Source organism: Methylomonas sp., assembly GCF_023228165.1.
Lineage (GTDB): Bacteria > Pseudomonadota > Gammaproteobacteria > Methylococcales > Methylomonadaceae > Methylomonas.
The window spans coordinates 114,709-172,379 of sequence record NZ_JALOBS010000002.1; the positions used below are offsets into that span (position 1 = coordinate 114,709).

60 protein-coding genes (2 of these 60 only partly in view) are annotated in these 57,671 nt (G+C 49.1%); 26 read left to right on the forward strand and 34 right to left on the reverse strand.

All coding sequences use genetic code 11. The annotated features are described in order from the left end of the window. Window positions 1–443: the 5' portion of a hypothetical protein gene (locus M0R33_RS01905; protein WP_292564250.1), read on the reverse strand. The gene continues 148 nt to the left of window position 1, outside the view; only the first 443 of its 591 coding nucleotides appear in the window; its start codon is at window positions 441–443; its stop codon lies off the left edge, out of view. Between the two features lie 20 nt (window positions 444–463). Further along, the gene (locus M0R33_RS01910; protein ID WP_292564253.1) at window positions 464–1,801 is read right to left on the reverse strand and encodes a tetratricopeptide repeat protein; all 1,338 of its coding nucleotides are present in this window, start codon (window positions 1,799–1,801) and stop codon (window positions 464–466) included. 293 nt (window positions 1,802–2,094) lie between these two features. Here M0R33_RS01910 and corA point away from each other — a divergent pair, with 293 nt between their 5' ends. Next, window positions 2,095–3,084 carry a magnesium/cobalt transporter CorA gene (gene corA, locus M0R33_RS01915; RefSeq protein ID WP_292564256.1) on the forward strand — a complete coding sequence of 330 codons (990 nt, stop codon included), beginning with the start codon at window positions 2,095–2,097 and terminating at the stop codon, window positions 3,082–3,084. A gap of 93 nt (window positions 3,085–3,177) precedes the next feature. On the opposite strand, the gene M0R33_RS01920 is transcribed toward corA, so the two are convergent. Together M0R33_RS01920 and M0R33_RS01925 are read right to left on the reverse strand one after the other, a co-directional pair. Further along, entirely contained in the window at window positions 3,178–5,592 is a 2,415-nt protein-coding gene (locus M0R33_RS01920; RefSeq protein WP_292564259.1) for an ABC transporter permease, read from the reverse strand. A 1-nt stretch (window position 5,593) separates the two neighbouring features. Further along, window positions 5,594–6,289 carry an ABC transporter ATP-binding protein gene (locus tag M0R33_RS01925; protein ID WP_292564261.1) on the reverse strand — a complete coding sequence of 232 codons (696 nt, stop codon included), beginning with the start codon at window positions 6,287–6,289 and terminating at the stop codon, window positions 5,594–5,596. Window positions 6,290–6,370: 81 nt separating this feature from the next. Here M0R33_RS01925 and M0R33_RS01930 point away from each other — a divergent pair, with 81 nt between their 5' ends. Continuing rightward, window positions 6,371–6,943, forward strand: a complete 573-nt coding sequence (locus tag M0R33_RS01930; RefSeq protein WP_292564262.1) for an isoprenylcysteine carboxylmethyltransferase family protein — start codon at window positions 6,371–6,373, stop codon at window positions 6,941–6,943. Window positions 6,944–6,968: 25 nt separating this feature from the next. Here M0R33_RS01930 and M0R33_RS01935 read toward each other — a convergent pair whose 3' ends face one another. Continuing rightward, window positions 6,969–7,331 carry a hypothetical protein gene (locus M0R33_RS01935; RefSeq protein WP_292564264.1) on the reverse strand — a complete coding sequence of 121 codons (363 nt, stop codon included), beginning with the start codon at window positions 7,329–7,331 and terminating at the stop codon, window positions 6,969–6,971. A gap of 228 nt (window positions 7,332–7,559) precedes the next feature. Here M0R33_RS01935 and queF point away from each other — a divergent pair, with 228 nt between their 5' ends. The 14 genes from queF to M0R33_RS02005 all read left to right on the forward strand — a co-directional run bounded on the left by queF (window position 7,560) and on the right by M0R33_RS02005 (window position 19,804). Then, entirely contained in the window at window positions 7,560–7,949 is a 390-nt protein-coding gene (queF, locus tag M0R33_RS01940; protein WP_292564267.1) for a preQ(1) synthase, read from the forward strand. 6 nt (window positions 7,950–7,955) lie between these two features. Next, window positions 7,956–8,240: an EscU/YscU/HrcU family type III secretion system export apparatus switch protein gene (locus M0R33_RS01945; RefSeq protein WP_292564270.1), complete on the forward strand. Its 285-nt coding sequence runs from the start codon at window positions 7,956–7,958 to the stop codon at window positions 8,238–8,240. Further along, window positions 8,237–9,094: an archaetidylserine decarboxylase gene (gene asd / locus M0R33_RS01950; protein WP_292564273.1), complete on the forward strand. Its 858-nt coding sequence runs from the start codon at window positions 8,237–8,239 to the stop codon at window positions 9,092–9,094. The genes M0R33_RS01945 and asd overlap by 4 nt, the downstream gene beginning before the upstream one ends. Before the next feature lie 122 nt (window positions 9,095–9,216). Beyond that, complete coding sequence (gene yajC, locus M0R33_RS01955) at window positions 9,217–9,564, forward strand: preprotein translocase subunit YajC (protein ID WP_292564275.1); 348 nt, start codon at window positions 9,217–9,219, stop codon at window positions 9,562–9,564. A gap of 77 nt (window positions 9,565–9,641) precedes the next feature. Next, complete coding sequence (secD, locus tag M0R33_RS01960; RefSeq protein ID WP_292564278.1) at window positions 9,642–11,489, forward strand: protein translocase subunit SecD; 1,848 nt, start codon at window positions 9,642–9,644, stop codon at window positions 11,487–11,489. Between the two features lie 54 nt (window positions 11,490–11,543). Next, a complete protein-coding gene (gene ndk / locus M0R33_RS01965; RefSeq protein WP_292564279.1) occupies window positions 11,544–11,975 on the forward strand; it encodes a nucleoside-diphosphate kinase in 432 nt (143 codons plus the stop codon). Beyond that, a complete protein-coding gene (rlmN, locus tag M0R33_RS01970) occupies window positions 11,950–13,065 on the forward strand; it encodes a 23S rRNA (adenine(2503)-C(2))-methyltransferase RlmN (protein ID WP_292564280.1) in 1,116 nt (371 codons plus the stop codon). The genes ndk and rlmN overlap by 26 nt, the downstream gene beginning before the upstream one ends. After that, window positions 13,055–13,825, forward strand: a complete 771-nt coding sequence (gene pilW, locus M0R33_RS01975) for a type IV pilus biogenesis/stability protein PilW (protein ID WP_292564281.1) — start codon at window positions 13,055–13,057, stop codon at window positions 13,823–13,825. The genes rlmN and pilW overlap by 11 nt, the downstream gene beginning before the upstream one ends. 17 nt (window positions 13,826–13,842) lie before the next feature. Then, window positions 13,843–15,141 (forward strand): histidine--tRNA ligase, encoded by a 1,299-nt coding sequence (gene hisS, locus M0R33_RS01980; protein ID WP_292564282.1) that lies wholly within the window; start codon window positions 13,843–13,845, stop codon window positions 15,139–15,141. 18 nt (window positions 15,142–15,159) lie between these two features. Then, complete coding sequence (locus tag M0R33_RS01985) at window positions 15,160–15,822, forward strand: tetratricopeptide repeat protein (protein WP_292564283.1); 663 nt, start codon at window positions 15,160–15,162, stop codon at window positions 15,820–15,822. A gap of 13 nt (window positions 15,823–15,835) precedes the next feature. After that, window positions 15,836–17,050, forward strand: a complete 1,215-nt coding sequence (gene bamB, locus M0R33_RS01990) for an outer membrane protein assembly factor BamB (RefSeq protein WP_292564284.1) — start codon at window positions 15,836–15,838, stop codon at window positions 17,048–17,050. Between the two features lie 5 nt (window positions 17,051–17,055). Further along, a complete protein-coding gene (gene der, locus M0R33_RS01995; protein WP_292564285.1) occupies window positions 17,056–18,447 on the forward strand; it encodes a ribosome biogenesis GTPase Der in 1,392 nt (463 codons plus the stop codon). A 22-nt stretch (window positions 18,448–18,469) separates the two neighbouring features. After that, window positions 18,470–18,976 (forward strand): thiol peroxidase, encoded by a 507-nt coding sequence (gene tpx / locus M0R33_RS02000; protein WP_292564286.1) that lies wholly within the window; start codon window positions 18,470–18,472, stop codon window positions 18,974–18,976. 54 nt (window positions 18,977–19,030) lie between these two features. Beyond that, the gene (locus M0R33_RS02005; protein WP_292564288.1) at window positions 19,031–19,804 is read left to right on the forward strand and encodes a hypothetical protein; all 774 of its coding nucleotides are present in this window, start codon (window positions 19,031–19,033) and stop codon (window positions 19,802–19,804) included. Window positions 19,805–19,864: 60 nt separating this feature from the next. Here M0R33_RS02005 and fchA read toward each other — a convergent pair whose 3' ends face one another. Both fchA and cysS read right to left on the reverse strand, forming a co-directional pair. Next, complete coding sequence (fchA, locus tag M0R33_RS02010) at window positions 19,865–20,494, reverse strand: methenyltetrahydrofolate cyclohydrolase (RefSeq protein WP_292564290.1); 630 nt, start codon at window positions 20,492–20,494, stop codon at window positions 19,865–19,867. A gap of 9 nt (window positions 20,495–20,503) precedes the next feature. Further along, window positions 20,504–21,877, reverse strand: coding sequence for a cysteine--tRNA ligase (cysS, locus tag M0R33_RS02015; protein ID WP_292564292.1), 1,374 nt, complete (start codon window positions 21,875–21,877; stop codon window positions 20,504–20,506). Window positions 21,878–21,988: 111 nt separating this feature from the next. Here cysS and M0R33_RS02020 point away from each other — a divergent pair, with 111 nt between their 5' ends. Together M0R33_RS02020 and M0R33_RS02025 are read left to right on the forward strand one after the other, a co-directional pair. Beyond that, window positions 21,989–22,570 carry a peptidylprolyl isomerase gene (locus tag M0R33_RS02020; protein ID WP_292564294.1) on the forward strand — a complete coding sequence of 194 codons (582 nt, stop codon included), beginning with the start codon at window positions 21,989–21,991 and terminating at the stop codon, window positions 22,568–22,570. A 49-nt stretch (window positions 22,571–22,619) separates the two neighbouring features. Continuing rightward, complete coding sequence (locus M0R33_RS02025; protein ID WP_292564296.1) at window positions 22,620–23,348, forward strand: UDP-2,3-diacylglucosamine diphosphatase; 729 nt, start codon at window positions 22,620–22,622, stop codon at window positions 23,346–23,348. A 123-nt stretch (window positions 23,349–23,471) separates the two neighbouring features. Here M0R33_RS02025 and M0R33_RS02030 read toward each other — a convergent pair whose 3' ends face one another. Together M0R33_RS02030 and M0R33_RS02035 are read right to left on the reverse strand one after the other, a co-directional pair. Further along, window positions 23,472–23,672, reverse strand: coding sequence for a DUF2892 domain-containing protein (locus M0R33_RS02030; RefSeq protein WP_292564298.1), 201 nt, complete (start codon window positions 23,670–23,672; stop codon window positions 23,472–23,474). Between the two features lie 9 nt (window positions 23,673–23,681). Continuing rightward, window positions 23,682–24,959 (reverse strand): FAD/NAD(P)-binding oxidoreductase, encoded by a 1,278-nt coding sequence (locus M0R33_RS02035; protein ID WP_292564300.1) that lies wholly within the window; start codon window positions 24,957–24,959, stop codon window positions 23,682–23,684. 216 nt (window positions 24,960–25,175) lie between these two features. Between M0R33_RS02035 and msrB the strand changes: the two genes are divergently transcribed. Genes msrB through M0R33_RS02060 form a run of 5 tightly spaced genes read left to right on the forward strand, consistent with a single transcriptional unit; the run spans window position 25,176 to window position 32,002 of the window. Further along, complete coding sequence (gene msrB / locus M0R33_RS02040; protein ID WP_292564302.1) at window positions 25,176–25,571, forward strand: peptide-methionine (R)-S-oxide reductase MsrB; 396 nt, start codon at window positions 25,176–25,178, stop codon at window positions 25,569–25,571. Next, complete coding sequence (locus tag M0R33_RS02045) at window positions 25,568–26,872, forward strand: M18 family aminopeptidase (protein ID WP_292564303.1); 1,305 nt, start codon at window positions 25,568–25,570, stop codon at window positions 26,870–26,872. Before msrB ends, M0R33_RS02045 begins: the two co-directional genes overlap by 4 nt. Before the next feature lie 57 nt (window positions 26,873–26,929). Then, the gene (locus M0R33_RS02050) at window positions 26,930–27,502 is read left to right on the forward strand and encodes a YfiR family protein (protein WP_292564305.1); all 573 of its coding nucleotides are present in this window, start codon (window positions 26,930–26,932) and stop codon (window positions 27,500–27,502) included. Then, the gene (locus M0R33_RS02055) at window positions 27,495–29,855 is read left to right on the forward strand and encodes an EAL domain-containing protein (protein WP_292564307.1); all 2,361 of its coding nucleotides are present in this window, start codon (window positions 27,495–27,497) and stop codon (window positions 29,853–29,855) included. The genes M0R33_RS02050 and M0R33_RS02055 overlap by 8 nt, the downstream gene beginning before the upstream one ends. Before the next feature lie 8 nt (window positions 29,856–29,863). Further along, window positions 29,864–32,002: a TonB-dependent receptor gene (locus M0R33_RS02060; protein ID WP_292564309.1), complete on the forward strand. Its 2,139-nt coding sequence runs from the start codon at window positions 29,864–29,866 to the stop codon at window positions 32,000–32,002. A gap of 10 nt (window positions 32,003–32,012) precedes the next feature. On the opposite strand, the gene M0R33_RS02065 is transcribed toward M0R33_RS02060, so the two are convergent. The 9 genes from M0R33_RS02065 to ffh all read right to left on the reverse strand — a co-directional run bounded on the left by M0R33_RS02065 (window position 32,013) and on the right by ffh (window position 38,105). Next, complete coding sequence (locus M0R33_RS02065) at window positions 32,013–32,420, reverse strand: hypothetical protein (RefSeq protein WP_292564311.1); 408 nt, start codon at window positions 32,418–32,420, stop codon at window positions 32,013–32,015. Window positions 32,421–32,525: 105 nt separating this feature from the next. Further along, window positions 32,526–33,302, reverse strand: a complete 777-nt coding sequence (gene lpxA / locus M0R33_RS02070) for an acyl-ACP--UDP-N-acetylglucosamine O-acyltransferase (RefSeq protein ID WP_292564314.1) — start codon at window positions 33,300–33,302, stop codon at window positions 32,526–32,528. A 3-nt stretch (window positions 33,303–33,305) separates the two neighbouring features. Next, window positions 33,306–34,193 (reverse strand): site-specific tyrosine recombinase XerD, encoded by an 888-nt coding sequence (xerD, locus tag M0R33_RS02075; protein ID WP_292564317.1) that lies wholly within the window; start codon window positions 34,191–34,193, stop codon window positions 33,306–33,308. Continuing rightward, window positions 34,190–34,699: a methylated-DNA--[protein]-cysteine S-methyltransferase gene (locus M0R33_RS02080; RefSeq protein WP_292564320.1), complete on the reverse strand. Its 510-nt coding sequence runs from the start codon at window positions 34,697–34,699 to the stop codon at window positions 34,190–34,192. Before M0R33_RS02080 ends, xerD begins: the two co-directional genes overlap by 4 nt. A gap of 92 nt (window positions 34,700–34,791) precedes the next feature. Next, window positions 34,792–35,139 (reverse strand): 50S ribosomal protein L19, encoded by a 348-nt coding sequence (gene rplS / locus M0R33_RS02085; protein WP_292564323.1) that lies wholly within the window; start codon window positions 35,137–35,139, stop codon window positions 34,792–34,794. Beyond that, the gene (trmD, locus tag M0R33_RS02090) at window positions 35,132–35,893 is read right to left on the reverse strand and encodes a tRNA (guanosine(37)-N1)-methyltransferase TrmD (RefSeq protein WP_292564326.1); all 762 of its coding nucleotides are present in this window, start codon (window positions 35,891–35,893) and stop codon (window positions 35,132–35,134) included. The genes rplS and trmD overlap by 8 nt, the downstream gene beginning before the upstream one ends. 6 nt (window positions 35,894–35,899) lie before the next feature. After that, window positions 35,900–36,409 (reverse strand): ribosome maturation factor RimM, encoded by a 510-nt coding sequence (gene rimM, locus M0R33_RS02095; RefSeq protein ID WP_292564328.1) that lies wholly within the window; start codon window positions 36,407–36,409, stop codon window positions 35,900–35,902. Window positions 36,410–36,414: 5 nt separating this feature from the next. After that, window positions 36,415–36,666: a 30S ribosomal protein S16 gene (gene rpsP, locus M0R33_RS02100; protein WP_292564330.1), complete on the reverse strand. Its 252-nt coding sequence runs from the start codon at window positions 36,664–36,666 to the stop codon at window positions 36,415–36,417. An 83-nt stretch (window positions 36,667–36,749) separates the two neighbouring features. Then, entirely contained in the window at window positions 36,750–38,105 is a 1,356-nt protein-coding gene (ffh, locus tag M0R33_RS02105) for a signal recognition particle protein (RefSeq protein ID WP_292564333.1), read from the reverse strand. Between the two features lie 130 nt (window positions 38,106–38,235). Here ffh and ccsA point away from each other — a divergent pair, with 130 nt between their 5' ends. Then, window positions 38,236–39,036 (forward strand): cytochrome c biogenesis protein CcsA, encoded by an 801-nt coding sequence (ccsA, locus tag M0R33_RS02110; protein WP_292564335.1) that lies wholly within the window; start codon window positions 38,236–38,238, stop codon window positions 39,034–39,036. Between the two features lie 10 nt (window positions 39,037–39,046). Here the strand turns inward: ccsA and M0R33_RS02115 are convergent, their stop codons facing one another. From M0R33_RS02115 to M0R33_RS02130, 4 genes are all read right to left on the reverse strand, one after another. After that, on the reverse strand, window positions 39,047–39,247 hold the full coding sequence (locus tag M0R33_RS02115) for a hypothetical protein (RefSeq protein WP_292564338.1): 201 nt from the start codon (window positions 39,245–39,247) through the stop codon (window positions 39,047–39,049). Window positions 39,248–39,302: 55 nt separating this feature from the next. Next, window positions 39,303–41,816 carry a 6-hydroxymethylpterin diphosphokinase MptE-like protein gene (locus M0R33_RS02120; protein ID WP_292564341.1) on the reverse strand — a complete coding sequence of 838 codons (2,514 nt, stop codon included), beginning with the start codon at window positions 41,814–41,816 and terminating at the stop codon, window positions 39,303–39,305. A gap of 21 nt (window positions 41,817–41,837) precedes the next feature. Next, window positions 41,838–42,692 carry a flagellin domain-containing protein gene (locus M0R33_RS02125; protein ID WP_292564344.1) on the reverse strand — a complete coding sequence of 285 codons (855 nt, stop codon included), beginning with the start codon at window positions 42,690–42,692 and terminating at the stop codon, window positions 41,838–41,840. 507 nt (window positions 42,693–43,199) lie between these two features. After that, complete coding sequence (locus M0R33_RS02130; protein WP_292564347.1) at window positions 43,200–43,601, reverse strand: flagellar protein FlaG; 402 nt, start codon at window positions 43,599–43,601, stop codon at window positions 43,200–43,202. Between the two features lie 387 nt (window positions 43,602–43,988). Here M0R33_RS02130 and M0R33_RS02135 point away from each other — a divergent pair, with 387 nt between their 5' ends. Together M0R33_RS02135 and M0R33_RS02140 are read left to right on the forward strand one after the other, a co-directional pair. Beyond that, window positions 43,989–45,203: a hypothetical protein gene (locus tag M0R33_RS02135; RefSeq protein WP_292564349.1), complete on the forward strand. Its 1,215-nt coding sequence runs from the start codon at window positions 43,989–43,991 to the stop codon at window positions 45,201–45,203. A 27-nt stretch (window positions 45,204–45,230) separates the two neighbouring features. Continuing rightward, entirely contained in the window at window positions 45,231–46,334 is a 1,104-nt protein-coding gene (locus M0R33_RS02140; protein ID WP_292564353.1) for a phosphoserine transaminase, read from the forward strand. A gap of 82 nt (window positions 46,335–46,416) precedes the next feature. On the opposite strand, the gene M0R33_RS02145 is transcribed toward M0R33_RS02140, so the two are convergent. The 12 genes from M0R33_RS02145 to pseC form a co-directional block, all read right to left on the reverse strand. Continuing rightward, complete coding sequence (locus tag M0R33_RS02145; protein WP_292564355.1) at window positions 46,417–46,761, reverse strand: hypothetical protein; 345 nt, start codon at window positions 46,759–46,761, stop codon at window positions 46,417–46,419. Further along, window positions 46,748–47,134: a flagellar export chaperone FliS gene (gene fliS, locus M0R33_RS02150; protein ID WP_292564358.1), complete on the reverse strand. Its 387-nt coding sequence runs from the start codon at window positions 47,132–47,134 to the stop codon at window positions 46,748–46,750. Before fliS ends, M0R33_RS02145 begins: the two co-directional genes overlap by 14 nt. A gap of 12 nt (window positions 47,135–47,146) precedes the next feature. Next, window positions 47,147–48,562 carry a flagellar filament capping protein FliD gene (fliD, locus tag M0R33_RS02155; RefSeq protein ID WP_292564360.1) on the reverse strand — a complete coding sequence of 472 codons (1,416 nt, stop codon included), beginning with the start codon at window positions 48,560–48,562 and terminating at the stop codon, window positions 47,147–47,149. Between the two features lie 27 nt (window positions 48,563–48,589). Continuing rightward, window positions 48,590–49,015 carry a flagellar protein FlaG gene (locus M0R33_RS02160; protein ID WP_292564363.1) on the reverse strand — a complete coding sequence of 142 codons (426 nt, stop codon included), beginning with the start codon at window positions 49,013–49,015 and terminating at the stop codon, window positions 48,590–48,592. A 66-nt stretch (window positions 49,016–49,081) separates the two neighbouring features. Next, window positions 49,082–49,930 carry a flagellin gene (locus tag M0R33_RS02165; RefSeq protein ID WP_292564366.1) on the reverse strand — a complete coding sequence of 283 codons (849 nt, stop codon included), beginning with the start codon at window positions 49,928–49,930 and terminating at the stop codon, window positions 49,082–49,084. Window positions 49,931–50,188: 258 nt separating this feature from the next. Continuing rightward, the gene (gene pseI / locus M0R33_RS02170) at window positions 50,189–51,232 is read right to left on the reverse strand and encodes a pseudaminic acid synthase (RefSeq protein WP_292564369.1); all 1,044 of its coding nucleotides are present in this window, start codon (window positions 51,230–51,232) and stop codon (window positions 50,189–50,191) included. A gap of 115 nt (window positions 51,233–51,347) precedes the next feature. Continuing rightward, complete coding sequence (locus M0R33_RS02175; RefSeq protein WP_292564372.1) at window positions 51,348–52,565, reverse strand: ATP-grasp domain-containing protein; 1,218 nt, start codon at window positions 52,563–52,565, stop codon at window positions 51,348–51,350. Further along, on the reverse strand, window positions 52,562–54,043 hold the full coding sequence (locus tag M0R33_RS02180) for a phosphosulfolactate synthase (RefSeq protein ID WP_292564375.1): 1,482 nt from the start codon (window positions 54,041–54,043) through the stop codon (window positions 52,562–52,564). The genes M0R33_RS02175 and M0R33_RS02180 overlap by 4 nt, the downstream gene beginning before the upstream one ends. A gap of 14 nt (window positions 54,044–54,057) precedes the next feature. Next, window positions 54,058–54,972, reverse strand: coding sequence for a class I SAM-dependent methyltransferase (locus tag M0R33_RS02185; protein ID WP_292564378.1), 915 nt, complete (start codon window positions 54,970–54,972; stop codon window positions 54,058–54,060). Between the two features lie 108 nt (window positions 54,973–55,080). After that, window positions 55,081–56,118, reverse strand: a complete 1,038-nt coding sequence (pseG, locus tag M0R33_RS02190; protein WP_292564381.1) for a UDP-2,4-diacetamido-2,4,6-trideoxy-beta-L-altropyranose hydrolase — start codon at window positions 56,116–56,118, stop codon at window positions 55,081–55,083. A gap of 4 nt (window positions 56,119–56,122) precedes the next feature. Next, the gene (gene pseF, locus M0R33_RS02195; RefSeq protein WP_292564384.1) at window positions 56,123–56,836 is read right to left on the reverse strand and encodes a pseudaminic acid cytidylyltransferase; all 714 of its coding nucleotides are present in this window, start codon (window positions 56,834–56,836) and stop codon (window positions 56,123–56,125) included. A gap of 41 nt (window positions 56,837–56,877) precedes the next feature. Further along, on the reverse strand, window positions 56,878–57,671 hold the 3' portion of the coding sequence (gene pseC, locus M0R33_RS02200; RefSeq protein WP_292564387.1) for a UDP-4-amino-4,6-dideoxy-N-acetyl-beta-L-altrosamine transaminase. It continues 361 nt past the right edge of the window; only the last 794 of its 1,155 coding nucleotides appear in the window; the start codon falls outside the window, past its right edge — the gene reads right to left on this strand; it ends in the stop codon at window positions 56,878–56,880.

Below are 57,671 nucleotides of genomic sequence, written 5' to 3' on the forward strand. Positions count from 1 at the left end.
TCCGCGGGCGGTACCGCCGGAACATTTTCCGGCGCCATACTGCCTTCACTCCAGAACGCCCCCATTCCCGCCCAAGCGGCGGGATTTTCGAACGACGCAGCCTCGGCGCTGTTAAAGGCTTGGCGCCGATTGGTTTCCGTGGGCTTATAGACCCATGCTTCGGCCGCTTCCACGGCTTGCGCAAGCTTTGGTTCGGGTTTTTCCAGCATGCAACTGCGAGCACTCAGGCATGCCCACCAAACCGCCTCCCGTTTTGGTAATGCCCTGGCCAAAAAACGCACGGCATCAGGGTACATTTTTTGCTTGATCAAGCTCTGCAAAAAATCCAATGGTGATGGATCGGAAGCCAGACCGGTCCGAGCCTGTTGATCCAGCTCAATATCCTGGCAAATGAGCGCCGCTTTCGGGACTAAAATCTTATTTAATGACACCAAATCAGCCATATATTTTCCACTCGTTCACTTTACTGACTCAAAACCTTGCGGGCAACCACCAAAAACCCATCGACCGGCACCCCACCTTCATAGCGTAACATGACTCTTTCCAATTTGATCATGGTAAAACCGGCCGCTAATATGACATCTTGAATATAAGCTTCGGTATGACTAAATCGGCCATGAGGTTGGATTTTAAACCCTTGCGCAATGTCTTCCTCGAACTCTTCCAAGGTAAATACAAAGTGGCCGCCGGGCAACAATACGCCCGACACCGCCAGACATACCGCTTCCAGATCGCCAAAGTAAACCAAGGTATCGGCGGAGACAACCACGTCACTCCGCGCTGGGTAAGAGACGATACATTCGGTTAACTCGGCATGCAGCAAATCGTCGTAACACTCACGCTTTTTGGCTTTTTCCAGCATTTTGGCGGATAAATCAATGCCCACCAATTGTTTGGCGTAAGGTTTCAATAAAGGCCCGCAAAGGCCGGTTCCACAACCTGCATCCAGAATATCCAAACCCGTTTGGGTTTGGTTAAAAATATCCTTGACCGCGTCGGAGACTAAAAACGGCGCCTTGTACTCCAGGCGCTTAAGTACCATATCGAAGCTGTCGGCAAAATCGTCGAAGGTTTGGGTAATGTATTCATCCGAGGCCCTGGGAAGATCGAACTCGCCGGTATAAGACCGTAAGCGGTGTAACGCCAGCGGGTTTTCCGGGTCGTGTTCCAGCCATTGTTTTACCAACACAATGGCGTCTTCGGCCTTGCCCTGCAGACACATGGCCGCACACAGATTTTCGTAATTTTCAGCGTTATAAGGTTTTAAACCGATGACTTTTCGATACGCCTCGATGCATAAAGCGAATTCACCCTGTTTTTTATAGGCATTACCCAAATTACGATAAAACTCGGCATTTTCCGGCATTAACGCAATCGCTTTAGAAAAAGCCTCAATCGCGTCTTCTATGCGTGACAACTGGCTTAAAACCACCCCGAAATTATTAAAAGCCGCCGCATTATCCGGATTCAGATCCAGCGCTTGGCTATAACTATGCGCAGCCTTTTCGAAATCTTCCAGCCGGTTAAAAATATTGCCTAAGTTATTATGGGCATCCGAATATTCCGGCGCTTCAGCAATCGCTTGCTCAATGAGACCGATCGCCTGCGTGTTATCACCCTTTTGGTGCATCAGTAATCCCAAAAAATGTAAAGCTTCAGGAAACCGAGGATATTGCTCGAGAATAGTGCGATACAGCTCTTCAGCGTCATCCAGCTCTCGCGACTGATGCAGTCTAATGGCCAAAGCCAACGCATAATCCAAATCCAAAGCTTTTGCAGCCGGCTCATCTTTGCTTGTCATGAATCAATCCAATACTTAAAAATAAAATATGGCCCTATTTAGCCCAAATCGGAATCACTTTATGTTTTTGTAGCATAACTATAGCCCTAAAATGCCGCGGCAGACCGATACGTTTAGCAATTTGCCATAAAGATTAAACCGCTTCATGATAACCAAGCGAATATTGCCAGCGAATTTTTATAGGCCTGATTTTAACCGAACAAGATAGCCTCTTCGATGCGAAGCTATTTAAACCATGCTATCCACTTACTCAAGCCTAGCAATTAAAACGCACTCAACTCTGGAGATCACTTTTGCCAAACACCGACACTAACAACACGATCATGAAAGGCGTTGCGTATCACCATGGGGTCAAAGCCGGCGACGTCGACATTGACCGTATCAGTGAAGCCATTAAACAGCCTGATCATTTTATCTGGCTGGGCTTACGCGAACCGGACCCGGATTTACTCGCCGCCATACAAAATGCCTTCGGATTACATGAGTTGGCAGTAGAAGATGCCCGCTCGGCGCACCAACGACCAAAACTGGAAGAATATGGCGACTCGTTGTTTATTGTTTTACATACCGCCGTGTTGGTAAATGACGGCATCGAGTTCGGCGAAACCCATTTTTTCGTCGGCAGCCATTTTCTGGTCACGGTTCGCCATGGGGCTTCGCTCGGCCACAACAAAGTGCGCGCCCGCTGCGAGGCATTGCCGCACCAACTGGCTAAAGGCCCGGGTTTTGCACTCTACGCCATCATGGACTTCATCGTCGACAATTACATGCCAGTATTGGACGGCTTACAAGCCCGTTTTGACGAACTGGAGTCGGCTATATTCACCAACCATCCCAGCCGGCAAACCATGGAAGGCCTGTACGAATTGAAACGCGAGCTCATTCAGATGCAAGGCGTGATCATGCCGGTCATCGATATTTGCAACGTATTGATGCATTCGCATGAAATCAATATCCCTAAAGACGTGCGCTTATATTTTCGGGATATTGCCGACCATATCAGCCGTATAGACCGCGCCATAGACGGCATTCGGGAAATGCTGATTGCCGCGATGCAGGTACATTTGACGCTTGAGACCGTCAGGCAAAACGAAGTCGTGAAAAGGCTAGCCGGCTGGGGGGCAATCGTGGCCATCCCCACCATGCTGTTCAGCTGGTACGGCATGAACTTTAAACATATGCCGGAGCTGGAATGGGAATATAGCTATCCGCTGGTGGTCGGCGGTGTTTTATTTGGCAGCTTGCTACTCTATTGGCGCTTAAAACGTTCAGGATGGCTATAGCGTTGTCGACTCAATCAATAAATATTGAAATATTCACTGGATAATCCGTCCCAGCAGAAATAAAGATCGGGGGAGGGGACGACATTCAATCTATCAATGCTCCAGACTGCTTTTGACCGTCATCCCCGCAGCCTGGCGAGCCGGCCAATAGGAAGCCAGCCAAGCCAAACCGAGTACTATGCCCAACCAACAGAGCGCTGCCAATCCGGCAAACGTAAAATCCAAGGTTATGCCGAATAAAGTCTGCCCTAGTCGTTTGGCCATCGGCTCGGCTGCCAGGTAGGCCAATGGCAAACTCAAAACCCAGGCCAGCACGCCATGCAGCAGCCCTTCGCTTAAAAACAAACCGAATATTGCTTTTGACGGTGCGCCAATGGCCCGCAACACCCCGATCTCGCGCCTGCGTTGTAAGACACCGATAGCCAAGGCGCCGGATAGCCCAATGCCGCCCACGGCCGCAATCATGCAGGCCAATCCTATCAGCGTACCAAGCATCGGCTTGAACTGATTGCGGGCAAATAGCCGTTGTTCCAGGACGCCCTGAGTGTTATAGACATCCAAAGGCATTCCGGCGGCTTGAAAACGGCTCTTTAACGTCTGCAAATAATCGGCTTCCTCGGCGACAGAAGTAATCGGGGCTTGTATCAGGGCAAAAGTGGCCGAATCCGGTTGTTGCGTCAGCTGCTGTATCGTTTCCAGTGGCGCATATACCGGTTCGACATTGTAACTGCTGCCAACCAACCAACGGTAAGTGCCGATCACTTGCCAACTTTGCCGTTTTGACCCTATCGCCACGTCCAGCCTATCGCCCGTCTGAATGCCGTTTAAAGCGGCCGTATCGGCGCTCAACACCAATACGGACTGCCCGGTATCCCCGGCACGGAACCAGCGGCCGGATTCGATTAATGGCTGATACATATCCCCGGCAACCGGCAGTGCCAGTATTTGCGTCCCCAGACTGCCTTTTTGCCGTAAAACCTGACCGTTTTTAGTCATTTCCAACGGCAAACGCCGCCACGGTTCGATTTGCCGAGTACCTGGTAATGACTCGGCAATTTCCCTGATTTTGGCCACAGGCTGGTCGGCAGCGAACCCCAACCGCACCGCATAACGGCTGCGGGCCATTTCATTGTCCAATGTTAAATTCAGCGAGGCGGCCAGGCACATCAATACCAAAAACATCACCCCCGCGACGATTAACACGCTTTGAGTCAAAACAAACCGACCCTTATGCCGAAACAGGTTGCCCAAAGCAGCCGCGCGTAACGTCGACAACCAGCGGGCACCGAGGCGTTCCACCCAACGGTCGAAACAGTTGCCGCCAAAATCCGCACCGAGTCCATAACTGGCCATTGCCATCCGCACATTCAGGCCGGCTCCACGCCAAATTGGCCCCAACCCGGCCAACAACGGCACCAGGATGCCGCCCAACACCATCAGGTAAACCGCCCGCCTTGAATATTTAAAGCCGCCGCAGTCGATGTTGAATACGGCTAACAACTGACAAGCACTCAAGTCCGCCGTCAACAATCCGACAGGCATTGCCACCGCAATCGCCAGCAGTGCCAGCAACAGAATTTCAGCCAGATAAACCGCGGCAATAGTCAGGTTGCCGCCCCCCAGTGATTTCATCACGCCGATTTGATCGGTTTGTTGGGTAATATGCGCGGAAACGGTGTTTAGGACCAGCACGCTGGCCAACGCCAACGACACCAGAGCCATGATTTGCAAAACGCCATTGATACCGGCCATGAAAGGTCGGCCCCAATGCTTTTGCGGGTCTTGCAACAAAGTCACATTCACGGCAATGCCGTGCCTGGAAAACAAGCTACCCACCTCTCCGGCTACTGTACGGGCTTTATCCTCACTATACGGAGGCGTCACTTGCAGCAATACCTGCCGAAAAGTATATTCGGGTACGCCAAACCATGCCGCACTGGCGCTATCGGCAAAAAAATGCAGTTGCCCGCCGAATTTCGGCGGCTTAACGAAAGGATGCCGAGCGACGCCACCAAGCGCAAAGCGGCGGTTTCCCGCTTCGGTTGCCAATTCCAGGCTGTCGCCAATTCGCAAACCGGCGTAATGGGCCGACAAGCTTTCGACGGCTATCTGCTCGGCGGATGGCCAGCGGCCGGCATCCAGACTGATTTTATCGAAGCGTTGCGCTGCAAAATCAGAACGGATGATCACTGTCGCCAACGTCCAGGTTGCGGTATCCGAACGCCGAAACCTTACGGTAACAGGCGTTTGCGTATCAACTGCGGCAACCCCTGGCAAGGCTTTTACTTGCGTCAGTAACGCCATGTCGGCATCGCCGCGTAAAATCAGATTGATATGCGAAGGCTGCGACCGTCGGTGGGCGGCGTCCATTTGGCTGAGCTGTAAATCGATCATGCCGAACAAGGCACCGACACAAAACACCCCGGCCGCCATACTGGCCACGGCCAGCAGACTCCGCGACTTTGACAGTCTCAGGTCGGCAATCGCCTTGTACCATAAAGTATGCAAATCAGCCTACCCGCGCCAGTGTATCGGCATGAATGCGGCCGGAACGGATTTCCAGCTTGCGGCTGACGGCATCGGCAAGCGCCTCGTTGTGCGTCACCACCACCAGGGTTTTGCCCCGCTCGCGCAAATGAGCAAATAAATCGAATACCTCATCGGCGGTAGCGGCATCCAGATTACCGGTGGGTTCGTCGGCTACAATCAGCGGCGGATCATTCGCCAAAGCGCGAGCAATCGCTGCCCGTTGTTGCTGTCCGCCGGAAATCTGGCTGGGTAAACGGTCGGCGGCCTCGGCCAGACCGACCTGCTCCAGTAACTGCATAGCCCGCTGCTGTCGTTGGCGCTTGGGCAACTTACCCAAAAAATCCATTGGCAACACAGTGTTTTGCAACAGGTTTAAAGTGGGTAACAATTGAAAAAATTGAAACACGATGCCGACATTCGCTCCGCGCCATAACGTCAACTTTTCGTTACTCAGCTTTTGCAAGGCAGCACCGTTTACGATTACTTGACCGCGACTGGGATGATCGATCCCGGTCAACAAATTCAGTAAGGTCGATTTGCCGTTGCCGGACGGCCCGACAATGGCCACAAATTCGCCCGGGAAAATTGTCAGATTGATATCGTGCAGCACGGTTTGCAGCACACCGGCCTGCGGGTAATCCTTGTAAACCTGTTTCAGTTCAATGATATTCTTCATATTGGCCGGCAAATTGGGCTATGTTACATGAGGCACGGCCATGCCGGCTGACTCCATTATGATATTGAAACAGGAGCTAAAATGACATCCGTTCGCCTCGTCTGGTTGCTGCTTTGCCTGCTCTGGGTCTTTGCGGAGATTAGGCTAGCCCGACAATCGCGCCCGGATAGTCGATTTATCCTGACTATCGAGTGCCGATCGCAACGCTGGCTATGGTTAAGCATTCTCGGTAGTTTGGTGTTGGCCTTTAGTTTCAAACTACTGGCCTGGATACCGATTCCTATACCGTATCTGCCCAGGCAATTATTGGCAATGCTGGTATTCGGTTGCGGTTTGAGTCTTAGATTTTGGGCAGTTACACAATTAGGCCAATTTTTTACCACGCACGTCACCATCCAGCAGCAACATCAATTGATTACCAGCGGACCTTACCGCACCATTCGCCATCCGGCCTATACGGGTTTACTGCTGGCGCTTGCCGCGGCTGGATTGGCAATGGGAGATTTTCTGGCCTTGTTGTTTTTAACCATCCCCATATTTTGGGGCTTTCGAACCAGAATCAATATCGAAGAAAAAATGCTGCTGCAACAATTCGGCGCTGTCTATGCGGCTTATTGCCAGACCCGCTGGCGTTTACTGCCCTGGCTTTATTGATGTACCAGGGCGCTTCGGCAACCGATTAAGCCAAAGCATTTGCCACTCTGGTTGGAGAAGCATTGGCGAAGGCATTTTTTGCTTGGTTAGGATCAGTTTGGATAGCGGTAATGATATTGCTAGCAGCTTCCTGCGCTTTTTGGCGATCCGGGATTTGAGTTTGATTGGTCGCCTGTTTTACGGAATCGGTATTAGACAGCTTCAAGGCTTCCGTCGATATGGTGGCGCTATCCCGAGCAACGCTATTGTCTTTATCACCATCACGGTCGCTTGGAACTTTGTTCCGTTGACCGGCTGAGCTATCAAGTTCCGCTGCTTTGGTGCCGGCTGAACTATTTCTGCCTACGGATATGTTTTTTTGACTTGGATTTAATGCGGTAATGTCCATCATCGACCTCCCATGGAAACATTGGTAGCATCAAGTGACACTACGGCTCGATTCTACCGCAATTTTTCAAAATTATCGGTAGATATTTTGAATAACCGGACTTACCGCACACTAAGCGAGGCCTGCTTTGCAACTCATTGAAGTTAATCTTTAAATTTTTCCACGCGCATAGCTGATAAAATTCACAAACGCGGTACGCGGATTGATTAAACTAAATGAAAAACAGTAATGACTACAAAACCCAGCCCAGATTTAACCACGTTCGAAAACCCCAGACCGGAGCGCGACTTCACCATTCGTATCGACATTCCGGAATTCACCTGCCTGTGTCCGATGACCGGACAGCCTGATTTCGCCAAACTGGTGATCGAATATGTGCCTGACAAACTATGCGTGGAATTGAAATCGCTGAAACTCTATATGTGGACATTCCGCGACCGAGGCGCCTTTCATGAAGCCGTTACCAATGAAATTCTGGACCATATCGTTGCGGCTATTTCGCCTAGCTTCATGCGCCTGCGCGCCGAGTTCAATGTGCGCGGCGGCATCTACACCACGGTGATTGCCGAGCATCTCAATCCCGATTGGCAGGCGCCGACAGTCGTCAACCTACCTTAACGCGTTGTGAGCGGCAAAACCTTTTATACCAGCGATATCGCCGTTGCCTTAAAATACGACGGCAAAAATGCGCCGAAAGTCACCGCCAAAGGCGAAGGTTTTACCGCTCAGCAAATTTTAGCGATTGCCGAAAAACACGGCGTGCCATTGCAAAACGAACCCGAACTGGCGCGCATCCTGGCCCAGGTACCGCTGGGCGATGAAATTCCCCAGCAGCTATATATCGCCGTAGCCGAAGTGATCGCCTTTGCCTACTTTATCAGCGGAAAAACTCCCGACTCCGAATCATGACCTTAAAAGATATTTTTACCGTACTCCCCCAATACGTTTTACCTCATCACGCCCTGTCCGGACTGATGTCTAAACTGACCCACTGCGAAAACAGCGTATGGAAAAATCTGTTCATCAAGCTGATTGTCCGTATGTACGGCGTGAATATGAACGAAGCCAAATTTCAGGATCTGGATCGTTACGCCAGCTTTAACAGGTTTTTTACCCGTGAATTAACGGAAGGCAGCAGGCCCGTAGCGCCCGCGCATGATGCCATCGCCTGCCCCGCCGACGGTGCCGTAAGCCAGGCCGGCCCAATTGAGAACGGCCGGATATTTCAAGCCAAGGGCCATAGCTATACTGCATTGGAATTACTGGGCGGCGACGCCGAGCGCGCCAAAGCCTTTGAGAACGGCTCTTTCACCACCATATACCTGTCCCCCAAGGATTACCACCGCCTGCACATGCCGTTGACAGGCACTTTGAGAGAAATGGTGCATATTCCCGGTCGCCTGTTCAGCGTCAACAATACCACCGTCAATGCCGTGCCTAATTTATTTGCCCGCAACGAACGCGTGGTCTGTATCTTCGACACCGAAGCAGGACCGATGGCATTGGTTTTGGTCGGCGCGATTTTCGTATCCAGCGTGGAAACGGTTTGGCACGGCGTCGTCACCCCACCGTCCATCAGCACACCCAGGACCTGGAAATATCAGGACAACGCCCCCACCATTGAAAAAGGCGCGGAAATGGGTCGCTTCAATATGGGTTCGACCATTATCGTGCTATTCGGCAAAGACAAAACAGCCTGGCTGGATAATCTGACGGCCGGCAAGCCCGTAAAACTAGGCGAACAGATAGGTCGTTGTTTTTGATAACAACTCTAAAAACAAGCCGATATGCGATAACCGGCACGACTGTGGCATAATGCCCGACTTTCTGGTCAAACACCAGACACTGATTACAACACGACGATAATAATTTTAAGAGGATAACAATGAGCTTTTTTATCTCCGACGCCATGGCCCAAGCCGCGCCCGTAACTTCACAACCCGGTTTCGAAGGCATGCTGTTTCCATTGGGTATTTTAGTTTTCTTTTATTTTCTGTTCATCCGCCCGCAATCCAAACGCAACAAAGAACAAAAACAAATGCTGGCCGCGCTGAGCAAAGGTTCGGAAGTCGTCACCTCCGGCGGTATTTTAGGCAAAGTGGCGGATCTGGACGACAATTTCGTCAAACTGGAAGTAGCCGAAAACAGCTTTATTCAAGTACAACGCCACGCCATCGCCAACATGATGCCTAAAGGCACTTACAAAACCTTGAATAAAAAACCAAAAATTTAAGTTTTCCGCGATTCATTTATCCACTCACACTTGATCCTTGGTAACAGCGCAGTTGTCTCTGCTTTAACGGAATAACCATGCAAAATCACTTCCCGCTTTGGAAAAACATCCTGGTCCTGACCGTTCTGGTTTTTGCCCTAATTTATTCGCTGCCAAATCTTTTTGGAAACGACCCCGCAGTGCAACTGGCTTCCAGCAATTCAACTCCGCTGCAACAAGCTCAAGCCGATGAAGTGGCTGCCACGCTTAAAAATGCCGGCTATGTCGTCAAGGCTTATGACTTTAAAGACGGCAAAATCCTGGCTCGCTTCAATAACACCGACGAGCAAATGAAAGCCGCGGATCTGCTCAGAAACAAAATGGCCAATCAAGCGACCGTGGCGCTGAATCTGGCGCCGGCAACGCCCGGCTGGCTGAATGCGCTGGGTGCGGAACCTATGTATTTAGGCCTGGACTTGCGCGGCGGCGTGCATTTTCTACTTGAAGTGGACATGGACACGGCACTGAAACAAGCCGATGAGCGTTACAATACCGATATCCGTAGCGCATTCAGAGACGCCAAGGTCCGCTATCAATCCGTCACGAAAGAAGCCAACGGCATCAAAGTGGTGTTGCCCGACGAGGAAAACCGGGTAGCTGCCGCGGCAGTGTTGAACAAGGATTTCCGTAACCTCGATCTAGCCGAAAGCGGCCCCAATGAATTTTTGCTGACCATGCCGGAACGTGAAATTCTGGCCATCAAAAAATCCGCACTGGACCAAAACATTACCACCCTGCGTAACCGCGTCAACGAACTGGGTGTAGCGGAACCGATTATTCAACAACAAGGCAGCAACCGTATCGTGGTGCAATTACCGGGGGTACAGGATACTGCCCGCGCCAAGGAACTGCTAGGCACTACCGCCACGCTGGAATACCGTCTGGTCGACGTGGAACATGATGTCAAAGCTGCGGTGGGCGGCCACGTGCCGGTAGGCAGCCGTCTGTATTACGACAAAAACGGTGCGCCGATATTGCTGAAACGCTCGGTTATCGTTACCGGCGACCAAATCACCGACGCATCCTCCGGCCTGGATCAAGACGGCCAGGCAGCCGTATTCATCACTCTGGATGGCGTCGGCGCCAAAAAAATGGGCAAGCTGACCCAGGAGAATATCGGCAAGCCGATGGCCGTGGTATTCATCGAATATAAATCAGATACTCAAGTCGTCGACGGCAAAAAAGTTCAACATAAGGAAAAAGTCGAAAAAGTCATCAGTGTCGCCACCATTCGCGACTCTTTCAGTAAGCGATTCCAGACTACCGGCTTGGATAACCCGCAGGAAGCCCGCACCCTAGCCTTACTATTAAGAGCCGGCGCCTTGGCTGCGCCGGTTGAAATCGTCGAAGAACGCACTGTCGGCCCCAGCTTGGGCCAGGAAAACATCGATCAAGGCATGACCTCCATCCAGGTGGGTTTCTTACTGGTGGTGGTGTTCATGATCATTTATTACCGCGCTTTCGGCTTGATTGCCAACTTCGCGCTGGTCTTCAACGTGGTGTTACTGATCGCCATTTTGTCGTTATTGCAGGCTACGCTAACCTTACCCGGCATGGCCGGTATCGTTTTGACCGTCGGTATGGCCGTGGACGCCAACGTCTTGATTAACGAACGTATTCGCGAGGAACTGCGCAACGGCAACAGCCCGCAAGCCAGCATTTATGTCGGCTATGAAAAGGCTTTCGCCACCATTCTAGACTCCAACGTCACCACGCTTTTGGTAGCCTTGTTGTTGTTCGGTTTCGGTACCGGCCCGGTCAAGGGCTTTGCCGTGGTACTGTGTCTGGGCATCTTGACCTCGATGTTTACCGCCATTACCGGCACCCGTATGCTGGTGAACTGGATCTACGGCGACAACCGCCGCATCGAAAAACTGTCTATCTAAACACGCTATAATTTTCGGAAATTTTTATCATTAACCTTAACTGGAGTTTAAAAAATGGCAATTGAACGTACTTTCTCTATCATCAAGCCGGATGCAGTCGCTAAAAACGTGATTGGAGAAATTGTCAGCCGCTTCGAAAAAAATGGCTTGCGCGTCGTAGCATCCAAAATGCTGCAATTGAGCCAAGAACAAGCTGAAGGTTTTTATGCCGAACATAAAGAACGTGGTTTTTTCAAAGACCTGGTTAGCTTTATGACATCCGGCCCAGTTATCGTGCAAGTACTGGAAGGCGAAAACGCAGTATTGAAAAACCGTGAACTGATGGGTGCGACCAACCCGAAAGAAGCAGCTCCCGGCACCATTCGCGCCGACTTTGCCGTCAGCATTGATGAAAATGCCGTGCACGGTTCCGATGCGCCGGAATCTGCTGCAAGAGAAATCGCTTACTTCTTCTCAGCCGATGAACTCTGCGACCGCATCCGTTAAGCCGACGCTGATTAATCTGCTGGATTTCGACAGAAAAGGCCTGCAAGTCTTTTTTGTCGGTCTGGGCGAAAAGCCGTTTCGCGCCACCCAGCTGCTGAAATGGATTTATCAGGAAGGTGTGGTCGATTTTGAGGTAATGACCAACCTGAGCAAATCGCTACGCCAGTACTTAAAAGATAACTGTCATATCCAAACCCCGGAAATCGTCGCCGAACAACTGGCTTCGGACGGCACCTGTAAATGGGCCATGCAGACCCATTGCGGCAATAAGGTGGAAACCGTCTACATTCCGGAAGAGCGTCGCGCCACCTTGTGCATTTCTTCGCAAGTCGGCTGCGCCTTGGCCTGTAGTTTTTGCTCCACCGCTCAACAAGGTTTTAATCGCAATCTGTCCACCGCGGAAGTCATCGGCCAGCTATATCTGGCGCAACAACGCCTGGGCCCGGAGCACCGGATCACCAACGTAGTCATGATGGGCATGGGCGAGCCTTTACTGAATTTCGACAACGTTGTCGCCGCCATGAATTTGATGATGGACGACTTTGCCTTCGGCCTGTCCAAACGACGGGTGACCATCAGCACATCCGGCGTGGTGCCGGCCATGCATAGGTTGCACGACGTCTGCGATGTCAGCATGGCGGTATCGCTGCACGCGCCAAACGACGAACTACGCAACCAACTGGTACCCATCAACATCAAATATCCGTTGGCGGAATTGATGGATGCCTGCCGTGCCTATGCTCAAAATGGCCCGCGCAAGCACATCACCTTTGAATATGTGATGCTGGATGGTATCAACGACAGCCCGCAAGACGCCAAAATGCTGGCGAAACTGTTGAAAACAGTGCCATCAAAGGTCAACCTGATCCCGTTCAATCCGTTTCCGCAATCGCAATACCGTTGTTCGGAGATGGCAACCATTTTGAAGTTCCGCGACATATTGCACAATGCCGGTATTGTCACCACCATACGGAAAACCCGTGGTGAAGATATTGACGCCGCTTGCGGGCAACTGGTCGGCCAAGTTCAGGATAAAAGCCGCAGGCACTTAAAACTGCAAGCCGCAAGGACCACACCCCATGCTATTTAAAGGTAGCTTGCATTTTCTGGCTATCGCTGCCGCCTGTGTGGTCATCGGCGCCTGTGGCTTACTGCCCAGCTTTGGCGGCGACGGCATGAATGATCATGAAAAAGCTAACCTGAATTTGCAGATGGGCGTGCGGTATCTGGACCTGGGTATGCTGGAAGTGGCCAAGGAAAAGCTGGAAACCGCTTACGATCTGGAGTCCGGCAATCCGGAAACCCTGAATGCCCTAGCGGTATTTTACGAACGCATCAAAGATGACGATCAGGCCGCCGAATTTTACCAAGCAGCCATCGGCAAAGACCCCGAGAATTACAGCACCAAGAACAATTACGGACGCTTTCTATGCGAACGCGGCAAGTACGAAAAAGGCATGGCGATGTTGCAGGAAGCTTTGAATTCACCGATGAATCAACGCCCATGGCTGGCCTTGAGCAACATCGGCATTTGCTTGGTGTTGCAGAACGACCCGGCCAAAGGCGAAGAATATCTGCGACGCGCGCTGACCGGCAACCCCGGATATCCACCCGCCTTACAGGAAATGCTGAAAATCAGTTACAACAATCAGCAATACATGTCGGCGCGGGCCTTTTTAGAGCGTTATCTGGCTGTCGCCAAACACACGCCTGAAACCCTTTGGTACGGTTTTCAAACCGAACGGGCCTTGGGCAACCGTCAGGCAGCGGAAAACTACAAAGAACAATTACTGATTAATTTTCCAACCTCAACCGAGGCCCTACAAGCCAAATCCGCGATCAGCAAATAATCCGGCAACGAATACACATGGCAAAACAACAACAGGCCATTCAGGCCATCCGCGGAATGCACGACATTCTGCCCGATCAATCCCCTTACTGGCAGTGGCTGGAACAGAACGCCAGACAAGTACTCGGCTGTTACGGCTATCAGGAAATCCGCCTGCCCATCGTTGAAAAAACCGAGCTGTTCAAACGTTCCATCGGCGAAGTCACCGACATTGTCGAAAAGGAAATGTACACTTTCGACGACAGAAACGGCGACTCGCTCACCTTGCGCCCGGAAGGCACCGCCGGCTGTCTGCGTGCCTGCCTGGAGCACGGCTTGCTGCATAACCAGACCCACCGCCTGTGGTATTACGGCCCGATGTTTCGCCACGAACGTCCTCAAAAAGGCCGTTACCGGCAATTTTATCAACTGGGCGTGGAAACCTACGGCATGCCCGGCCCTGACGTCGATGCGGAAATGATACTGCTCACCGACCGGCTGTGGAAAAAACTCGGCATCCGCGACAAAGTGGCATTACAGTTAAACTCCTTGGGCACCAGCGCTGAGCGCGCCGCCTATCGCGGGGTTCTGGTCGAGTATTTCAAGCAACACATCGACGTGTTGGATGAAGATAGCTTACGCCGTCTGGAAACCAATCCACTAAGGATATTGGACAGCAAAAACCCGGACATGCAATTAATGTTGCGCGATGCACCGGTTTTGCTGGAACATTTGGGCGAAGACAGCTTGCATCACTTCAACAGCCTGAAAAGCATGCTGGACGAACGGGGCATCGCGTATCAACTGAATACCCGTCTGGTACGTGGTCTGGATTATTACGGCAAAACCGTGTTCGAATGGGTCACCGACGAACTCGGTGCTCAAGGCACCATCTGCGCCGGCGGCCGTTACGACGGCCTGATCGAACAACTGGGCGGCAAAGCTAATCATGCCATCGGTTTCGCCATGGGTATGGAACGTATCCTGGCGCTGGTTGAGCAACTCGATACGGTGGTTCTTGAACCCAGCGTGGACGTCTATTTGATTCGGGTCGGCGCTGCAGCCGAAAAGGCCGGCCTGCAGTTGAGCGAACAAATCCGCGACCAAATTGACGGCTTGAAATTACAAGTCAATTGCGGCGGCGGCAGCTTCAAAAGCCAATTCAAAAAAGCCGACAAATCCGGAGCTGCATTTGCGATTATCATAGGCGACAATGAAGCCCAACGCGGCGAAGCGGCTTTAAAATCGCTGCGCGTCGAGCAGGAACAAACCACATTAAGCCAAGCCGCCTTGCTGGAAACGCTCAAGGCTTGGCATCACAACAAAACTCTTGCATAACCTTAACCGAGAAATACCGTGGCTATTTACGATACCGAAGAAGAACAAGTCGAACAGTTAAAAAAATGGTGGGAGGCGAATAGTACCTCCCTGGTTGCCGGGGTCGTCACCGCCATCCTGCTGGTAACCGGATGGAATGTCTGGCAAAACCATCAATTCGAACAACGCAGTCAAGCCTCTCAGCTGTATCAAAATTTGCTCGCCAGCGAAGCCAAAAGCGATTCGGCCTCGATCGAGAAGCTGGCCGACCAACTGGCCGTCGAACACGGTTCAATAGCTTATGCGCATTTTGCCGCGCTGGCAAAAGCCAAAAGCAAAGTCGAACAAGGCGACCTGGAAGCGGCAAAGGCGATTTTGCAACAACAAGTGCAAAATGGCGGTGATGAGGAATTACGGCACGTTGCCCGTTTACGTTTGATACAACTAATGCTGGCTACCGGCCAACATGAAGAAGGTTTGAAATTGATTGCCGCCATCGACCCGGCCAGCACCGAAGGTTTTGCCGCCAGTTATGACGAACTGGAAGGCGATTTGTACGTGGCCATGGACCGCTTTGACGAAGCCCGCACCGCCTATCAGAATGCCATCAGAACCGGCCAGGCGACTGCTTTGACCCAATTCAAACTGGATGACATTGCCGCCCCCGCATTCAATCCAGCCGCAGCGAACCTACCACAGTGACGCCCCTGAAATCATGCTGAAACCCGTGTTCATTCCATTTCGCACACTCCCGGTGTTGTTTGCCAGCCTGCTATTGCTTTCCGGATGCGCGGGCTTGGATGCAGGCAGGGAGATGCTGTCGGGACTCTCCGACACTATTTTCGGCGAAGACGACAGTGCCGATCCGCCGGCAACATTGCTCGAGTATCCAGCGGAATTACAAATTGATGTGTTATGGAAGGAATCGGTGGGAGATGGCGCGGACAAGCAATATCTGAAGCTGATTCCCGCCGTACAGGGAGACAGAATCTTTGCCGGTGACCGTAAAGGCACCTTGCAAGCCCGCAACGTAGCAAACGGCGATTTGGTCTGGGAAACCAAAACCGAGTTTGCATTCTCCTCCGGCCCGGGCTTAGGCCGGCAAGCCTTGATCATGGGCTGCACGTCCGGCGAAGTGATTGCTTTCGATATCGGCAGCGGCGAACAAAAATGGCTGACCAACGTACCTAGCGAAGTACAAGCCGTGCCCGTCATTGCCAAAGGAATCGTGATCGTGCGCACCACCGACGGCAAAGTCATGGGCTTGCGGGAAGAAGACGGTGCCCAGTTGTGGGTATCGGAGAACAGCGTTCCGGCCCTGAGCATACGCGGCGCCGGCGCGCCTATCGTGATCGACAACACCGCCATCGTTGGCTCGGCAAACGGCAAGATGCAAGCATTGCAACTCAACGACGGCAAAAACCTCTGGGAAGCCACCATCGCCATGCCCACCGGCCGATCGGAAGTCGAACGACTGGTCGACCTGGATGTCGATCCGGTGGAAAACCGTGGGGCCATTTATATTTCCAGCTTCAATGGCGGCACCACGTCGGTATCCGAGCTGGATGGCGACATCATCTGGCGTAATCCGGATATTTCCTCGTATACCGGCATCAGTGCCGATTACCGTTATTTGTATATCAGCGATACCAAAAGCGAAGTCTCGCAACTGGATCAACGCAACGGCGCCTCGTTGTGGAAACAAAGAGATTTGCACAACCGCCAACTCACAGCCGCCGTGGTTTACGACAATTATGTGGTAGCCGGCGATTTCGAGGGTTATGTGCACTGGTTATCCATTAGCGACGGCAGGCAGCTCGGTCGCATTCAAGTCGCAAGCTCGCCGATCGAAGCCAAACCGGTTATCGTCGGCGGAACTGTATACATTTACGCAAAAGACGGCACCCTCGCAGCCTTAAAAGCGAGATAAACACTATGCTTCCAGTCATCGCCTTGGTTGGCCGACCCAATGTCGGCAAATCCACTCTGTTCAATTATTTAACCCGCAGCCGCGAGGCGCTGGTCGCCGATTATCCCGGCCTGACCCGCGACAGGCAATACGGCCGCGTCAAGCGCGGCGAACGCGATTGCCTGGTGGTCGATACCGGCGGCATCACCGACGACCTGGAAGGCATTGATATATTCGCCAAGAAACAGGTGGAAATTGCCCTGCAGGAAGCCGACGTGGTGTTCTTTATGGTCGACGCCCGCGACGGCATCAATGCCTCCGACGAAGCGATAGCCGACATGCTGCGCAAATTGGGCAAACCGGTAGTATTGGTGGTCAATAAAATAGACGGAATCGACAGCAATACCGTGACCCATGATTTTTATAGTCTGGCGTTGGGCGAACCCGTGCCGATTGCCGCTTCGCATGGTCGCAATGTCCATGAATTGTTAGGCCGCATCGACGATCTGATTCCGCCGGTGGAAGACGAATTCCAAGAACAAGACCCCGGCATCGCCATCGCCATCGTCGGCCGACCCAACGTCGGCAAATCAACGCTGGTCAACCGCCTGCTGGGCGAAGAGCGAGTAGTGGTATTCGATGAAGCGGGCACCACCCGCGACAGTATTTACATTCCTTTCGAACGCAACCAGCAGAAATTTACCTTGATCGATACCGCCGGCATGCGCCGCCGTGCCAAGGTGTCGCTGACCGTGGAAAAATTCAGCATTATCAAATCCCTGCAAGCCATCGAAAAGGCCCATGTGGTGATTTACTTGATCGACGCCCGCGAAGGCGTCACAGATCAGGATGCGCATATCCTGGGATTGGTACTGGAAGCCGGGCGGGCCTTGATTATCGGCTTAAACAAATGGGATGGTCTGGATGCCGAACACCGTGCCTTCGTCAAAAAGCAGATCGAAATCAAATTGCCGTTTATGGACTTTGCCGAAAAACATCCGATTTCGGCCTTGCACGGTAGCGGCGTCGGTAAACTATTCGACGTTGTGCATAGCCTTTACGATGCGACCATGATAGACATGTCGACCCCGGTATTGACCCGCATCCTCAGCGACGCCGTCGCCTCGCACCAGCCGCCGCTGGTTGGCGGCCGCCGCATCAAGCTGAAATACGCGCATCAGGGCGGTCGTAATCCACCGATAGTGGTAATTCATGGCGTGCAAACCGATTCCCTGCCCGACTCTTACAAGCGCTTTTTAATGAACTACTACCGCGAACAGCTGCGCTTGAAAGGCACTCCGGTCCGCTTGGTGTTCAAATCGCCCGAAAATCCTTTCCAGGGCCAGAAAAACAAGCTAAGCGACAGGCAGGTTAAAAAACGTAAACGCCTGATCAACTTTACTAAACGCAAAAAATAGATATTCACTCGGGAGCGCGCACATGGCCACCATTACCTTTCAAGGCAAACCCATCAACACCATAGGCGATCTGCCGGCTGTCGGCGGCAAAGCGCCTGATTTCAAACTCACCAACCGCAAAATGCAGGATGTGGGTCTGGCCGAGTTTGCCGGCAAACGCAAGGTCATGAATATCGTGCCCAGCCTGGATACGCCGACTTGCGCCACCTCGACCCGCAAATTCAACGAAAAAGCCGCCCATCTCGATAACACGGTGGTATTGGCGATTTCCGCCGACCTGCCGTTCGCTCAGGCCCGCTTCTGCGAAATTGAGGGCATCAAGCATGTCACCGCTCTGTCCACTTTCCGCTCCGGTTTCGCCCATGATTATGGCGTTCAATTGCTGGATAGTATTCTGGCCGGCTTGACCGCTCGAGCAATTGTGGTTATCGATGAAAACGACCAGGTCGTCTATACCCAATTGGTCAGCGAAATTGCCGATGAGCCGGATTACGTCACAGCCCTGGCAGTGCTTACCCACAAGGACTAACTGAATCGTTCGGTATTTGCTGCTCCGAAACTACCGTTATTTCTCAACAACAATATGCCCAGGCAACCCAGTAATTGTCGCGGCTGTGGATGCCAGCTTTCGACTATACAACGCATCCGCGGCATATGCGACAACCCGGAATGCCGTCGCAAGGATGTCAATTTCCAACAGCAGCAACGGCGTCAGGCGGCATTACAGATCATTCGCGACCAGATACCCGCCTCCTGGCGGACCAGTACCAGCGTGGCTTTTCTGCCCCGCAATACCAATCGTTTGGTGCCACTATCCGAGACCCGCATCGAAGCGTTAAGGCAACATCTGGAACAAATCATAACGGAAGCTAGAGCATTGCCAGCCCCCGCGTTCGAGGTTGTTAAGGAAACCTCGGCCACAACTAATGGCGTTGACGCCAAGCAATCCGCTTTGCCTGTATTAGATGCCGCCTGCGGACTTTGCGGCGGCCATTGCTGTGCCACGGGAGGCAATTCCGCCTGGCTTGAACCCAATACTATCCGGCGATTGCAATGGCAACGACTGCCGGTGGCCGACACCCGGATTATTGAGCATTATCTTGGTTTTGTACCGGAGGTCGGCTACGAAAACAGTTGCATTTACCACGCAGAGAATGGTTGTTGCCTGCCTCGCACCATGCGCTCCAATGTATGCAATCAATACCTTTGCAAGGGCTTATCCGAAGTCGTGCAAGGTTTAGAGGATGGCGACGGACGCTGTGTGGCAGCTACTGTAATTGGCGTCGCACCAATTAGCATCGCTTTAGTCGACGCTTTGGGCATTTTAGAAACCCACAAACCCGCCGGCAAAAATTGAAGCCGGGGTTAAGCCAAAACTTAACCCCGCATTTAGCGGCTTGTGCGGCAAAAACAAAAATTATAATTTGGCGTTAACGATTTGATAAATATCTTCCGCTTCACTATCGGCATTTTGCACAAGCGCCTGTAATTCCGCCAACCTGGCCTCGGCGAATTCGCGGTCTTTCAGACTGGCCGCGTTGATAGTCACATTTAGAGCCGCGCTTTTCAACCCGGCGTACGCCGCCATGACCGCCACCCCAGCATCGCTGATCACGCCCAGATTACCTTTCTCGGCCGCTGTCCGACTCAAGGCGATGGCTTTAGCGCAGGCTTTGCCGCAGGCCAAGGGCACCTCGGTAGCGTCCCTCAACACCCGTTGGATTTGAGTACTGCGCCGAACTTTTTCCTCGTCGCTGGATTTGGGCAAGCTGTAGCAAGCCATCAGTTTGTCGAACACGTCGACATCGGCCTTGATCATACCGAGCAGCGTTTCCCGCAAGGCTTCGGACTCGGCCAGCAAGGCCCGCATGTCGGCTTCTACTGCTGCATATTTGGGTTTGCCCAGGGTCAGGTTGCAGACCATGCTAACCAGAGCTGCGGCTTGCGCGCCCATCACTGCGGCGGCACTGCCGCCGCCCGGCGTGGCTTGTTTGCCGGCCAGTTCGTCCAGAAAAACCTCTATGCTTTTGTCTTTGATCTCAGTCATGTTGTACCTTTAATTCTCGCGGCGCCAGATAGTGTTACCGCCGGCCACATCTTCCAATACGATGCCTTGCCCTTTGAGCTGATCGCGAATCGCATCGGCCCGAGCCCAGTCTTTGTTGGCTTTGGCCGTTTTACGGGCCGCTATGCGTTGTTCGATTTCAGCCTCGCTCAAACTGTCGATTGCCGCACCGCCTTTCAGAAAACTGTCGGGGTCGTCCTGCAACAAACCAAGAATTCCGGCCAGTTGTTTCAAGGTTACCGCCAGCACGATTTTATCTTCGGCTTTGTTAAGTTCGCGGGCTAAATCGAATAACACCGCCAGCGCAACCGGTGTATTGAAATCGTCGTCCATGGCCTGCTCGAAGCGCTGTAGGTAATTGGTATCGATAGTTACGCCGGTAATCTCCACGCCTCTTAGCGCCGTGTACAAACGGGTCAGAGCCGTACCGGCATCGTCCAGTTGCTCGTCGGAATAATTTAACGGGCTGCGATAATGGCTGGAGAGGATGAAAAAGCGGATCACCTCCGGACGATATTGTTTGAGCACCTCGCGCACCGTGAAAAAGTTGCCCAAGGATTTAGACATTTTCTCTTCATTAACCCGCACGAAACCGTTGTGCATCCAGTAATTGACGAACGGCTCGCCGGTGGCGCCTTCCGATTGGGCGATTTCGTTTTCATGATGCGGAAACTGCAAGTCCATGCCGCCGCCATGGATATCAAAATGGTTACCCAGGCAGCAGGTGGACATGGCCGAGCATTCGATATGCCAGCCTGGACGGCCTTGCCCCCAAGGCGAATCCCAAAACGGTTCGCCGGGTTTGGCCATTTTCCACAACACGAAATCCAGCGGATCGCGTTTTGCGTTATCCACATCCACCCGCTCCCCGGCGTTCAAATCGTCGATGTGTTTACCGGACAACTTGCCGTAGCCCTGAAAACGGTTCACCGCATAAAACACGTCGCCATTTGCGCCGACGTAGGCGTACTCTCGCTCGATCAGAGCAGCGATCATGCTGATGATATCGGCAATCGACCGGGTGGCCTTAGGCTCAATATCCGGAGGCAATACGGCCAGTGCCCGCTCGTCTTCATGCATGGCTTCGATGAAACGTTCGGTTAGCGCGGAAAAATCCTCGCCGTTTTCGTTGGCCCGCTGAATGATCTTGTCGTCGATGTCGGTAACGTTACGCACATAGGTCAACTGGTAACCGGCATGGCGCAGATAGCGAGCGACGGTATCGAACACCACCATCACCCGGGCGTGACCGATATGGCAATAGTCGTACACCGTCATGCCGCAGACATACATACCGACTTTGCCGGGCTGTTTGGGGATGAATTCTTGCTTGCTTCGGGTCAGGGTGTTGTAGATTTTCAGCATCGGAATGAGTTGGATACAGCGAAAGACTGAGCAATCTATCAAGATTCCAGCTTCTCTTTCAAGATAAAAACACATAGAATTCGCGGCTTGCAGCGAATTTTAGGAGCTAATATGCGCAAACCCTTTGTTTACCTGATGCTGTTTTTGTTCTCAACCCTTTCTTTTGCAACGGAAAAACAAATGTCCGACACCCAAACCAAAGTAAAAATGACCACTTCTCTGGGCTCTTTTGTCATCCAATTGGATAATGCCAAGGCCCCCGTTTCCGCCGCTAATTTTGCCGAATACGTCAAAAGCGGTTTCTATAACGGTACTATTTTTCACCGCGTAATTCCAGGCTTCATGGCCCAAGGCGGCGGCTTTGATACCAGCTTCGCACAAAAAGAAACCAAAGCGCCGATTAAAAACGAAGCCGATAATGGTTTGAAAAACATACGCGGCACGCTGGCGATGGCCCGCACCAACGATCCCAATTCCGCTACCGCGCAGTTTTTCATCAACCTTAAAGACAACGGATTTTTGGACCATACCAACCCAACCCCCAGCGGCTGGGGCTATGCGGTATTCGGCGAAGTGATCGAAGGCATGGAGGTCGTGGATGAAATGGCCAAACAAGCGACCGGTAACCGCGGCATGCATCAGGATGTGCCTAAAACCGACATCGTGATCGAAAAAGCCGAAATCATCGAGTAAACGATTCATTCAGGTTCCGCCGGCCTTGGGCGGAACCGCATGCCATCCCTTGAAAACAGACATCCTGTTCATCTCAGACCTACACATCTCGCTGGAAAAAACCGAGATTACCCGGCGTTTTCTACATTTTTTGCAGCATCGCGCCAAGCAAGCACAGGCTTTATACATACTCGGCGATTTATTCGATGCCTGGATTGGCGACGATGACAACACGCCGCCCAATAAAGCCATCAAAAAAGCCCTTAAATCGTTAGCCGCTGCCGGGACCCGGGTTTTTCTGCTGCAAGGCAATCGGGACTTTCTATTAGGCCCACGCTTTGCCGAAGAAACCGGCATGACATTGCTGGATGAATACAGCGTGATCGATTTAGACGGTCATCCCGCCCTGCTGACCCATGGTGATTTGCTGTGTACGGATGATTTACCTTACCAGGCGTATCGAATCAAATCGCACAGTCCGGAATGGCAACAAAATGTGTTGGCCAAACCATTATGGATACGTTTGCTGGCGGCACGCTGGTATCGTCTGCGCAGCTACTTTCATAAGCGCAACAAAACTCAGGAGATCATGGATGTCAATCAACAAACGGTTTTGGATATCTTGCAAAAACATCATTGCCTGACCCTTATTCATGGACATACCCACCGTCCCGCAACCCACGATTTGAGCGTTGACGGACAGCCCGCCCAGCGCATTGTATTGGCGGACTGGAAGAAAGACAGCGGGGAATGTTTGCGTTGGAATGGACTGTCATTTCAACGCGAATTGCTGCCATAAAAACCAGTAGGCAAAAAAAATCCGGCAGCACTTTGATTGAATCTCAGCGCCACCGGACCTATTACTATCTCCGCAAAAACAGACTTTGAATTTACCTAGAAGTTCACTCGGTAATCATTTTTTTTAAAAAGCACAGCCGGGTTTGACGCCCAGTTTTTTCAAGATAATGGCCAACGGACAAAAACCGGTAAACGACGCCTGCAACAAATTGGCCCCGACTAAAGCGGTCAACCACAGCCAATTGGGCGAGTGCCAATGGGCCAAGGCCAAACTAATCAAAATAAAAGTACCGGCAAACGCCATTACCATACGATCGATAGACATGACAACCTCCTATTTTAACCGCACCACGCCCATCAACTTGAGCATCATGCGTTCATAGAACGGTTCGCTGATACCTTTTCTGACTTTGCGCATAAAGTATTTTTCAAACCCTATTTTTGCCAGATGCACCCATTTGCCGTGGTTTGCCCAGGTTGTGTTGCGTGGCGGAATCTGCGGCACCGCCAAAAACGCCACCCCGGTATCACCCAAATCGGCCAGACACAACGCACTCAGACTGGGAATATCGGACGGCTCTTTGCCGGCCAGTTCGTCGCGGATATTATGCGCGGCGGCTGTCACCATTGACTCGATCATATAACCGGTTTTTGGGGTACCGGTTGGAACCGGGGTTTTTTCCACCGGCGGCAAGGCTACGCAAACTCCTACTGAATAAATATTTTTAAAGGTAGGATTGCGTTGGTATTTATCGACCAGCACAAAACCACGTGGGTTTATCAATCCTTCAACGCCGCAATTGCGTACGGCATCGATCCCGGTAAAGGCCGGCAGCATCATCGAATGTTTAAAAGGTACTTCATGTTTTTTCTTTTCGTTGCCGTCGTCATCCACTTCGGTAACATACATCATGCCGGCTTCGATGCGGTCAACCTTGGCGTTGGTAATCCATTTAACGGTTTTATCGCGCAGCGCGCTTTCCAACAAACCTTTGGTATCACCCACGCCACCCAAGCCCAGATGACCGATATAAGGTTCCGAGGTAACGAAAGTCATCGGTACTTGGTCGCGAATTTTACGTTTTCTTAATTCGGTCTCCAAAATCATTAGGTATTCATAGGCAGGGCCGAAACAGGATGCCCCTTGTACCGCGCCAACCACGATAGGGCCGGGGTCCTGCATGAATTTATCCCAATCATCCGCCGCTAACGCGGCATGGTCGACATGGCAAACAGAGCTGGTGTATCCACCGTGCGGCCCCAAACCGGGCACTTCGTCAAACGCCAACCGCGGACCGGTGGCAATAACTAGATAGTCGTATGCCTCTGACGTACCGTCATCCAAATCTATTTTGTTACTAGCGGCATCAACTTTGACGGCCGCTTTTTGAATAAAGTTGATGCCTTTTTTCTTCATCACAGGCGCCAACTCGATTTTCAAATCTTCCGGCTTGCGCCATTTGGGCGGAACCCAGGGGTTTGAAGGTACAAAGTGAAAGGTGGGAGAATCGGAAATCACCACCACTTCATGCTCCTTACCAAGCACTTCCCTCATTTCGTAAGCCATCGGCACGCCGCCGATACCCGCACCTAACACCACAATTCTAGCCATAGCAATCACCTCGTTGAATGAATAAACAGTTTTCTCAGCTGTGTCGCGGACATTTATTATTGGATTATCAGCTTTAGAAAACAGAGTCTTAAGAATATTAGCATTTGATTATATTTGCAACAAAAATATTCTCCTCCCCGAGCATAGCGCGTTATGCAGAAAAAGTCTCGCGGCGTACAATAGTCCGCACTAACAGATTCAACCGGGAAAGCATAAATGAGCAACCAAGCTGACAATGACACAAACTGGCGCGAAAAACTCACCCCTGAGCAATTTCATATCTGCCGCGAAAAAGGTACTGAACCGCCTTTTACCGGCAAATACACGGATTGCACCAGCCCAGGCATTTATCATTGCGCCTGTTGTGGAGAGGCTTTATTTGCCTCCCAACACAAATTCCATTCGGGTTGCGGCTGGCCCAGCTTTTCGGAACCTCTTAATAATACCAGCCTGAACGAACATGAAGACCATAGCCATGGTATGCACCGCGTCGAGGTCACCTGTAGCCAATGCGGCGCCCATCTAGGCCACGTTTTTCCTGACGGTCCACAGCCAACCGGTCTGCGTTATTGCATCAACTCCATTGCCCTAGAGTTAGAAGATAAACCATGAATACGCAGCAACAGGTACAAGATTGTCTGGATTTTATCGACGCCAGCCCCAGCCCCTGGCATGTCATCTCCACTCTGGAGCAGCGTTTGCAGGCCTTTAAATTCCAACGCTTGGATGAGAAGGACGACTGGTCATTCACAGCAAACGGACGTTATTACGTGGTGCGAGACGAGTCTTCAATCATTATCTTTGTTACCGGCCATAAAGACTTAACAGCGCATGGTTTCAAAATCCTCGGTGCCCATACCGATTCCCCCGGTTTACGCTTAAAACCCAATCCGGTCATCAACAGCGATTATTTATTACGCTTATCAGTTGAAGTATATGGCGGCCCGATTTTAGCCACCTTCAGCGATCGGGATTTGAGCTTGGCGGGACGCCTGGCTTATCGTGACGAAAACGGTAAGATTGCCAGCCGCTTAGTGCGTTTTGAACAACCGTTATTGAGGTTGCCCAATCTTGCGATCCATATGAACCGCTCCGTCAACGAAGACGGCTTGAAGCTGAACAAGCAAACCGAGATACCTTTAATTATTGCAACGACTACCGATCAACAATTGCCGTGCGATCAATTTACATCTTTATTGACAGCCGCCACCGGTTTGGACTCCAAACAAATTTTAAGTTGGGAATTTAACATCTATGACACCCAAAAAGGCGTGTTTTGGGGCGAAAACCAAGCTTTTTACGCCGACAGTCAATTGGACAATCTGGCATCCTGCCACGCCGGCATTACCGCGCTATTAAATGATGCCGCGTTACAGAGTGGCAATACGCTGGTATGCGCTTTTTTCGATCACGAAGAAATCGGCAGCGAAAGCTGTAAAGGCGCCTCGGGCAGCTTTCTACCCGACGTTTTGGAACGCATAACGCTCACTCAGGCAATCGACAAGCAAGGCTATCGGCGCGCGTTAGCCAATAGCCTGATGATCAGTGCCGACATGGCGCATGCCTATCAGCCGAACTTTCCCAATGCCTACGAGGCCGGCCATAAACTGTGCGTCAATCAAGGACCGGCAATTAAAATCAATGCCAATCATCGCTACGCCTCGACTTGCCTGTCTGAAGCAGCCTTCATGAATATATGCCAGCAGGCCGAAGTACCCTTCCAAAAATACGCGCATCGCGGCGATCTGCCCTGCGGCAGCACCATAGGCCCGATTGCCTCATCCAAACTAGGCATAGCCACCGTCGATGTCGGCAACCCTATGTGGGCCATGCATAGTGTCCGCGAGAGTGCCGGCGTATTGGATCATGGTTACCTAATTAAAGCACTGAATCAGTTCTTTGTCGCCATGTAGCTTTAATACAAAGTTCTACTATTCTTGTCTGCAGGTTTCTACTGTTAAGGATATATTTTGGTTTTGTTCGTAAAAGGCGGTCTACCCACACACCTGCTTGTGGCCGTCACCCGGTTCCTTTTGCTGATCGGTCTAACGGTTGGCACAGCATGGGCCGAGGAAAGTCTCGAATACAAAATAAAGGCCGCCTATCTATATAACTTTACCAAATTCATTACTTGGCCTGCCTTGCAAGGGTCAACGTTTAATATTTGCCTGGTGGGAGACGATCCCTTTCAAGACTTACTGGATAGTCTGGAGGCAAAAACCGTGCAAGATAAGCCCATTCGCATATTCCGTTACGACAATATTAAGCAGGTAAAAAGCTGCCAAATTGTTTATCTGGATAATGCCGATACCCGTGTCAATGGCACCATTCCCAATACTTTATTAGTGGGCAACTTATCTAATAGCCTGACGGTAAGCAGTCTTCCTTTTTTCGCTGAATCCGGCGGCATGATCGGCTTTGCGCTGGAACAAGAAAAGGTCAAACTGCACATTAATCTCAAGGCTTTAAAACAAAGCGGTTTAGGTATTAGCGCCAAGCTAATCGAAGTATCGACGATCGTCGGGGAGGATGGGCATGAATAGCTGGTTCTCACGTTTTTCGATTAAATCCAAACTGTTTTCCATTATTCTGGTTTCCAGCCTTTTCGCGATGCTGTTTGCCTTTATGATTCTGTTTGCCACCAACGTCACCGAGGTTAAGCGTAAGGCTATGGAAGACTTCTCGGCCGCGGCCAATCTGATTGCCAATCGCAGTATTGCTGCAGTCATGTTCGATGACCCCGCTCTGGCCAGAGAGAACCTGTCGCCCTTAACCAAATTGCCTGATTTTAAGAGCGCCTGCGTATATGGCAAACAACAGCAACTGTTTGCTGAATTAGCGAGCAACCTTACACCTTGTCCGCTACGCTCAAATCAACTGCATACTCGGGTGGACCAACTGACCCTATTAGTCTACCAACCCATGACCCAGGATCAGGAACGGATTGGCGGCATTCTAATCGAGGCCGACTTAAGTGGGGCCTTAATTCGGCAATTACAATTTGTCAGTCTGGTTTTAGTGGTCTTATTTATTGCCATAGTTGGTTCGTTTTTAATGACCATGCCGCTACTCAACCGGGTAGCCAAGCCAATTACTTTATTGGCGAAGACGGCGCAAAAAATCGGCCTGAACCATGATTATTCGGTTCGAGCCAATAAACACAGTGAGGACGAAATCGGCATTCTGGTGGATTCCTTTAACAGCATGCTTGAGACCATAGAGAACAAAAACAACAGCCTCCTGGCCTTAAAAAATAACTTTCAGGCCTTATACGATAACAATCCCACTATGGTGTTCGACCTGAGTCTAACCGGTCAAATTCAGTCGGTGAATCAATTCGGAGCCAAACAAATCGGGCTTGGTGCCAATCAATTCATAGACATGTCCATCTTCAGCTTTACCCATCCCGAGGATATTGTTGATAGCCGTAGTTTTTTCAATAACTGCGTAGCTCATCCTCATCAAGTCCAAAAACAAGAAGTGCGTTTGATCTGCCAAAACGGCAACATAATCTGGGTCAGACAGACGGCCAGACTGGTGGATACCACGCAAAACCTGCAACACCTATTGTTGGTGTGCGAAGACATTACCGAAACCCGTCGCCTTGCCGATAAAATCGCTTACCAAGCCAGCCACGACGAACTCACGGGATTAACCAACCGCAGGCAATTTGACGAACATATCCAAACACTGGTTGATCAAGCCCAAGCCGATAACAGTATTCACGTCATGTGTTATCTTGATTTGGATCAATTCAAGGTCGTGAACGACACCTGCGGCCACTTGGCGGGTGACGAATTATTGCGCCAACTGGGCGAATTATTACGCCAGCAGGTACGGAAAACCGATGTGCTGGCGCGTTTAGGCGGTGATGAGTTCGGCATTTTGATGTCGCATTGCAACATAGAGCAAGCATTGCTCACCTCTGAAAAGCTGCGTACTTCAATTTGCGATTTTCAATTTGCCTGGGATAACCGTAGTTTCAGCATTAGCGTCAGCATCGGCATCGCCGCAATCACCCGCACCAGCGGTAATGCCGTGGACATACTAAAAGAAGCTGATGCGGCTTGTTACGCCGCCAAGGAAAAGGGCCGTAACAGAATACATATCTTCAGTTCAAGCGATGAACAATTGGCTGAACGCCAAGGTGAAATGCAGTGGGTAGAAAAAATTCGCTTGGGTATAGAGGAGAACCGCTTCCAATTGTATGGACAATTAATTGTACCTACCATGCATATCGAAGAAGGCTTACACTTTGAAACTTTGCTACGCTACCGCGACGAACATGGCAATATTATTCCGCCGGGCGCATTTTTACCTGCCGCCGAACGCTACAATATTGCTCCCGCATTGGACAGATGGGTCATCAGTAATTTGTTCGAGTATCTAAGTAGCACGCCCGGATTTATCGAGCGCCTGGAACTTTGTTCCGTCAACTTATCTGGACTATCCTTATCGGATGAAACCATGTTGGATTTCATAAGTAAACAATTCCGCAAATGGCAAATACCCACGTATAAAATTTGCTTTGAAATCACTGAAACAGCGGCTATAAGCAATCTATCCTACGCTAAACAATTTATCGACACATTGCGTAAAAAAGGCTGCCTGTTTTCATTGGATGATTTTGGCAGCGGCTTATCCTCGTTCGCTTATTTAAAAAATTTGCCGGTGGATTTTCTGAAAATTGACGGTTTGTTTGTAAAGGATATTCTGGAAGACAAAATAGACTGGACCATGGTCAAAGCCATTAACGAAGTAGGTCATGTTATGAATAAAAAAACCATTGCCGAATTTGTAGAAAACCAAAACATTTTCGAATTACTGAAAACACTGGGCGTTAACTATGCGCAAGGCTACGGCATCGCCCAGCCAGTACCATTAAGGGAGCTTTGAGAAACAGCATGCGCTACCGACCCCAACTACGGTTAATGCAGTCTTTGTTGCTGAGTTTTATGGGCAGTGTTGCGCATGCGCAGCATGACATGGATGACTTAATGGCGTTATCGCCAGCACAACTCGCCGATATTTCCGTCAGCATCGCTTCCGGCACGATGAAAAGTCTATCCCACTCGGCAGCCGTAACCAGTGTCATCACCGCGGAACAAATCAAGGCCATGGGCGCCACCGAACTGCATGAAATCCTCGAAACCATACCCGGCATGCACGTCACCATCCAGCCTGTCACCAATGATTACAATTACAGCATGCGCGGCATCCGCAACGACACCAATTCGGAAGTGTTGATGATGATGAACGGCACCCGTTTTTCAGTACCGTATCAAGGCACCCACATGCCCGGCATGATCATTCCGGTTCAAAACATTCAGCGGGTGGAAGTTATCAGAGGCCCGGGTTCAGCGTTATATGGCGCGGACGCGTTTGCCGGTGTCATCAATATTGTGACCAAGAAAGCCGCGGATTTGGACGGTGTTACCGTCGGCGCGCGCGGCGGCAATGCGGACACCAAAAGCAGTTGGGGCCAATACGGCGGACAATGGCAAGGCTGGGATGTCGCGGCCAGTTTGCAATATAGCCATAATGGAGCGGACCCCGATCGGATTATTCAAGCCGATGCATTAACGGGCACCGGCTTTTCGTCAGCACCCGGCCCCATGCAAACCCAGAACGAACGTTGGAATGGCCACCTGAATTTACAACGCAAACACTGGGATTTGGGATTCTGGGCCTTTAACGAAGCGGATGGCGGCTTTCGCGCGGGTACGGCCGGCGCATTGGACAACAAAGGCAAACTAAATGGCAGCAACTACTTAGCGGACGTGCACTACTCAACTGAAGACGATTTGGAAGACTGGGAGTTACAGCCGCATGCCAGCTTTTTGCATACCGACGTCAATGCCAACATCTACAATACCCCACCCGGCTCTGTCTTACCTATAGACTCGAGCGGTAATGTCACCGATCAGTTAGCACTAACCAAAGGCTTGGTGACTTTTCCCGACGGTATGCGCTTCAATACCGGCGTCAAAAACACGGTCGTTAATTTCGAGCTGACCAGCATTTATAAGGGCTTTACAGATCATTTGCTTCGCTTGGTTAGCGGCTACCGCTACGAAGAAATGAATACCCAGGAAGCGCGTAATTTCGGCGTAGGCGTTATTGATGGCGCCAGTTTAAAGCCGAATGCTGTTAATTTAGCAAGCGGCTTACAAAACTTAACCGGCACTCCTTATACTTTTATCGGCGACCATCATAGAGACATTTGGTCCATGGCCATACAAGATGAATGGCAAATAGCTACTGACTGGCATTTAACCACCGGTTTACGCTATGACCATTATTCGGACTTTGGCAGTACCTGGAATCCACGAGCAGCATTAGTTTGGGACATTAACCCCAAACTAACCGGCAAAATCCTCTACGGACAAGCCTATCGGGCACCGAGTTTTCTGGAACAGTATCAGCAAAACAGCCCATTATTTACCGGCAGCCCCAGCTTGAAACCTGAAACCATAGAAACAACCGAGCTGGCCTTTGACTATCGACCAACCAATAACCTCAGAACAACGTTAAACCTGTTCCATTATCAAATCAAGGACTTAATTGGCGGCGAGCTCGTGACGCAAGGCGCGCCCCTGACTGAAACGAACACGGAAGGTCAACAAGCCTACGGCAGCGAATTTGAATGGGACTGGAAGTTTCTGCCGGAATGGAATTTGCGCGGTAATTATGCCTGGCAATACGCCCGAAACGAAGCAAACCTCCGTCGCGTCAGCAACGTGCCGGAACATCACGTTTATAGTGCGCTGGCTTGGAATTTTATGCCCAAATGGCAGATTCAAACCCAAATCAACTGGGTTGGCCACCGCCTGAGCAGTCCTGGCGATACCAGAACCTTGCCTGATTACGAAACCATAGACCTGACTTTAAACGCCAAACGCTTGTTCGGGCATCTGGATTTAACCGCGTCGGCGCGTAATTTATTCGATAGTCATGGCCGGGAAGCAGCGGTCAGCAGTTACCCGAATAATCTGCCGATACCCGGCCAAACCTTTTACTTCGAAGCATCGGTGCATTTTTAAACGAGCCTTTTTATAACGTCAGTTGACGGATCGCATCCAATAAACTGGCGACCATCCTTCTGCTTACCCAGGCTTCACCGCGACTAATCGCCTGAACCAAACGAAAGCTGTAATACTGTAAGTCTTGCAATTCCTGAAAGCCTTTTGCACCGCATAGCAAACACCGCAGCACGCATTCCTGAGCCATTTGTTCCCCGACAATTATTAAGCTCGCCGAAGGCAACGTCTTAACCAACAGCCGAATGTAATCATGGGTCTGTTCTCCGCGAAATGCATAACTCAGGAAAACCAGCTCCGGCTGTAGTTGTTCCAAAGCGTTGAGTGCCTGAATTTCATCGGTGCGACAATTCAGATCTGCTTCAACCTCGGCCAAACAGGCCGAAATTTGCCCAGTATTATCAATTACAAGAATCTTCATCCAGGTTCAAGGTAAAGCCCAAGCGTTATAGACTCATCGTTAAGAAGGTAAATCAAACATTCTTCAATCCGCTCAATCAAACTAAAAAATGACCGTTAAGACAGGCTAGTGATTCGAGACATCAACAAAACCGTGTAATCCACGTTTTGAATCTACCGCTAACCAGTCGGTTAAGTATTGCAGTTCTTCGGTTTTTTGCAATTCATCCAGGCTTTTTTTATTTTTCAGCAACCGAAATGCATTGGATAACACTTTGTAATTCTCCCCCACAATCCCTGCCCGCCTTAAACCTACGATGTTAAGCCGATAATGTTTGGCCGGCCTGCCTCCGATGAGCATAAAGGGAATGACATCCATATTAATTCCGGTGGTGCCCTGCACGATCGCATAAGACCCAATCCGGCAGAACTGATGTACCACAACAGCACCGCCCATAAAGACGTTATTACCGACCTCTACATGGCCGCCGATTGCCACATTATTAGCAAAAATAGTTTTGTCGCCAACCCGGCAATCGTGCGCGACATGGCTATTATTCATAAAATAACAATCGGAACCAATTTTGGTCGACTCCGACGGTTTAGTAGCCCGATGAGCGGTAAACCCTTCCCTGAAGGCATTATTGTTACCAATTTCCAACCAAGATTCGGTTTGCGGGTCAAATCCCAAGTCTTGCGGCAATCCGCCTAACACCGCATGCGGATGTAAAATGTTACCTTCGCCCATTTTTACCCAACTGTGGACGATAGCGTGAGCGCCAATCCGACAATTGGCACCTATGACTGCTCCGTCCTCTATCACAGCAAAGGGTCCAACACTTACGTTGGCAGCTAATTGGGCATTAGGCCCCACACAAGCTAAAGGATGAATGAGATCTGACATGAACTAACCCCTAGGATGAAATTTTGTATGTAATTCTTTCAAGCGATGCTGCGCGATATGGGTATAAATTTGAGTGGTCGATAGATCCGAATGCCCCAATAGCAACTGCACTACCCTTAAATCCGCGCCATGATTAAGCAGATGAGTAGCAAATGCATGTCTTAAGGTATGTGGCGATAAATGTTTGTCAATACCAGCTTGTTTGGCATAACGTTTGATGATATGCCAGAACGCCTGCCGGGTCATGCAACTCCCACGCGTAGTGACAAATACGTAATCACTTTGCCTGTTACCCAAAATGTCTTGCCTGGCGCCCGGCAAGTAGTGCTCCAACCATTTCATAGCTTCTTCGCCAACCGGCACTAGCCTTTCCTTTTCGCCTTTGCCAGTAATTCGGATGCAGCCCTGCCGAAAATTGACCTGCTGAAAGGTGATTTCGACCAATTCCGAGACCCTAAGCCCGGCGGCATACAACAATTCCAACATGGTGCGATCTCTAAACCCTAAGGGGTGCACTGTTTCCGGGATTTGCAACAGCCTTTCAACATCCTCCTCCGACAATGAATCCGGTAACAACCGACCTACATGAGGAGCATCGATCAATTGAGTTGGATCCATAATCAGCTGATTTTCGCGCACGCAATAACCGTAAAAGCGCCGTAAGCTGGATAGCATCCGCGCGGAAGAGCGACTGCTGTTTCCTTGACTTTGCCGATATAGCAAAAAACGTGAAATATCGATTTCGCCGACTTCTAGAAGCCCCTGATTTTTTAGCCACCTATCAAACTGGGTCAAATCGCTACCATAGGCAGCCAAGGTATTATCGCTAAGCCCAAACTCCAACCACAAGGCATTTAAAAAAGCTTCAATACTTTTAGCTGAACCGCTCACTTGACAAACTCAAACATACTGCGTTCATATGCCAAGAGCTGACGCTTTAACTCTATCATTTCTCCCTGACTTTGACCCATAAATCCGCCGATCCCGTTTTTGGATACCACTCGATGACAGGGAATAATACCGGCATAAGGATTATTTTTACAGGCTTGTGCTACTGCCCGTGGCCCGGAGCCCAATTTATCGGCTAAAGCCGAATAGCTGATTACATCTCCAAAAGGAATGTTCAATAACGCTTGCCAGATCTTTTGACTATATGCAGTCCCCCGCTCTAAAAGCTGCACTTCGAGTAAACAGCGACGGGGATCCATCAAATATGCCCTGACCTGCTTAACAAAAGTCGACTCATCACAGATATTTCGATCAATAGCCGTTTGCCATGAGGCATCGATAATAACGTCACCTATTCTCGTCAAAACCAATTCAGCGTTTAGAACGGGGACTCTATGTTCTATTTGCCTACCAAACGTTTCATGTTGCCAAACAATCTGAATCGACATAGTTTCCCAACCTTACAGGCAAAAAAAAGGCAGCTAAACGCCGCCTTTTATGGAACGATTCGCCAATAGCACGAACCCGTTTTAAATTTGAATCAGGATAGTTTTTCTTTGATCCGTGCGGCTTTACCGGTCAGGTCGCGCAGATAATACAATTTGGCACGACGCACATCACCGCGGCGTTTCACTTCGATGCTACCCACTGAAGGACTGTGTGTTTGGAATACGCGTTCAACACCAACACCGTGAGAAATTTTTCTGACAGTGAACGCTGAGTTTAAGCCCCGATTGCGTTTGGCAATGACAATACCTTCAAACGCCTGCAGCCTTTCCCGTGTGCCTTCAACTACCCGTACTTGTACGACCACAGTATCGCCAGGTCCAAATGCCGGCACGTCTTTTTTCAGCTGAGCCGCTTCCAATTCTTCAATAATTTTACTCATTACCACACCCTAATTTATCAACTTCAGTTTTAAATTCACTCAGCAAAGCCTGTTGCTCTGCGGTTAATTGTATTTTTTCCAGCAAATCCGGCCGCCTCAACCAAGTCCGCCCCAAGGATTGCTTCATCCGCCAGTGCTTGATGGCCGCATGATTTCCGCCCATCAATACGCCCGGCACGTTACCCAGATCACTTTGCTCAGGCCGGGTATAGTGCGGACAGTCCAACAAGCCATCGTAGTGCGAATCCTGTTTGGCGGATTCTTCATCGCCCAACACCCCCGGAATCAAACGAGTTACCGCATCTACCACGATTAATGCCGCCAGTTCGCCACCACTAATCACATAATCTCCCAAAGACCACTCTTCATCGCACACCTCAGCGATAAAGCGTTCATCTATACCTTCGTAACGGCCGGCAATCAAAATCAATTGTTCCGATGTACTGGCTTCCTGCAACAATTGCTGAGAAATTAATTTGCCTTGCGGGCTTAAACAAATCACCCTTCGACGGACGGAGTGGGCATGCAGTTTCGCTGCATCGACCACATCCAGCAAGGGCTGGTATTTCATTACCATCCCAGGACCGCCACCGTAAGGTCGGTCATCTACCGTTTTATGTCTATCATGGGTGAAATCGCGAGGATTCCAAACCGCCAGATCGACTAGGCCATTTTCAATCGCCTTGCCGGTAACACCGTAACCAGCGGCGTTCATTACCATTTCAGGAAACAGGCTGACAACGTCAAAACGCATTCGGCATCAAAAATCCGGATCCCAATCAACGACCATCAAGCCGGCATTAAGATCAATATTCAACACGGTATGCTGCTGCAAAAATGGGATTAAACGCTCGATATCTCCATCCACAACCACCAAAACATCGTTGGCTCCGGTTTCCAGCAGGTGATCGACCACGCCAAGCAGTATGCCTTCTTGCGTTTTGACTTTCAGTCCAACCAAGTCTGCCCAGTAGTATTCGCCCGGCTTTGGTTTTGGCAACTGTTGCTTACTGATAAAAATCTTCCAGCCCATCAAAGCCAGCGCGGCATCGCGATCCGTGATCCCGTCCAATTCCGCCACAACGGTATTACCCTGGCGCTGCCCGCCGGTAACCTTGATTTCTCTGGTTTGATTATTTTTCTGCAATATCCATGGTGAATACTGCAAAATGTTCTCGCGAGGCTCCGTAAACGAAAATACTTTTACCAACCCCTTTACACCAAAAACGCCGGAAACTTCTCCAGCGTTCAGAAAATCACTGCTTGGCAAATTGCTTAAGCGGCAGCTTTGCTGGCGTCTTTGATCAATCTTGCAACGCGATCCGATGGTTGCGCGCCATTGGATTGCCAGTATTGAACGCGATCAGTATCCAGAACCAATCTTTGCTCACCGCCGCGCGCCAAGGGATTAAAGAAACCCAACCGCTCGATATAACGACCGTCGCGACTGTTTCTGCTATCAGTAACTACAACGTGATAAAAAGGGCGATTTTTGGCGCCACCTCTGGACAAACGAATGCTTACCATTTGAATACCTTGAACATTGAATCAAAATTTAATTAAACCATTTTACGCGATTTTCGCCAGAAAGAAAGCAAAAATTACAAAACTCACATTCTCATACCGCGCATATTACTTTTTAAGCCCCGCACCATATTGGCAACATTACCCTTGCTGAATTTTTTCATCATTTTCTCCATCATTTTGTGCTGCTTCAAAATGCGGTTGACATCATGCAAATCCTGACCACAACCATTGGCAATTCGCTGTTTGCGGCTGCCTTTAATCAGATCAGGAAACTTTCTTTCTTGCAGCGTCATCGAGTTAATGACTGCAATTTGTCTGGCCAAGTCCTTGTCATTCACCTTATCTTTAACTTCTTTCGGCACATTCCCCATGCCAGGCAATTTATCCAACATGGCGCCGACTCCCCCCATATTTTGCATTTGCAGCAACTGCTCTTTCAAGTCGTTTAGATCAAAACTCTTACCTTTCTGAATTTTTTTAGCCAGTTGCTCGGCTTTTTTCTTGTCTACCTTGTCTTCGATATCCTCGATCAGCGACAGCACGTCACCCATACCCAAGATACGCGACGCCAAACGGTCGGGATAAAACGGCTCCAAAGCGTCGGTCTTTTCGCCCACACCTATAAACTTGATCGGTTTGCCGGTAATGTGCCGAATCGATAACGCAGCCCCACCCCTGGCGTCGCCGTCGGCCTTGGTCAAAATTACACCGGTTAACGGCAAGGCGTCGTGGAAGGCTTTGGCAGTATTAGCCGCATCCTGACCCGTCATGCTATCAACCACAAACAAGGTCTCGATCGGCTTGATCGCGGCATGTAGCGCCTTAATCTCCGACATCATCTCCTCATCGACATGCAGACGTCCCGCGGTATCGACGATTAAAACGTCGATAAATTGACGCTTGGCAGCATCTACAGCGCGATTAACAATATCGACAGGATTTTCCGACGCATCACTTTCAAAGAAGCGCAGGCCGACATCTTCAGCCAGAGTTTGAAGCTGTTTGATAGCAGCTGGACGATAGACGTCGACGCTGACCACACCAACTTTTTTCTTTTTCTTTTCTTTTAAGTGCTTGCCTAACTTTGCCACTGTAGTGGTTTTACCAGCACCTTGCAGGCCTGCCATCAACACAATCGCCGGCGGCTGGGTGCGCAAATTCAATTCTTCGTTAGTCGACCCCATAACCCTGATCAGCTCGGCTTGCACCACCTTGATCATTGCCTGCCCAGGAGACAGACTGGATTGCACTTCCTGGCCCAAGGCCCGCTCGGTAACCTGTCCAATAAAGTCAGTCACCACCGGAAGCGCCACATCCGCTTCCAGCAACGCCATACGCACATCGCGCATCGCATCTTGAATATTTGCCTCGGTCAGACGGCCTTGGCCTTTAAGTTTTTTGAGAGTACCGCTCAGGCGGTCGGTTAAATTATCAAACATATCTGCGTCTTTGATTTTCTATAGATTGAGGCTGACACGTACTAACATGAAACAGGTTAGAACAATCCGATCGCATAGTTTAACATAAGCCTTTCGCAACGCATTTTTGATTATTTCCAACATCACAGCCATGAACAGCATTCTTGTCGGCATCCTTTCAGTTTTAAGCTACTCCATCGCCTCGATACTGATGATTAAAGAATTAATCACCCGTTGCGAACAACACCGCAATTCCATCCGTTTGGCGTGGCTGGCGGCAATATTGCACGGTGTCTATATCAGCCAGATTTTTCAGCGGTTTAACGGCTTTAATTTCAGTTTTTTTAATGCTGCCGGACTGGTGGCGCTATTCATTGTCCTTCTGTTATTAATAGCGGCATTAGATAAACCAGTCGAAAAACTAGGCACTGCCATTTTTCCATTGGCTGCAATATTGCTCGGCCTGGACATGATTTTTCCGGAAAAAAGCCACCCTATCTCCACGCAAAACTGGGAGATGACTATTCACATCCTGTCATCCATCACCGCATTCAGCCTGCTGAATATTGCCGCGCTACAAGCCATACTTTTAGCCATACAAGACCAACAACTCAGAAGTCACCACCCCAAACGTCTGATAACGGCCCTTCCCCCCTTACAAGCAATGGAAACACTGCTGTTTCAAATGATAGGCGCCGGCCTGTTTTTTTTAACCGTTTCGTTATTCAGCGGCTTTTTCTTCATTGAAGACTTATTTGCTCAGCACCTAGTACACAAAACGGTGCTCTCAATCATTGCCTGGATTATATTTTCCAGCTTATTACTTGGCAGGATGCGCTATGGATGGCGGGGAAACACAGCCATCCAATGGACATTGGTGGGATTTGTGCTGCTGCTATTGGCTTATTTTGGCAGCAAGCTGGTCCTTGAATTGATTTTGAAACGAACCTGAGGCTTTTGGCTTACGCATATACGTCAATTTTGCCTGTATCATCAACATTTCCCGCGGTCTCGATTAACTTTAACGCCGCCTCCCCTTGCATCCGCTGCACATCCTGAGCTTTTTTGATCAAGGTAATATCCAGCTCTTGCTTTGCCGTCGCCTCTTTCATCAACGCAGTCATCAAACCCGGAGCATTGCCACTCGACACTGAATCAACCATAACCTTCTCCTTTAAATTTTCATCACGAAGGTTATCGGCGAGCAATATCTAAGCTTTAATTCATTACTCTATTAGCCAACATTTGCCGCTTGATATCAATTGCAGTCTGGTAATCCGGTTTTTGCGACAAAATAAAGTCCAACATCAATTCTGCCCCCTCATAACTTTTACATTCGATATATAGCATTGCCAACTTTATTTGCGCCAGCGTATCCGAAGGAAATTGGCTCACATAGGCACTATACGTGTCGATTGCATCCAGCATATCGCCTTGCAATCTTTGTATCTCGGCATAAAAAGGCAGATAAACCGGATTTAATTTGGAAAGACAATCCAAAGCCAAGTGCACATTATGGATATCTTCGGACTCAATACCTAGCCTGGCGATACGTATCAAAGCATCTTCCAACAGAATCTCCCCTCCCTCAATAACTTTTTGATACGCACTTAGCGCCAGGTCGGCGTCATCCGCCAATTCGGCTAAATATCCGTTAATCAAGTACCGATAAGGCTCTGCAGCTTGTTGTTGCTCATGCTTGTCCAAACTTAGCAGTAAATCCTGCAGTTCTTCTGACTTTTTATGCTTGAATAAAAGCCCCGCCCGCTGTCTAACGATAGTTAAATTGCTCCTCGCTTTTATTCTGGACAAATGCCGGGTATCTTTTTGGTTAAGAACATCCGCGAATTCGCGTTCAAATTCGTCAAATAACGCTTCAGCGGCAACAGAAATCTCAAAATCGGGATGTTTGACTCGCCATGCCTTGGCGCGTCCAAAACTTTTGTCTTTCCGCCATTGCGCAAACAATACATCAAAATCAGGAGCAGATTCATTTTCTTGCTGCCTGGCAATGACCCTATGAATCGCCTCTTCGATCAATAGCGATAACTTCTTAGTCCCTTCAAAATAGGCATCGTAGTATATATTGCCGAGTTTCTTAGCTTCCTCAAAAGTCCAGTCCTCATCGTTAAAAGGCCGAACCACCTGTATAAATTGCCTAATACCGAATCGCTTCACCAATTTGGAGAAATGACGATGTTGGCGTTTAAATTTCTTTTCTATTTGGTCAAGCTTTCTTTTGTCTTTATAGTTTTCAAGCACGCCCTCGGCGTTGTACATGGTGTCATTAATTTGCCGGGCTTGTTCGGCCAATCGCTTGATAGATTCGACCTGAAACTCTGCCCGTTTCAATTCCGCTAATACATCAGTTAAATAATCGTCTTTAAAAGCATAGTCACTCACCTTGGAATCGACTATTGTCTTTGCATTGATTGAAGTTTTTTCAAGCGCTATCTCAGCTAACGGAATATATTCAACCCCGTCAATCTTGGCTGCCCCTAAAGAGCCATTAATAACTCGCCCTCCCGCCTGGACGATTCTTCGGGCCTGCAAACTCAAGGTTTTGATAGCCTGGGCGTAGTCGTTACCTGTCGGCGCCAAAAATCCGCCATTAGTTTCCACTTGCAGCGAGGTGAGGTTCAGCTTGGGTCCAACCAGCTGCTCATTACTGCCTTTGGCATGAGTAAATCCGTCCTTGGTGAAACACAGATCAACTCCGGCCAGAATAATACGTTTGAAGCCCAAGTCATGGGCCACATTCAGCGCCGCGTTAGTGACAGTAGGTCCAGCCCCGCCCAAATTCGCGACATTCAACTGCGACTGCCATGGCACACGCTGCCCCAGATAAAGCATTAAACCCTGCCATTGGTTGATTAACTTTGATGATGCATGATAGGAGCAAATAAAAACCGTTTGCTTACCAAAACGGAACATCTCCTTACTGATATCGAAACTAATCTCTTGCGGATCTACAGAAAAAACAAAATCCGGCTCAATATCAGCCGCCAACAATTGCCTAGATATTCTGGATACAGCAAAAACAACAAACCGATCTCGATGCAACCGGACCCAAGGCAACGCATCATCTAATGATGGGCCTCCCGCTAAAATTACCACGGTTTGGCCACTAAATGCATGTTGAAGCAACTTAGCCGGCAATCTGTTGTCCGCAATATTTTTTATCTGCCTATCAATGAATGCTTCCTGACCAATAGCGGTATTGTTTTCCCAGTTCAATTGCGCCAAAACTTCGACAATATTCCAGCTCAGCTCAGCGTATTCGTTTATAAAGTCATCTTGAGCACAAAAGGCATTAAAAGAACGTACCGCATTAATATAAAAGTAATCTGCTATTTTACAGTTGCGAATAGTGGACGACCATTCCTGCAAGCTAATACATAATACACGTTCATTTTGCTCGGCAAACGCAAGCAAACCATGCTCTTTCAGTGCAGTTAAAACCGACTCAGGCTCAATGAATATATATCGAGAGCCTTTGGGAATTGTTTTGTTCAGCAGGTATTTCAGCAATAAACCCGAATCCGTTCCGACAACAACATGCAAGGTATTTTCATTAAACAAAATCTCGCCAAACTTAGTTTCAAACAACGTAATTGAACTGACTTTGTCAAAATTATGACGACTTAGGTTGAATAGAAATTTATCGCCAAATGAATTAACCGTTAACGGTCCAAGTATATGCTGACTTACCAAATCGTTATTATCGTTCATGGTCCTAATTTTAATACAAAATTATTGCAATAATCGCAAAACACCTTGAGTAGACTGATTCGCCTGCGCCAACATTGCGGTACCTGCTTGTTGAAGAATCTGCGCTCTACTTAACTGGGCTGTTTCTGTAGCGAAATCGGCATCCATAATCCTTGATCGTGCAGCACTTTGATTTTCAATAGATGACTGCAGATTGGAAATAGTCGTGGTAAAACGATTTTGAATAGCGCCCAGAGTAGCACGAAAGTTATCAATTTTGGCTATGGCAACATCAATATTATTGATTGCAGACATCACATTAGAAAATGTTGCATTGCTCCCTATAGAGGCCAAACTACCAAACAATTGATTTACGCCAGACATCAATTCCAGATTAGAAATAGTGATACTGATTTGGTTATTCGCGCTAGTATTCGGCCCTACCTGAAATATTGCATTTGATAAGGAGCCATTTAGAATTTTTTTGCCGTTAAACTCGGTATTTTCAATAATTCGATGAATTTCGCTACCGAGCTGTCTAAACTCGGTCTGTAGCTTCTCGCGATCCTCGGAACTTACAGAGCCAAAGTTTGCCGCTTGGATAGCTAAGTCCCGCATTCTTTGCAAAGTTTCAGTGATGTTACCCATCCCGGCTTCAGCAGTCTGCGCCATGGAAATACCATCATTGGCATTTCGCATGGCCACCGTCATGCCCCGAATTTGAGAGGTCATCCGGTCTGCGATAGCCAATCCCGCAGCATCATCCTTTGCGCTATTAACACGCAACCCGGATGACAGTCTTTCCATGGCAGTACTGAGCGATTCATTTGTTCTGCTTAACATTCGTTGACTATTCAACGACGCAATATTGGTATTTATGACCATAGAAGATGGCATGACGGTTCTCCCGAAAAATGATAAATAGACAAGGCTTTATTGCCGCCACATCTTATAAAACACTTTTCATGCCAAAATAATTTTCTCAATTAAATCAATTGCTTAAATAAAAATAATCCAGCCTGCCAATATTTTGACAGCTTTAAATCGATCTAACCCCACCCCCTCCACGCTAGCACCGGCAGAAATTTGCCGACGAGCCAAATTTTTCCAGGTAATACCCGACCTACAATATGGAAAAAAAAGGGGGCCGCAACTGAGCGACCAGACGAATCTGATCAATCACGTCGATATACAAACAAAAAGGACGGGGAATATTATTACGGCTCAGCCTCCATTGAGACGGGCAATGTGGATGCCGGCGAAGGAAGCAGGAAAAGCCTCCATGGCGTATCCGAGACGTACTAGTCAGACACGATCCGACAGTTACCGGTTTTTGGGAGCGTAGCAGGGCTTACCGAATTCGCTATTTATTGGCTATTACTCTAAGGTTTCAATGGGTAAACATTAAGTTTTTATATTGACCAGCAATCCTTTTTGAAATCGATCAATGGACTCTTTTATCTGTATAGCTTCTGCTGAAGGGATTTGTCTAATTACCTCTTTTGTCGACTTATCAATGACCTGAATAACATGCTCGCCGCTTTTTTCATCAACCGAAAAAATCAGATCGGAATTAAACATGCGTTGAAGCTTTTCTGAAATATGCTTCAATTCATCACTATTCAAATTAGAGTCCGTAGAGCCCGTATCTTTTTTTGGCGTTGATTCTGCAGCCTGCTTAACTTCATCATTTTTTGTTTTAGTAGCCGCCCCATCTTTTGGTAGCGCAGAAACGGGTGCGGTAGGCGCCAGCCCCTCGAGCTGATGGGAAACAATATTGATATTGCCTATATTACTAATATTCATAATGACCTCCTTACGCGAGATTGTCGAATAGGCAAAACCTTCTGTAGAAGGCCAATAAAATATTGCCATAAAAACAACCAGTTACCTAAAATATGCGTAGAACTTATTGTTAATAACAACCATACATTTTTGACAGGATCAAATATGTAAAGCTTATCCGCCCAACGAACATACAGCTCCCCTGCAGATAATCCAAAAGCACCTCATATCATGGAATTAACAGAGCTATGACCTGTGGTTTTGACTATACTATCACCTGTAATGGAATTAGGTAGTTTGCTGCAAGCTATTTTCATCCCCAATTAATTGCCGGTGCAACTTAGCGCTCACTAGCCAGACAACCGCAATGAAATCTCCACAATATCCAGACCTTTGGTTCTCTTTTTTATGGCTCAGTTTGACAACGAATTCATAGGCCTTGCACCTTTTTTGCGAATGAGTATCAATGGAGACGACTTAAGGTCTACCTGCCAGGATTTGCTCACTAAGGCCGCCGACCACCCTGAAAACCCGAATTTGTGGATGAATTTGGCCACGGCTATGTTATGTATTGAACAGCGGGATATTGGTCTATCGATTCAGTCTCAGGCACTGGAAATGAGCCGCATATACCATCTTGCCGCTTCAATTCAGCCCGTTAAGTTACGCCTATTGATGCTAATGGTACCCGGCGACCTGGCCGCTAATACGCCACTCGACTGTTTATTAGAAAACGCAGATATAGATTTAATTTATTATTATCTCTCGCCCGGAGATCCTCTAGCCGAACCAATTCCCGAACATGATGTACTGATGGTCGCCTTTAGTGAACTGGAAGAAAATAATCTTCTGATCGAGACACTAGCTCAAAAACTGCGAGACTGGCCGCACCCGGTCATCAATGCACCCAGGTACATTCCGAGCACAAGACGCGATACTGCGAGCCAACTTCTGCGGGATATTCCCGGCCTTTTCATCCCCTCGACGCATAGAGTGTCGCGCGCAAACCTCATGTCGGTTGCAAACGCGGAACTAACCGTTTCCGAATTGATTACCAACCATGACTTTCCCATAATCCTGCGTCCTCTCGATTCTCACGCTGGACGCGATCTGGTCAAAATCGAAAATACAGCGGAAATTGCGGAGTATCTTTCCCGAGTTGAAGATGCGACATTCTTCCTGTCAAAATTTATCGATTACAGCGGACAAGACGGCCAATTCAGGAAATTCAGAATCGCGATTGTCGATGGAATCCCCCTTGCTTGTCATATGGCGATTTCATCACACTGGATGATTCACTACGTTAATGCAGGCATGTACGAAGATTCTGCTAAGCGCAACGAGGAGCGACTGTTTATGGAAAACTTCGACGGCTTCACGCAGCGACACGCAACCCCCTTAAATGAGGTTCATCAGCGCACGGGATTGGATTATCTATGTATCGATTGCGCGGAAACCACCTCCGGCGAGTTACTGATTTTCGAAATTGACCACGCCATGATCGTGCATGCCATGGATAATGACGAGCTTTTCCCTCATAAACGCATCCACATGGAAAAGGTATCGTCGGCATTTCGCGATTATTTGCTCCGACTAGCCGCTAGAGAAATCGCTTCAAACTGAAGCCATAATGGAATCAAACTCTGCACAATGAATTTACAAAATAGCCTGAATTTTTCCGGGGGGCCAGGCGCCTTACCGGAAAATGTTTTATCACAGCTTAGCGAAGAAATCATTAAAGTACCCGGATTAGGCATTTCAGTCCTTGGGATTAGCCACCGTTCCGAATGGTTTGCCGAGGTCATATCCGAACTTGAAGACAATATTCGGGCATTACTTGGCTTGAACGACAAATATCATGTGCTTATGCTTCAAGGCGGTGCTACGCAACAATTCTCCATGGTCCCAATGACCCTTTTGAGAGGAAAATCAACGGCAGCAGAATATATACAGACCGGCTACTGGAGCGGCAAAGCCATCCCGGAAGCCAAACTCGAAGGACCGATCCGAATAGTTTGGAGTGGCGACTCAACAAGTTTTAAACGCTTACCCACTGATGATGAGCTATGTTTTTCCCCAGATGCACCCTATATGCATTACATTTCCAACGAAACCGTAGAAGGGCTTCAGTTTCAGCGAGTACTTGGTCGTAACGATGTCCCCCGGATATGCGACATGTCGTCGGATTTTCTTTCCAAACCCTGTGAATTTGAGCGCTTTTCCCTAATCTATGCGCACGCTCAGAAAAATATTGGCCCGGCAGGCATAACCGTGGTGGTAGTACGCGATGATCTGATCGAACATTCATCCGGCAAACTCCCAAGCTTTCTCGACTATAAAACCCAGGCAAAAGCGCATTCGAACTTTAACACTCCCCCTGTTTTTGCAATATATGCGGTATTACTGGTCACTCGCTGGCTGCTTAACGACATCGGTGGCTTAAAGTATATGGATCAAATCAATCGGCGGAAAGCGGAATTGCTCTACGGCCTGATAGACGAAAGTGACGGATTCTTCCAAGGACGAGCCAACACTGCCGACCGCTCCTTAATGAATGTGGTATTCAAGCTTCCCAAGCCCGAACTGGAGAGGCGCTTTATAACGGAATCGCAGGCAGCGGGATTTTCAGGACTATCCGGCCACAGAGCGATTGGCGGTCTGCGCGCATCTATCTATAATGCCGTCACAATAGCCGCTGTTGAAGAACTAATGAACTTTATGGATGTTTTTTGGCGTAAATCCGTACGGAGCTAATGTCGCAAAAAGGCATTTCCCAAGTCTTTATAAGTTATTTATGAAAGGCTTTACTTTCCAGAAAAATGCTGATTAAGAATACTTAATTATTTAATGAGTAGGTTTGCACTGCCCGACGTCCTCTATCAAGAGACAATTGCTGCTGGGCAATGATGTTTTTTTGCGCTTCGACTCGTGATTGAATCAGCAGATCTTGTTGCAAGATCAATTCCGCCAACTGCTTAAGAAACGTCCGATATTGCTTCGGAACCGCAGGAGAAAATAGCTGAACAAGATAGGCATGCCTAGCCTCGATAACAATAGCCAACATTTTCCATGCGGAATGCTCGATACATGATTCTATTTTCTCCGAATAAGTATTCAATATGGTGTTTTGCAACTCAATCCAATTCGGATCAGCCGCGCTTGAATATTCAGGCAATTGCATCCCAAGCTTCCTTGATATCCCTCATTAGGACTGCGACTTCATCAAGCTTTGCCTCACTATTCTCATAACTGGCCTGAACTAACTGAGCGTTAATATAACCGTACAATTGATGCAAATTGGCAGCCAAATCGCCACCCTGCTCTAAATCCAACGCTTCGTTCAACCCCCCAACGATACCAATGGCTCTGGAAATAAAAACGCTTTTCGCTTCCAAATCACCATGTGCCATGGCGCCTTTTGCCGAATTGATTCTAGCCAGAAACCCTTCCATCAACATTTGAATCAGCCGATGGGGCGAGTCCTCGCCTATCCCGCCAACATTATGCACATCAGTATAATGTTGAGCTCGATTTTTATATGCGGGAGAATACATGAGAGATTCCTCTTAATTTTTACTAATCCAGTTACTTAAAAAAGTACTGGTAGTATTTAACGTTCCAACCGTAACATCCATTGCCGTGAATTGTCTCAACAGCATGGCCTGATAATTCGCCTGCCGATCTTGAACGTTGAGTTTTTGATCGCTCAGTGCCGATATCTGTTTTTTCAACGAATTCTGGCGCGTCTCCAAAGAGCCGCCTGACTGTAAAAAAAGCTTCAACCGACTATCCATACGGGTTGAAACACCATCAGCCGACGAAAAGACATCGCTGACTGACTGAATATCCGACTTGAGAGCCTCTGTAAGTTTGGCACTGTCCAATGACATGACGCCATCCCTATTAATACTGATACCTATCATCGCCAAGGAATTGTAATTACCCGACGCCGAAGAAACATTAGCAGTTGCGGCTTGTCTGATTTGGGCTGCAACCAAACGCAAAGTCGAGTCGCCAAGCAGCGCTCCATTACCCGTCCCGCTGCCATCGGTGGCCCCACCAAATTTCCCAAGACTTTTAGTGGTGGATTTTAATTTATTGTATCCGTCCACAAACCCTTGCACGGTTGTCTTGATTGCTTCCTCGTCAAGACTAATTTGTACATCAACTGTTTCACCGACATTTGAACCTTGAAGATCAAGGTTTACACCCGGCAAAACATCGGTGATCAGATTACTGCTACGCGTTGCAGTTTGTTGATCGACCTTAATAATTGCGTCCAAAGGGTCGCTTAAGGACTGAAGACTGCCAGAAAAAAAACTGGATATCCCTAATGAATCGGTATTATTTCCATCATCATCGTTTCCGCTGACCGTAAAGCCGTTTTTAGTGCCTACATCCTTAGCGGTTAACACCAATTTTGATACCGTTTTTCCATTATCAGGATCATTTGGCCCTGTCGAAACATGATCGACATTAACAATACTGGCAGTAACAAAATTATTTCCGGCTGCTTGATTTATAGCATCCCGCAAGCCCTGCAGAGTAGTGGTATTGTCGGTTGTTACGCTAAAAGAAGCACCGTCCGGCCTATCAAACGTTAGGGTTCCGCTACCAATCGACGCGGAAGAATTACTGAATTCCGGCGCAGCAATCGACTTTTGAGCCTTGGCAAGCTGCACCACTTCAACTGCATACGAACCCGCAACAGCCCCACTGGCAGCTGTAGCCTTTAAAACTGACTCATCTGAAGAGGTTGTTTTAAAGGTTTTAAACAGGTTGCCGTCCTTCAATTTAGCTACGATCGAACTAAAATCAGACAACCCACTTTTTAAAGTACCCAGACCACTTAGTAAGGTATTGGCAGCACTAGTCTTTCGGCTAATAGCATTTAAAGCCGGCTGGGCCTCAGCAGTTGCCAGCTGAGTAACAAGACTCTGAATATCTATACCGGAGCCTATTCCAGTTGAAGATACTATCATTTCGCTCCCCTTACCTTTTCGGTGACTTTAAGCACGATCCTGAAGCATGGAACCGTGCTGCCCATCCAGTTCCTGCATACGTCTTATAAAGTCCAGCGTTTCCTCCGCGGGTATTTGCCTAACCACCTCGCCGCTATCGCTGTCGACAATCTTAACCACAACTTCCTTCGTAGCATCATCCACTTCAAACTGCAGATTACGCTTCGCTTCCTGAAATATACTATTACCTTTATCAACTGCCTGCTTTACAGCACCCAAAGTAGCATCCGCTTTAGTCTTTTCACTTTGTGCATCAGCAGAAATCTGTGGATCGGCCTGAGCAGCCGCAGACTCTTGTGACTGAACCTTTTGAGTTACTCCCGACGGATTGGCATTTTGCAGATCTTGCTTGCTGTTAGAATTCACAACAGTCACGGGAGATAGCTTCAACACATTTGAAATCTCGCTACTCATGACGCTCACCTTATACTGATCATATAAAAACGGAAGGTCACGCGTACCGTAACCCTCCTAGCTTGTCTATCTAAGCAAACTAAGCACTGATTGCGTTGATTGGTTTGCCTGTGCCAACATCGCCGTTCCCGCTTGTTGCAATATTTGCGACCGACTCAAGTTGGATGTTTCAACTGCGAAATCGGCATCCAATATTCTCGAACGAGCCGCACTTTGGTTTTCGATGGATGATTGCAGATTACCAATTGTGGTTGTAAACCGGTTTTGCACGGCACCCAATGTAGCACGGAAATCATCAATTTTAGCAATCGCAGTGTCTATAGTATTAATAGCGGACAACACATCAGCAGAAGCGGCGCCACTACCAATGGAGACTCCTCCCGCTGCGATTGCACTGATACCGGAAACGCCTTGTAAATCTGAAACGGTAATCGAAATTTGGTTATTGACCGAAGTACCCGCGCCCACTTGAAATATCGCACCGACCAAGCTGCCATTGAGGATTTTCTTACCATTGAACTCGGTGTTCTCTATGATACGGTTGATCTCATCCCCGAGTTGTTTAAATTCGGTTTGCAGTTTTTGACGATCAGAGTCGGATACAGCGCCTCTGTTAGCCGCTTGCACACCCAAGTCACGCATACGTTGCAGAGTCTCGGTAATTGAGCCCATCGCGCTTTCCGCAGTTTGCGCCATCGAAATACCGTCATTCGCATTACGCATGGCCACAGTCATGCCGCGAACTTGAGATGTCATTCTATCCGCAATCGCTAAACCCGCGGCATCGTCTTTTGCAGAGTTTACTCGCAAACCTGAAGACAACCTCTCCATCGAGGTTCTTAACGACATATTCGTTCTATCTAGCATACGTTGGCTATTCAACGATGCAATATTTGTATTGATTACCATTGCCATGATGTCACCCTCCACACTGTTTGAGACTTACAACATCCTAAACAGTGCATTTCTTGATTGATTAAAGAAGATTTATTTAACTCAACCTATTTATCGTCTGTAGCAAGGAATACTTTAAATTTTTTTTGTCCTCGACCGCGCGCCTATACCACATCGCCGATCAAAAATAAAAAAAACCAATTAAAACAACTATTTGCCGAGCAATTTCGCGCAATATTTAGCTCGTATCACGGCAAATCAACTGCGTTGAGGGCAACGTTATTCAAAGATATCCCACGTCAACGGTGTGCCCTTCTTCACAGTTTTTGATACTTTACGGCCTAAAAGCAGCTCATAGAATTTCGGTGGCAGCCCATGCCCCGGCCGAATGCGCCGCATATTTAATGGCGTAAGCACATCGCCAGGCGCCAAGTCTTCGGCAACGTACAGAGAACGGCGACGCATACGCGCTTTTTCCTCGGCCTCGGTCGGACCGTATTTGACGCTACCTAAAGCTTGCCAAGCGCGCGCGGTTTCCGCGACCAAACCCGCAAATTCATTCGGCTCCAGCGAAAAAGCAGCGTCAACCCCGCCTTCAGCCCGGTCAAGCGTAAAATGCTTTTCAATCACGGTCGCACCAAACGCTACCGCTGCTACTGCCGCACCGATTCCCAAAGTATGGTCGGAAAGCCCCACTTCACAGTCGAACAACTCCCTCATATGAGCAATGGTGCGTAAATTGGTATTTGCGGGGGAGGCAGGATATGTACTGGTACATTTAAACAAAACCAGTTCCTTACACCCAGCCTGACGAGCCGTATCGACAGCTTCGGCAATTTCAGAGATTGTCGCCATGCCGGTCGAGATTAAAAGCGGTTTTCCCGTCCCGGCAGCTTTACGAATCAACGGCAGGTCCACACATTCGAAAGAGGCAATTTTGTAGCAAGGTACATCCAATGTCTCAAGAAAATCCACTGCCGTTTCATCGAAAGGCGAACTAAAACAATACAGGCCATGCTGCTTTGCCCGGGCCATGATGGGCGCATGCCACTCCCAAGGGGTGTGGGCTTGTTGATAAAGCGAATGCAGTGCTTGCCCCTTCCAGAGAGAACTGCTGTCGCTGATTATGAAATCACCCTCGGTTATATCCAGCGTCATAGTGTCCGCAGTATAAGTTTGCAACTTAATAGCATGAGCGCCGGCATTAGCTGCGGCATCGACAATCGCCAATGCCCGCTCCAGAGATTGGTTATGATTGCCGGACATCTCCGCAATAATAAACGGCGGCTGTTCTTTACCTATGGCTTGATTAGAAATATGCATTCACTATCCACATGGATGTAGTACAAACAAGGCGTTACCACGCTTAATAATTTAGGTACCCGGCTATTCATCGAACAGCAGACAATCGCCGGATTTTCACCGTTTGTTGATCCGCTCATGTATCAACAAATTGAATACTAATTTTAGACAGCGCGGCAGCACTATTTCGGCGCGCCTCGTCCCTATCTTGGCCTTGGGCAATTATTGCGCCGAATCGGGCGGCGGAACTATTCAGGGATGGCAAAAGCCGCCCTATCCCAGCATTAATATCTACCAACAAGATACCCGGCGAATTTTTTGCATTCCCAGTGCCCACGATATCGGCAACCGGTCTGTTTATGATCGGATAATCCAGCTCGGTCATAAATCGAACCGATAATGCAGGAACGGGATCGACTCCGACACAGTCATTCAGCGAAAAAACACAACCCATAGCGAGTTTAATTGCCACGTCTATCATATCGATACCCGACATATACAACCCCACTTCCCGCATAAAACCGCCGGGTATTCGAGCGGCAATTTCGATTACCTGAGCGCCATTATTGCCGACGACCACCTGAGGATAGGCGATGCCGTTCTTCAGGCCAATCGCCTTAATGGCTAAAATCGAAGCCGCTTTGACGGCACTAGCTTGCTGAGCCGAAATATCAGGAGGAAACACATGCTCTACCGCTATACCAAAATGAGGCGAAGCCGCCGTAACCCGGTTCGAAAGCGACAGGACGGTTATCTGTCCCGCCACAACCGCAGCGGTAACATTGATTTCCGGCCCGGCATAAAACGTTTCGACAATGGCGTAACCATCCGTTGAATATTTAATCGCCTCATCAAAGCACTGACAAAGCACAGACCAATCGCCTATTTTTTCAACACCGCGCTGACCAGATGAGTTACTGGGCTTGATCACAAGCGGGTAACCAAATTGATTGGCGAAGTTTTCGGCTTCGACCAAGGTTTTTACCGCCTCGCTGACCGGACTGGGCACACCAAATTCTTTAAAAGCAGCGCGCATGGCATTTTTATTGGTCGCTTTAAGCGCGGTTTCTTCCGACATAGCCGGCAAACCCAGTATGCGGGCTATCTTGGCAACAATAGGCACGGCCACTTCGGAACCCAGCGTCATAATGCCGTGGATTTGATATTGCCTGGCAACATGTAAATTACCGTCGAAATCGGCCGTACTCACCACCTCGGAGTAATCGGCATATGCAAAGCCCGGCGCCTGCTGATTGATATCCGTAACTACCGTTGCATACCCCAGTTTTCGGGCATTGATGATAGCAGGCACTTGTTCACGGCCGGCGCCTATGATCATTAACTTTTGTTTCATAGAAACATTTCAGGGTTATATTTGATCAGCCGCTTGCCATCGAAAATAGGCACGGCTGCGGATATATCGATTCTCGAACAAAAAACCACATCATCCATATAACCCAACGACACCAAGTTAAGGCCGCTATCGCTCTCGAGAAAATCCTTCTCCAACTCGCTACTATAATAAGGTTCCAACACACCGCGGGGCGTCACGTTGCCGATTTTTTTCATGATTTCGGTTACGGCAGCCCTGTCTTCAATTGCCGGCTGATTGTTTCGACCGGCGGCAAGCAGTGTGATGCTTTTTCCCAATTTAGCCGCAATCTCAATAGCTGCCTGAGCCACCGCAGTACAGTTCGTCAGCGCGCCAACCAAAACCACACTATCATTTCCGGTGGCGCTCATGATGCATTCGGTGCCATTAGTGGTGGATATGACCACAGACATACCCTTTACATTTTCGGAGCCGATTAAAACAGGACTATTTCCGTAGTCCGCATTGGGTAACTTAGAGCCGCCACGCTCGCCAATTGTGACTTCGCCGACCAAATCGGTGGCGCTGGTGACGGGAATCACTTCCATAGCACCCTTGGCGATGCACTGCTCAATGGTGGTGCTGGCCCGCAAGGCATCCACCACCACTACCACATCGCCTCTTCTTTGCGCCCTAATCGCACCGCCGACCCCCAATTCCAGAAACACTCTGCGACTGTCCTTACAAAAGTCTCTAAAGGTATCCGCTCTCAGGCCTCGCCGCATGGATTCCAGGCTTAACACGTCGAACGGCGATACATTGCCGATATTGACGTTGGAGCCAATATTCTGCAGCAACCAAACTTGCTGCTCCTTGGTTGGCGCTTCCCACAACACACTATCCGGATCGACATTGCGAAACAGTTCGTAAGCTAATTCGGAGTTAATTCGGCCGTCAGAATTAAAGATACCCACCGTGCCGGACTCTCTGGCTTCCATAATGACCTTGCTGACACCGCTTTGAATATCCTGCTTAATTTCTTCGACCCTATGCCTGTATGTCATTTTCCGGTCTTCTTCGGGTAATTTTTTCCCGACTTCCGAAATCGTGTAAAATCCTTTGGCAACCGCCTTTTTAATAATATTTTGTTTGTCGCTTAGCGTCATGGTCGGGTGGATGCCGTTAGAAACCTCTATCGCATTGAAACCCAACTCTTTTAATAAATCGAACATCATATCGACATCGGCAAATTCGAATATCGACTCTATAAAAGTCCCTCCGGGGCACACGTTAATTCCCGCATCCCGATAAGTTTTTATTTTCTTGATCAAAACGTCGCCGGGATATAAGGCGCATGTACCCCAGCCCAACTTAATGGTGTCTATATAGTCTGCCGCGGTTTCGACCAAATCAATCGCAGCATGGATACCTAACGATTTATCCAACACCATGGTCAATCCGGTGCTTCTGGGTTTTGTAGAACCTTGGGGCAGCCCCAGCTTATTTAAGATTTCATTCATGGCATATGCTTAGGTTATAAAATTAACTTTTTATGGAAAAACCCAATTAAATTGCGGCCCAGCCCGAGTTCTGCAAACGACTCATACAATTTAAGGGCTTTATCGATCGATATATCATGAATAAGATTTTCAACCCGCATTCTGGCTTTATGCACCGACTTGCCCGCACCGGGGTGCATCACGTAATTTGTGTTTTCATTCAAAAGGGCCAAATCGATGGGATAATCGCAAAGCAGTTTAAACTGCGCATAACCCGCTTCATCGCATATATTCATTAATCCTTCGGCATTGAAATAGGAAATATGATCCGGCTTTACCACCCAGAAGGGTTTATCGATACAGCCTAACCGCATCAGTTCCAACTGCAGCATTGAAAAATCATTCGGAACCTCGATAATTAATACGCCCTTTTTCGCCAACAAATGATGCATTTTTTGCAAAACCGCCAGCGGCTCCAACACATGCTCTAAAATATTGTCCAGCAAGATCAGCTCAAAACTCACACCATCCGCGACGAGTCTATCGATAGAAGCGCCAATATCGCCGATAAGCAGTTTTTCCAACATATCAGGATTATGCATGGAACATCCGTAACTGCTGTAATCCAGACCCGACGCATCCCAACCGGCCTCGGTAAAGTAACTCATGGCAAAACCTTCGCCCGCGCCGACATCCAGAAATTTCTTCGCCCCCTTTCCAGGCGAATTTTCTATAAATTGCTTGGCAACGCAGGCCTTTTGTTCTAGCTTTTTCCGCTTCCATAACAAATCATCGGCACTATATGCATGCTGATGCATTTGAATCGATTGTTGATAATATTTGTTCGCGTAATAATCTTTCAGCTCAGCTTCGGACGGCTTTGAAGCCAACTCATGGAAACCATATTGATTTTTTTCAATGCCGCATGCACTTAAATTTAAACTAGTCATGATGAAAATTTACTGAGTTAACTAAAATTTATTCGTCCAAGCACGCCAAGAAAACACAACCCGTCTTTTTGTTTTACAACCGCGTATCCTGTCGGCAGACCGTAAAATCTATTCCGTACTAACCATCTCTATAACTTTGCTCGCCAATCGTTGCGCACCTTTACCGTCAACCAGCTCGGCTGCTTTTACGGCCATGTCACGCCTAAGTGCATCGGCGGCAGCCAATTTCGATACCGCAAGCCTCAGCCGCTCGGCATCGACTTCGTGCAAGGAACCCAGGAAAAGCGCCGCACCGGCGTTTGCCCAAGCCTTGGCCGGTCGAATCTGGTTATCGGCAATGGCGATCAAAACCATAGGCAATCTGCAAACGGCCGCCTCGTAAATACTGGTACCCCCCGCCATAACCGCCAGATCGCAACCCGCCATTACTGTCGCGACGTTATCGGGATTAATCAATAACGATACCCGCCCCTGACCATGCGTCTCAATCCAGCCGGCTAATTGCGGATTGCGTGGATTATGCCCACCCGAAATCACTACAAAGTGCCAATTAACCGGCGCATTTTTGATTAATGTCGATAATGCAAATTCAATGCCACCCCTATCATCACCGCCGCCGAACGCCACTAAAACCCGTTCGATAACACGACCCGCCGCGCGCAATGCCGCCGGCGGAAATTCGGCACGCATAACGGCATACCCTGGACCCAGCAACAATTGCGCAGCTGGCTTATTAAGTACCTCGGCATAATCCTCGGCGCGTACGGCCGGATTGGCATTGACCACTAAATCGGCCCATAACGGTTTTTCGGCAGTCCCGTCGAACTGCAACCAATGTAAGCCGGAAGCATTCAGAACATGCTGATAGTCTGCATCGACCCGGTAATCATCCAGCACCGCAAAGCGGCCCTGTTTATCCCTGGCAATCGCTACCAGTTGAGCCGCATCCTGCGCCGAAGAGGTCCATGTTTCAACCTCAATCCAATCCTCAATAAATACCGCATCTTGCGCATTGGCGTAAGCTTTCGGAGGGCCTACCATTACACAGGCCTCGCCTTGCCTTTTCAGCTCTTGAGCCAAGGCCCGGCAGCGGACCAGATGTCCCAGACCAACCTCCGGGCTGGCGTTACAGCGAAAAATGATCACTAAATTACCGGCTTAATTCCTGGGCCAAGGCTAAATCTCCCCAGGCTCTAAACATCAGCTCGGCACGCAGCCAGTCGTCTTCGGTATCGATATCCTGCACCTGAAAATGCGGCAGAACCAGAGGAGCGGCATGTTCCGAAAAAGTCGGAATACCGTTAATAATCGCCGAAGTCTTCGCCCAGTAAAATTGTCCGGCATCGTGATAGGCGGGTAACAAATCTTGCGAACGCGTCATTAAATGCTCGGGCTGAAACATGGCCACTCCATTGGTTTCAGTGATGCGTAGCGCCCGTTGAATCGGATAAGGAAAACCGGTCACCGTGAAGGCTAGCGCCTTTTGGGTTTCGTTTAGTAATGCCAACCCATTACTCAAATCCGTGGCCTTAATAAACGGCGCCGTGGCATAAATCGTACAGATGAAGGCTATATCGCCGTACTCGGCCATCGCCCATTCCAATGCATGTTTGGTAACCGCGCGAGTGCCGACATAATCGTTGGATAACGCCACCGGCCGCATAAACGGTACTTCCGCACCCCATGTTTTCGCCACCTCGGCAATTTCGGCATCGTCGGTGGAAACGATAATGTGCTCGAACAACCCGCAAGCCCGCGCTGCATCTATCGACCAAGCAATCATGGGCTTTCCACAAAAATCCTTGATATTTTTACGCGGGATGCGTTTGCTGCCGCCGCGGGCGGGAATTACGGCTATTTTCACTCATTCTCCCTTTTGATAAATGTGGGGCCGGGCATGCATTTCTATAAACTCGACCGTAATGCTGCGATGACTTGCAACTGCTGCGATTCGGACAAATCTGGATAAAGCGGCAGGGTAATCGCCTCCGCATAATAGTGTTCGGCTTGCGGATAATCGCCCTGTTTAAAACCGCGTTGTTGGTAGTAGGGCTGTAGATGTACCGGGATGTAATGCAGATTGACGCCTATTTCTGCGTCGCGCAAGCGGCAAAAAACCTCGCGATGCGACTTTTTCCAATCGCCGAGCGGCAAACGGATCACAAACAGATGCAGGGCCGAATAACAGTCAACCGGCTGACTTTGCACGACTATCGGCAAACCGGCCAGATTTTGCCGGTAAAACTCGGCCAGTTGCTGGCGGCGGCCGACAAAAGCATCCACACGGCTCAGCTGGCTTAAACCTAGCGCGGCCTGAATATCGGTCATACGATAATTAAAGCCCAGTTCGATTTGCTGGTAATACCAGGGGCCATCGGCCGCATGAGTCATTTCCGCCGCTTCACGGGTAATACCGTGGCTGCGCAACAAAGCCATATGCCTGGCCAGATCAGGATCGTTAGTCAAGGCCAGGCCGCCTTCGCCCGTGGTGATGATTTTGACTGGATGAAAGCTGAAGACGCTAATGTCGGAATAGCGGCAATTGCCGATCGGCTGATCCCGGTATTTACCGCCGATAGCGTGAGAAGCGTCTTCTATGATGCGAAAACCGTAGCGCTTACTCAATTGGTATATCGCCTGCATATCGCAGGACAACCCACATAAATGCACCGGAATAATCACCTTGGGCAAGCGACCGC

Excerpts from the sequence above, each read along its gene's own strand:
- M0R33_RS02175 (WP_292564372.1), bottom strand. The coding sequence starts at position 52,565 with ATGAAACAAAAGTTAATGATCATAGGCGCCGGCCGTGAACAAGTGCCT.
- pilW (WP_292564281.1), top strand. The coding sequence starts at position 13,055 with ATGCTATTTAAAGGTAGCTTGCATTTTCTGGCTATCGCTGCCGCCTGT.
- msrB (WP_292564302.1), top strand. The coding sequence starts at position 25,176 with ATGAGCAACCAAGCTGACAATGACACAAACTGGCGCGAAAAACTCACC.
- fliS (WP_292564358.1), bottom strand. The coding sequence starts at position 47,134 with ATGTATTCTCCCGCATATAAAAATCGAGCTCAACATTATACTGATGTG.
- M0R33_RS02120 (WP_292564341.1), bottom strand. The coding sequence starts at position 41,816 with ATGAACGATAATAACGATTTGGTAAGTCAGCATATACTTGGACCGTTA.
- M0R33_RS02055 (WP_292564307.1), top strand. The coding sequence starts at position 27,495 with ATGAATAGCTGGTTCTCACGTTTTTCGATTAAATCCAAACTGTTTTCC.
- rlmN (WP_292564280.1), top strand. The coding sequence starts at position 11,950 with ATGAACTCTGCGACCGCATCCGTTAAGCCGACGCTGATTAATCTGCTG.
- M0R33_RS02035 (WP_292564300.1), bottom strand. The coding sequence starts at position 24,959 with ATGGCTAGAATTGTGGTGTTAGGTGCGGGTATCGGCGGCGTGCCGATG.
- fchA (WP_292564290.1), bottom strand. The coding sequence starts at position 20,494 with ATGACTGAGATCAAAGACAAAAGCATAGAGGTTTTTCTGGACGAACTG.
- M0R33_RS02065 (WP_292564311.1), bottom strand. The coding sequence starts at position 32,420 with ATGAAGATTCTTGTAATTGATAATACTGGGCAAATTTCGGCCTGTTTG.
- ffh (WP_292564333.1), bottom strand. The coding sequence starts at position 38,105 with ATGTTTGATAATTTAACCGACCGCCTGAGCGGTACTCTCAAAAAACTT.
- queF (WP_292564267.1), top strand. The coding sequence starts at position 7,560 with ATGACTACAAAACCCAGCCCAGATTTAACCACGTTCGAAAACCCCAGA.
- bamB (WP_292564284.1), top strand. The coding sequence starts at position 15,836 with ATGCTGAAACCCGTGTTCATTCCATTTCGCACACTCCCGGTGTTGTTT.
- M0R33_RS02160 (WP_292564363.1), bottom strand. The coding sequence starts at position 49,015 with ATGAGTAGCGAGATTTCAAATGTGTTGAAGCTATCTCCCGTGACTGTT.
- M0R33_RS02145 (WP_292564355.1), bottom strand. The coding sequence starts at position 46,761 with ATGCAATTGCCTGAATATTCAAGCGCGGCTGATCCGAATTGGATTGAG.
- tpx (WP_292564286.1), top strand. The coding sequence starts at position 18,470 with ATGGCCACCATTACCTTTCAAGGCAAACCCATCAACACCATAGGCGAT.
- M0R33_RS01935 (WP_292564264.1), bottom strand. The coding sequence starts at position 7,331 with ATGGACATTACCGCATTAAATCCAAGTCAAAAAAACATATCCGTAGGC.
- M0R33_RS01930 (WP_292564262.1), top strand. The coding sequence starts at position 6,371 with ATGACATCCGTTCGCCTCGTCTGGTTGCTGCTTTGCCTGCTCTGGGTC.
- M0R33_RS02140 (WP_292564353.1), top strand. The coding sequence starts at position 45,231 with ATGAATTTACAAAATAGCCTGAATTTTTCCGGGGGGCCAGGCGCCTTA.
- M0R33_RS02185 (WP_292564378.1), bottom strand. The coding sequence starts at position 54,972 with ATGACTAGTTTAAATTTAAGTGCATGCGGCATTGAAAAAAATCAATAT.
- ccsA (WP_292564335.1), top strand. The coding sequence starts at position 38,236 with ATGAACAGCATTCTTGTCGGCATCCTTTCAGTTTTAAGCTACTCCATC.
- M0R33_RS02005 (WP_292564288.1), top strand. The coding sequence starts at position 19,031 with ATGCCCAGGCAACCCAGTAATTGTCGCGGCTGTGGATGCCAGCTTTCG.
- lpxA (WP_292564314.1), bottom strand. The coding sequence starts at position 33,302 with ATGTCAGATCTCATTCATCCTTTAGCTTGTGTGGGGCCTAATGCCCAA.
- M0R33_RS02130 (WP_292564347.1), bottom strand. The coding sequence starts at position 43,601 with ATGAATATTAGTAATATAGGCAATATCAATATTGTTTCCCATCAGCTC.
- M0R33_RS01925 (WP_292564261.1), bottom strand. The coding sequence starts at position 6,289 with ATGAAGAATATCATTGAACTGAAACAGGTTTACAAGGATTACCCGCAG.
- secD (WP_292564278.1), top strand. The coding sequence starts at position 9,642 with ATGCAAAATCACTTCCCGCTTTGGAAAAACATCCTGGTCCTGACCGTT.
- M0R33_RS02115 (WP_292564338.1), bottom strand. The coding sequence starts at position 39,247 with ATGGTTGATTCAGTGTCGAGTGGCAATGCTCCGGGTTTGATGACTGCG.
- M0R33_RS02030 (WP_292564298.1), bottom strand. The coding sequence starts at position 23,672 with ATGTCTATCGATCGTATGGTAATGGCGTTTGCCGGTACTTTTATTTTG.
- M0R33_RS02045 (WP_292564303.1), top strand. The coding sequence starts at position 25,568 with ATGAATACGCAGCAACAGGTACAAGATTGTCTGGATTTTATCGACGCC.
- hisS (WP_292564282.1), top strand. The coding sequence starts at position 13,843 with ATGGCAAAACAACAACAGGCCATTCAGGCCATCCGCGGAATGCACGAC.
- trmD (WP_292564326.1), bottom strand. The coding sequence starts at position 35,893 with ATGCGTTTTGACGTTGTCAGCCTGTTTCCTGAAATGGTAATGAACGCC.
- yajC (WP_292564275.1), top strand. The coding sequence starts at position 9,217 with ATGAGCTTTTTTATCTCCGACGCCATGGCCCAAGCCGCGCCCGTAACT.
- fliD (WP_292564360.1), bottom strand. The coding sequence starts at position 48,562 with ATGATAGTATCTTCAACTGGAATAGGCTCCGGTATAGATATTCAGAGT.
- M0R33_RS02180 (WP_292564375.1), bottom strand. The coding sequence starts at position 54,043 with ATGAATGAAATCTTAAATAAGCTGGGGCTGCCCCAAGGTTCTACAAAA.
- cysS (WP_292564292.1), bottom strand. The coding sequence starts at position 21,877 with ATGCTGAAAATCTACAACACCCTGACCCGAAGCAAGCAAGAATTCATC.
- pseI (WP_292564369.1), bottom strand. The coding sequence starts at position 51,232 with ATGCATATTTCTAATCAAGCCATAGGTAAAGAACAGCCGCCGTTTATT.
- M0R33_RS02080 (WP_292564320.1), bottom strand. The coding sequence starts at position 34,699 with ATGTCGATTCAGATTGTTTGGCAACATGAAACGTTTGGTAGGCAAATA.
- rplS (WP_292564323.1), bottom strand. The coding sequence starts at position 35,139 with ATGAGTAAAATTATTGAAGAATTGGAAGCGGCTCAGCTGAAAAAAGAC.
- M0R33_RS02060 (WP_292564309.1), top strand. The coding sequence starts at position 29,864 with ATGCGCTACCGACCCCAACTACGGTTAATGCAGTCTTTGTTGCTGAGT.
- rpsP (WP_292564330.1), bottom strand. The coding sequence starts at position 36,666 with ATGGTAAGCATTCGTTTGTCCAGAGGTGGCGCCAAAAATCGCCCTTTT.
- M0R33_RS02135 (WP_292564349.1), top strand. The coding sequence starts at position 43,989 with ATGGCTCAGTTTGACAACGAATTCATAGGCCTTGCACCTTTTTTGCGA.
- M0R33_RS01910 (WP_292564253.1), bottom strand. The coding sequence starts at position 1,801 with ATGACAAGCAAAGATGAGCCGGCTGCAAAAGCTTTGGATTTGGATTAT.
- M0R33_RS02020 (WP_292564294.1), top strand. The coding sequence starts at position 21,989 with ATGCGCAAACCCTTTGTTTACCTGATGCTGTTTTTGTTCTCAACCCTT.
- ndk (WP_292564279.1), top strand. The coding sequence starts at position 11,544 with ATGGCAATTGAACGTACTTTCTCTATCATCAAGCCGGATGCAGTCGCT.
- der (WP_292564285.1), top strand. The coding sequence starts at position 17,056 with ATGCTTCCAGTCATCGCCTTGGTTGGCCGACCCAATGTCGGCAAATCC.
- M0R33_RS02165 (WP_292564366.1), bottom strand. The coding sequence starts at position 49,930 with ATGGCAATGGTAATCAATACAAATATTGCATCGTTGAATAGCCAACGT.
- M0R33_RS02125 (WP_292564344.1), bottom strand. The coding sequence starts at position 42,692 with ATGCCATCTTCTATGGTCATAAATACCAATATTGCGTCGTTGAATAGT.
- asd (WP_292564273.1), top strand. The coding sequence starts at position 8,237 with ATGACCTTAAAAGATATTTTTACCGTACTCCCCCAATACGTTTTACCT.